This is a genomic window from Methanofollis sp. UBA420, assembly GCF_002498315.1.
Lineage (GTDB): Archaea > Halobacteriota > Methanomicrobia > Methanomicrobiales > Methanofollaceae > Methanofollis.
The window spans coordinates 1-54,072 of the sequence record NZ_DAGX01000004.1 but is presented as its reverse complement, the minus strand read 5'-3'; the positions used below and the strand labels follow the sequence as shown (position 1 = coordinate 54,072).

The window sequence follows — 54,072 nt, the reverse complement described above, 5'->3', positions numbered from 1 at the left end:
CAGATGTTCGCATCGTATCATGGTTCTTCCGTCCGTTCTCCGGATGATGAAGATGCATGGGACGGGGGATATAAAAGCCGTTATGGCACAATCGTCTACGCGTCAGATCAAAGGCGGAGAATCCGTAAACATTTGTGCCAGATCCTTTAAGATGGAAGGACGTTCAGATCATACCCCATGGACAGGTGGATCAGGACGTACGCGCTCGCACTCCTGCTCGTCCTTCTCCTCGCACCCGGTGCGGTGGCGGCGACGGTGCAGGCCACGCCCCTGACAGAGTCTGTCACCATAGAGATCGTGTCGGCCACACCGACATCCGACGCAATCATCATCACGGGCGACTCGGCCGATGTCGTCGCCTATATCATCGCCTATCCTGCCACTCCCGCCTCCGTGGCAGAGACGGGCGGCGGCGCGGATACTGATGGGATCTTCACCGTCGAAACCCGGAACGACACCCTCTCTGCCGCCGACTATATCACCATCTACCCTGCCGCCCCCGCCACCACCGCAAAGGAAGCCGGGGGCGCGGCGCCGCCGGTCTACGACGCTGCCGCAGAGAAAACCGCTACCCGCACGCAGCCCGCCGTCCCCGTCCTCTCCTTCTCCCGTTACTACAGCCAAGACGTCCCTTCGCCGGGGAAGACCCTCTGGGTCGACATGCGATGGGAGGGCGACGGCGACCACGCCCTCACTGTCTACCATCCCGGCGGCATCCTCGGCACCTTCAGGGACGGGAGCGACGGGAAAGAAGATGGGCGGATCTTCCTCCGCTTCTCCCGGGAGAGCGGGGTCGCTGTCGGCGCCTGGACCTTTAAGACGACAGTCCCCCTCGTCGCCTCCCGGGAAAACGTCACCTTTCAGACCTACCTCGAGTGAAGAGAGATGAAACGCCAGACCCTCCTCCTGCTCCTCGCTTTCGCCCTTGTCAGGGCGGTTTCAGCCGGGTACACGGTGAGTTCCGGCCATCTGGACCCGCCATCAGGTCTCCCCATCACACCCCGCGAGGTCTCTTTCCTCGAACTCCCCCTCTGGATCCTCCTCATCGAACTCTGCACCCTCCCCCTGGAGGCATTCACAGGGTTCTGGGCATGGATATCCCTCAGGTGCCGCCGTCTGAACCGCGAGGAACTTCTGGACAATTCCGTCAGGTCGGACATCTTCGACAGCATCAGGAAGATGCCCGGCATCCACCTCCGCGCCCTCTCCGCGGCCACAGACACACCGATGAGCACGCTCCGTTACCACCTCGGTGTCCTGCAGGAGAACCACACGATCACAACCCTCAACGACGGGGGTCACCTCCACTTCTACGAAAACAGCGGCACCTATACACCGGCCCAGCAGACCGTCCTGCGGCACCTGAGAAACGAGACCACCCGCGCCATCCTCGGGGAACTGCTCCGCGGCCATGCCCCCTCCAGGCAGGAGATCGCCGACGCCGTCGGGGTCTCGGCCCCGGCCGTCAGCTGGCACATGAAAAGGCTCACAGAAGACCGCATCGTGCGGCAGGAAAAGGCAGGGCGGACAGTCAGGTACGAGATCAGGGACGATGTGGCCGCCGACCTCACGATCTGGCTCGGAAAAAAAGGGAATTAAGATGCGGCCGGACCGCCGAGGACAAGACACTCTCCGCCCGGCCAGAGGGCCTTGAAATCCGTGGCGCTGAGAGATACCCCCGATTCAAGAGTGACATTCCCGCCGCCGACACCGGTGACCACGGCGTACTCCCCCCCATCAAGGGCGGCGATCACAGGCCCGTTCTCGGAGACGACCTCCCCCAGGTCGGCGAGGGAGAGACCCGTCTCCACCCGCGCGGCAAGGCCGCATGACCTCGCCGACAGAACCATCTTTTCCTGCGCCGTCAGGTTGTCTGGTGCAGCGGCGAGCGCCTCCGCACCGCAGTCGATGCCGTGGCAGGCCATCACCGTCTGGAAGACGGCGGCAGCCCCCGGATCGGAAGAGGCCGCCCCCGCATCATTCCCCCCCATCTGGAAATATCCCGGAAAGGTAGCGACGATTGCCATGCCGGTGACCGTGCAGGTCACAGCAATGAGTACGATGATTGTGGTCAGTACATATTGCATAATCCTCACCTCCCGGGCCGGGTCGTTTCCCGGACCGGCAGTCCTCGTGAATAAATAGGCCCATGATATATATAGATTTGCCAGTTTTTGAGATAGCCCATGTCAATTTTATAAATTATTGTCTGTCAAAAATGCAAACAGGCCGACAATTTGCAGATTTATCCCATTCCTGCGGGGCAGGAGGAAACGCCACCCCATACCAATATATATCCCTCTCCCGATCTATCGCCTGCCCGAAGATCATGGACACCATCGACCCTGTCTCCTTCACCCGCGTCCCCGAACGGATCGCGGGACTGGTGGACCTCGCCTACAACCTCTGGTGGAGCTGGCACCCTGCCGCCCGCGTCCTCTTCAAGCAGGTGAACGGACAGGCCTGGAAAGAGAGCCGGCACAACCCGGTCAGGATGCTCCGCGAGGTCCCGGAAGAGTTTCTCCACCGGGTGGCGCGGGAGCGGGAATACCTCCGCCGCTACGACATCATCATGGAGCGCTACCAGGAATACATGGGGCGGAAAAACACCTGGTTCACCGAGCAGTACCCGGCCGTGCGTCCCGTCACCATCGCCTACTTCTCCGCGGAGTACGGCCTCCACCACTCCCTCCCCTTCTATGCCGGAGGACTCGGGTTCCTTGCCGGCGACCACCTGAAGGAGTGCTCCGACCTCGGCGTCCCCCTGGTCGCCGTCGGCTTCATGTACTCGTCCGGCTACCTCCACCAGCACATCGCCCCTGACGGCTCGCAGGTGAATGTCGAGGAGAGGCTCGACCGGGACAGCGCCCCGATCACCCGGGTGCTCGACCCCTCGGGAGAGCACCTCACCCTGCGGGTGCCGCACATCGAACCCCCGATCCACGTCGCCGTCTGGAAGGTGCAGGTCGGCCGGGTGCCCCTATACCTCCTCGACACCGACATCAGGGAGAACAGTCCCGAACACCGTTCCATCTCCCACCGTCTCTATGCAGGCGACAGGGAGCAGCGCCTCCTCCAGGAGATCGTGCTCGGCATCGGCGGGAGGAAAGTCCTCTCGTACCTCGGCGTCCACTACACCGGCGTTCACCTCAACGAGGGCCACCCGGCCTTCGCCCTTGTCGAGAGGGTGCGAGAGAGGGTCGGACAGGGTATGAGTTTCGAGGAGTCGCTCGAACAGGTGCGCGGCACGAGCGTCTTCACCACCCACACGCCCGTCGCCGCGGGCCACGACATCTTCCCGTACGAGATGGTCGACCGCTATTTCCAGAACTACTACCGCTGCCTCGGCATCTCGCGGGAAGACTTCCTTGCCCTCGGCGCACGGCCCGACGACCCCGGCGCCGGTTTCAACATGACAGCCTGCGCGATGCGCCTCTCGGCCTACCATAACGCCGTCTCGAAGAAGCACGCCGAGGTGACGCGCCAGATGTGGCAGCCCCTCTGGCCCGGCCTGCCGCCCGAGCGGGTGCCGATCGACGCGATCACGAACGGTGTCCACCTGCCCACCTGGCTCAACCCCAGGATGGAGGCGCTCTTCGACCGCTACATCGGGGCAGTCTGCCCGTACTGGCAGATGGAGCACGACAGACCGATCATCTGGGAACTGGTCAACGAGATCCCGGACGAAGAACTCTGGCGCCTCCACCTCTGGCTCAAGACAAAACTCTTCAACCGCATCAGGGAGATGGAGAGGCGGACCTGGGCAGACGGTTCCGACACCCCGGAGAACGTCATCGCCGAGGGCGTCTTCCTCGACCCGATGATCTTCACCATCGGCTTTGCCCGCCGCTTCTCCACCTACAAGCGGGCAGACCTGATCTTCCGCGACCTCGAGAGGCTGAAGCGGATCGTGAACAACCCCTGGTACCCGGTCCAGGTCATCTTCGCCGGCAAGGCCCACCCCGACGACATCGAGGGCCAGCGCCTCCTCAAAAAGGTCTACGAGTATGCCCGCTCCGGCATGTTCGGCGGGAAGATCGCCTTCGTCGAGGACTATGGCGAGCGTTTCGCCCAGTACCTCGTCCACGGCGTCGACCTCTGGCTCAACAACCCGCTCCCGCCCTGGGAGGCGAGCGGGACCTCGGGGATGAAGGCGGCGATGAACGGCGTCCCGAGTCTCTCGATCCTGGACGGCTGGTGGCCGGAGGGCTACAACGGGAGGAACGGCTGGGCCTTCGGCGGCGAGGTCGTCGAGGGCGACAGGGACGCGGCCGATGCAAACGCCATCTACGAGGCCCTGGAAAAGGAGGTGATCCCCCTCTACTATGCGACCGACCTCCACGCCGTCCCGCACGGCTGGGTGAAGACGATGAAAGAGGCGATACGGAGCAATGCCCCGGCCTTCTCGGCGAAGAGGATGGTGAAGGAGTACGTGTACCACTACTACCCGCGGATCCTGGCAGCGGCCGGCATCCCGGTGATCCGCTGAAAGAGCGGAGAAGATAACGTAAGGTTTTATTCCCCCGCGGTGGGGAGGAGTAATAATGCAGGACGGAGACTCAGACTCTGCCTCCTATGACCGCGCCCTGCGGCAGGTCAAGGAGATCAAGGATTTTTACGGCCACCTCGCGGTCTACATCATCATAAACACGATGCTCTTCCTGATCAACTGGTTCACGACCCCGGGAGCGTGGTGGTTCTACTGGGTCGCCATCTTCTGGGGCATCGGCCTGCTGGTCCATGCCTACAGCACCTTCGTCGAGGAGGGCCTCTTCGGGAGGGGATGGGAAGAGAGGAAGGTCCGGGAGATCATGGAGAAGGAGAAGAAGAGGTGAGGAGGGCTGATGGAAGACTCTTTTGAGGAGAGTCTCTGGCAAATACTGTGCTATGGGTTCTATAGAATCGGGCATGAACCCCTGGCTCAAGCATACGTGATGAAAATTTCTCGTTGCAGTTCTCCTGAGTGTGGAGGGATACTTGATTCCTCTCCTTGCAACAGGGCACCTGAAGGATACTGTTCAATTGCCGCCCCTCGGCTATCTTCATCCGTGGGGGGTCCGGGGGGCAACGCCCCCCGGTGCGAGACGGCGGTGAAGATTCTGTGGTCGGGGCGGCACGCCTGATCATCACCCCTTCCCGCATCTTCACGCCGGGGGCGCTGCCCCCGGACCCCCGGGACGAAGATAGGGGCGGGAAGGCAAAGAGCCCGATCGTTCTGAGGGCGGTTTTGTTCTCCGTATATCGGGTATGAGAGAAATCTGTGTGTTCAAATTCTCATCCATAACTCCAGAATTGAACGTCTGGATCATTTTCATGGTAAACTCCCAGACTCAGGTTGATGTCTCCTCTTTGATCTCGTGGTGTGCGTGCTGATCCACTGCCTTCCCCCTACAGTTCGCCGGGGGACCACACCCCCGGACCCAGCTCAGGATTGGCCCCGGGAAGACAGAGGAGGAAACCCATAGGAGGGCGATTGCCATCCTCCCCCTATCCTAAGGATGGGGGGTGCGGGAGGCATAGCCCCCCGGCACAGGCACCGGCCCACTGTCATCCCTCAGAAGATGACATCTAAAGACCCTGAGCCCCCCTCAATCCGGCATGTACGCCGCCTGGATCGCGACGACTTCGGTCGAGTTCTTCGCGGCGGCATACTCGGCCAGAGGGTCGGCGTTCAGTTCGAGGAAGTGGAGGCCCCAGTTGAACTTCGAGAGGACGGCCTCTGCCTGCTCCTTCTCGCCGACGATGTACAGGGCGGCCGCGAAGGCCTCGACCGAGGTGAGGCGGAGGGGACGGCCGAAGTTCACCGGGTTGGCGGCGACGAGGTATGGGAGGGCCCGGCGGACGGGCCAGCGGGTCACCTCGCCGGTGTCGAGCACCTCCCAGGAGCAGTCCAGGGCGGTGATCGAGGGGACGCTCCTGTCTGCCGGGGAGAGGGCCTGCTCTGCCGTGGGGTCCAGGATGAGGGAGGACTTCGGGATACGGGCGAGCGAGTCGAAGACCCTCACCATCCCCCACTTTTCCAGGCGTTTCACCGTGCACTTCCTGGGGTCGCAGGAGTTGTCCCTGAAGGCAAAGAGACGTATCATCTATCTCGGTTTGGCGCAGAGTGGAGATGAATGTATGTCCTTGTCTCCCCCTGCCTCCTCGACCCCTCCCTCAGGGCCGAAGGGATCACGAAAGAGTCCGACCTCCGGGCCTTCGGTGCTGCCCTCGAACGCTGCCGGCGCTTCGGGATCGAAGTCGTCCCCCTCCCCTGCCCGGAGACCGCCTACCTCGGCCGCGGCCGGGCGCCCGGCACCTATGTCGAGCGTCTGGACACCCCCGCCTTCGCCGACGTCCTCGATCGGATGGAGGAGGAGGTGCTGGCCGTCGTCGAAAAAAGAGGGCCTCCCCTCTGCATCGTCGGCGTTGACTCGTCGCCGTGCTGCGGGGTGAACACCACCTGGCACGACGAAAAAAGGGATGGGAGGGGCGCATTCCTGGCGCGGTTCCCCGGCATCAGGGCCGTCGACGTGCTGGAGTTCGCACGGTACCGCGTCTACTTCGCCGCCCCCCTCTTCTCCGAGGCCGAGCAGGACTTCAACAAAAAGGTGCGGGACATCCTGGAAGAGGCGTATTATGATATCTACCTCCCGCAGGAGGTCGGGGACACCGACGCCACGCGGGCACGCTCCTCGCAGCGCGAGATCTTTCGCCGGCACGTGGCGGCCCTCGGGGAAGTGGACGCCGTCGTCGCCGTTGTCGACGGGGCAGACGCCGACTCAGGGACCGCGTGGGAGATGGGCTACGCCCATGCCCGCGGAATCCCGGTCATCGCCCTGCGGACAGACTTCAGGCGGGCGGGCCACAACGAGCATGTGAACCTGATGCTTGAAGAGTCCTCGACAGTCGTGACTGCCGTCGAAGAGATCGTCCCGGCGCTTGAACAGGCCTTCAGGCGTGGTTGAGGAGTTTTATCAGGCGCTCCCTCGCGGAGAGCGCCTCCTCGTAGCCGGAGGGCGCCGGCAGGTCGGGCACCTCGCCGCCTGTCATGCCGATCGCCGCGGCATAGGCCCTGAGAGCGACAGGGGCACTCCCCTCCTCTTCTATCATTCGTTCGGCCGCGGCGACAAGGACGGCTGCGGTCCTGTCGGCCGGCATCACCGGCGCTGCCGCCGCCTGTGCATCCCGCAGGGCCTTCTCTTTCCTGAACACGGCATCGGTCGGCATGAGGTGCGCCGCCTCGCGGGCCGCCGCGGACGCACCCGGCGCATCGCCGAGGGCCGCACGCACGCCGGCAAGACGGCGCCAGACCGTCGGGTCGGCAGGGGCGAACTTCAGGGCCTGCCCGAGGAGGTCAGCCGCCCGTGCGGCATCGTCGCCGTCTGCGGCGAGGACACCCATGTTCCTGAGGATACGGCCACGCACCCCTGCCGGCGGGTTCGCCTTCAGGGCCCGGCGATAGCAGGTCGCGGCGGCGTCGGCGACACCGAGGTCGGAGAGGATCGTCCCGGCGCCGAGGAAGTAGAGGGCGCGGGCCCCGTCATGGGAGGGAAGATCGCCGAAGCGGTCGATGCCGGGGAGAAACTCCTCCTCAGGCCCGGCCACGAGGCCGCTGATCAGGGGGTACAGGACGAGGGCGAGGTCTGCCCCACCGTCGAGGGCCCGCCCGATCGCCTCCCTGATAAGGGCGTCCCTCTGCTCACCTTCCTGCAGGAGGCCGAGGTGCATCAGGGCATAGAGGTCGCCCGGGCGGGCTGCGATGACCTCCTCCAGGTACCGCCGGGCGGCATCAGGCGAACCGTACAGGCGGTGGGCGATGGCGATGTTCCGCAGGAGGTCGGCGTCCCGCGAGATGGCGAGGGCCGCCTCGAAACTCCCGATGGCCCGGTCGAACTGGAAGGCCTGGAGGAGGACCGCACCCTTGCCGAAGAGGTCGAGGTACCGCCGCCTCTCCTCGATCGCGGCCAGGCCTTTCATATCGAAGGCCCCGTCAGGGCGGGCGTACTGGTCCATCGAGAAGAGACGCTCGACCGCCGCGTCCGTCGCCTCGCCCGGGGCATCCAGGTCGAGGATACGGGTGAGGAGAGCGTACTCCTCCTCGAAACGCCCGGTCCTCCTGAAGGAGGAGGCCACGGCCCAGAGGAGGGCCGCCGCCTTTCCGGCTTCGAGGCCGCCGGCCGCGTCGAGAGCCGCGGCGGAGAGGGCGCCGGCGCGTTCAGTCTCCCCGGCCAGGTACAGCACCTCGGCAAGGTTCTTCTTTGCGAGGGCGATGGAGAGGGGGTCGCGGTCGGGCATCCCCTCCCTGATCGCGAGCGCCTTCTCCGCACACCCCGCGGCCTTTTCGTACTCCCCCTCCTCCCTGAAGAGGACGGCGAGGTTCTCGTAGGCGGCGTGGTGGAGGGCCGGGTCGCCGGCGTGGAGGACCGTGTAGGCATAGACCGTCTTCGCCTCCTCGGAAAAGCCCCTCCTCACGAGCCCCCCGGCCTCCTCAAGGAGAGTCTCATAATCGTCGAAGAGCCCGACAAAAGCGTCGAGGGTCTCCTCTTCGAGAGTAAAAGGATAGGCGGCATTGAGGACCGCGGTCTGGTCCTCAGGGTTCTTCGCCGCAAACCAGGCAAAGGTGATGACAGTCACGGCGTCGTTGATATAGTGCTCGAAGGACTCTGCACCGCCGGCCGGCAGTTTCCCGCCCATGAAGTCCCTGAGAGTTGCAAAGGCGAAGGAGGCGATCTCAAGTTCGGCCGGGATGATCTGGGTGTGCGGGAACCCTGTAGTGAGCGGGGACTCGAAATAAAGTTCAGGCCACCTGATACCCGCCATAACAGCCCGCTTCTCCGCCTGCTCCCAGGCCCGGAGGGATGAGGGCGCACCGGCCGGAACCGGCGGGGCCGGGTAGGCGTCGGGCGTCCCGGCACGGGGATAAGAGAGCATCGTCTCGATAAAACCTGCTGCCTCAATATTTCCGGCGGCGAGGAAAGCAGTGTAGCGGTGCCAGAGATAGTCTTCTCTGCCTGCGGCTTCAGGGGCGCTGTCGGAAAGTGCCCCTTTCAGCGCCGCCCTGAGGGCTTTCCGGGCCCCTTCGTCGGCATAGGCCCTGGCAGCGGTGTTGGTGGCAAAACCGATGTCGCGGGCACGTCTCAGGAGGAAGAGGTGGAGACGTGCCGCGGTCGCGGGGTCGGCCTTTTTTCCCGTCCACCATGCGATCCACGTGTGTTCCCAGAAAAAGTTCAGCGCAACGGTCGTGTCCATCTCGTCGTACCTCGTGTACGATCACTTTGCACTCCGGCGTGATACCCGTATTGATCTGTGGAGAGGTGTAAAAGGGTTCCGGGGGCCTGCCACCCCCGGAAAGGAATGTACGTGTCCTGATTGCACAGGTGGGAGGGCCGCCCTCCCCCTTCAGGCCGATATAACTGATAGATGATGCGCGTGCCAGACACTTTTGAGGTGCATTAGAGGTGTTCTTGAGTTAGGTGATGCAGTGCCTGTCGATGGTGTTCCTGATTCTGCCGCCCTGTCCGGGATTTCCCCACACCCGGAGAGGACGTCGGCAATCATATGTTGATTGTAATCATATATAAACATTTCTCGTATTGCATGGCATTGACGCCACCCATGAGGCTTCGCACAATGCCTGTCGACGACGAAACCGATAAGTACTGACCGGTTGCAGATTAAATATGGCATGAGACCCTATCCTGAAGAGATCCCGAAGATCCTTGAGCGTCTGAAGGCAAACCCCCGGGGAATGTCGGTCACCGACCTCGCAGGGAATCTCGGGATCAACAGAAACACGGTCTCGCGCTATCTTGACATGCTCCTCATCGCCGGCGAGGTGGAGATGCGGACCTATGGCAAGGCAAAGGTCTTCTACCCCTCCCAGCGGGTCCCCCTCTCCGCCATGATCAACTTCGCCTCTGACGGCGTCGTGATCCTGGACCGGAACCTCACCGTTGTCCAGGCAAACGACCGCATCCTCTCAATCGCCCATGCCGACCGTGACGAGGTGATCGGGAAGAGGATGGGAGAGTCGACCCTTTCGGCCTTCGACCACCCCCTGATCAGGGCGCGGATCGACGACGCTCTCGGGGGAGAAGACGTTGTCGAGGAGATCCGCTTCCTCCAAGCAGACGGCGAGTTTTTTTTCAGGATGAAGATCCTGCCGACGGCCTTCAATGACGGCAACCCCGGGATCACCATCATCCTCGAAGACATCACCGAGCAGAAAGAGTCTGAGGAGGCCCTCCGCGCCGGTGAAGCGAAGTTCAGGGCCCTTGTCGAAGACATCAACGATATCATCTGGAACCTGGACAGCGACCAGGCCTTCACCTATGTCAGCCCCAAGAGTTTCGACCTCCTCGGCTATGCGCCCGAAGAGATGGAAGGGCATTCCCTCCTGGACTTCGTCCCGGAAAAAGAGCTTGAAAAGGTCAGGACAAAGTTTTCCGCACCCTTCGCCTCGGGTGAACCCTTCTCCCTCCTTTCCATCCCCCTTCTCCACCGGAACGGCCGCCACCTCATCTTTGAGGCGAGCGGCACCCCGGACTTCGACGAGATCGGGGACTTTGCCGGCTACCGCATGGTGGCGCGTGACGTCACCGAAAGGCAGCAGGCCGAGAGGCAGGTGCGGGGCTGGAAGTCCTTCCTCCACTGCATCGTCCAGAACATCCCCGACATGGTCTTTGTCAAGGAGATCGAGGGCGGAAGTTATGTCTTCTTCAACCGGTCGGCAGAGGCGTTTGCCGGGGGTACCTCAGAGAGTCTCACCGGGAAGAAAGACAACGAGATCTTCCCGCCCGACCTTGTCCCCTTCATGACTTGTGGCGAGGAGCAGGTGCTCGCGGAGATGAAGACCTTCGAATGCCCGGAGACAGCCGTCTCCTTCAGGTGCGGGGAGAAACGCTACCTCCAGGCAAAGAAGATCCCGATCACCGGTTCTGACGGCACGATGAAGTACATCCTCACGATCATCTGCGACGTCACCACCCACGTCCGTGCCGACGCCCTCCTGCGGAGCCAGCGCGACCTCGCCCTCGCCCTCGGGAGCGCCGCCACCCTCGGGGAGGCGCTGAACCTCTGCCTGGGTGCGGCGGTGCAGGCAGCAGGTGCCGATGCCGGCGCCGTCTATATGACCGACGACGGGAGCGGGGACCTTGTCCTTGCCGCCACCACCGGAGTCCCCCCGGCCTTTGCCGGGATGATGAGACGGTTTGATACCGGCACCACGGTGGCCTCACTCCTTTCAGGCCCGGCATCGGCCTCCTGGAAGGCTGGCGACCTCCCGGCCCTCGACCCCTCCTTCGCCCCCCTCGCGGAGGAAGGGATCGCCGGCGTGGCGGCGGTGCCGGTAAAGGACGGCGACCGCCTGATGGCCGTCTTCCTCGTCGCCTCACGGCGCCATACAGAGATACCGGCGTACGGCATCAGGGCCCTGGAGACGACCACCGCCCAGGTCGCCAATGTCATCGGCAGGATCAGGGCGCAGGAGACAGTGAAGACTGAGCGCGACCGCGCCCAGCGCTATCTTGACGTGGCGCGGGTGATGATCGCGGTCATCGGGCCAGACGGGACGATCGAGCGGATGAACAGGATGGGGTGCCGCATCCTCGGCTACGAAGAGGAGGAGATCACCGGAAAGAACTGGTTTGCGGCCCTCGTCCCGGCACACCTCCGTCCCCGCCTGGAGGCGAACTTCACAAAGATCATGGCCGGCGAGGTCGTCCCTCCTGACGAGGAGGAGAGCCCGGTGCTCGGGCGCGGCGGCGATGAGGTCTGCATCCTCTGGCACAACGCTATCGTGCGTGATGATACCGGGACAATCACCGGCATGGTCTCCTCGGGGACCCCCCTGCCCCCCTCCCGGTAAGGTGTTTATGAGGAGAGGCGGAGAAATCTTCTCCCATGACGCGACCTTCAGATCCCCTCGTCCTCTCGCCTGACGAGACCAGAAAAGAGGAGGAGTTCCTCGCCTCCCCGCGGGTACCCCGGCGGATGGAGCGGCTCATCGAGGAATATATTGCAAAGAAGACCGGGAAGGCCTGGAACGACCCGGTCATCCTCGGCCGGATCCGCGAGGCCGTCGTCACCCAGAAGGGGCGGTACTGGGCAAAGGGGAAGAAGAGGAAGATCGCATACGGCCGCGGCTACGACGTCCTCGCCTACCTCTCGTACCATTTTCCCGTCTACTTGGTGCAGTTCGAGCTCCTTTTCCACGAGATGGTGCAGGACGGACTCATACCCCGGCACCTGCGGGTGCTTGACGCGGGTTCGGGGCCCGGCGTCGTCTCCCTTGCCATCGCGGATTACTATGGCAGGCTTGATGCCGCACAGGCGAGCATCACTGCGATCGACCGTTCTGACGAGAATACCGAGGCCTACACAGCCCTCGTCCCCCCGTACGCGGAGAAGAAAGGGCAGGTCGTCGTCTCGACCCCCCTCCTCGCCGACCTCAAGGATACGGTCGAGGTCACCGGCACCTATGACCTCATCGTCTTCTCCAATGTCCTGAACGAGATCGCCGGCCTCGATGCCGAGGGGAAGGCAGACCTTGTCGCCAGGTACGCCGCACTCCTCTCTCCTGAAGGCTCTGTCATCCTGATCGAGCCCGCGGAGAAAGAGGGCTCGACCGCCCTCAGGGAGGTCCAGGCGGCGCTTGCCTCGCGCGGCCTCTCCACCTATGCCCCCTGCACCCCACTATGGGGCGAAACCTGTCGGCCTGACAGGTGCTGGACCTTCGTCACCGGCCCGGACGTGAAACCGCCGCGCCTGATGGAGACCCTCGCCACCGGAGAGGAGGGCTACCGCTTCATGAACACCGACATCAAGTATTCCTACGCGATCCTCAGAAAAGACGACCTGACCCGCTTCTCGTACCGTATCGGGAAGCAGGACAAGGCGGCACGCCTCGGCTCCCTCGCCTCCCATGTCGGCAGACAGATCCACGTCCGCGCCGCCCGGATGTCGCCTGACATCGGCGACGAGAAGAGGCATGTGGTGAAGATCTGCGACGGCACGACAAAGACACCAGTCTATGCGGTGCTCCCGGTATATGCCACAACCGAAGAGAATGAGGCGCTGATATCAGGAAAATACGGTGAAATCCTCTCGATCAGGAATGCCGGGGTCAGGTACAACAGGGAGGCCGACACCTACTCCATCATCATCGGCCGGAAGACGACGGTCACGCCCATCGGCGGGGGCAACGGCGCATGATCCCGGAGAAGGGCCGGTATGCCGTCCTTCTTGCACTGCTCGTTATATCCACAGCATTCTTTGCCATGACAGCCGTCAGGTGGTCGGGAGACCGTGCCGTCGCCGACGATACGCTGTACCAGATCTCGACGATCGGCGCCCTCCTCGACGGGGTCTATGACGGCGCCGCCGATATCGACAGCCTTCTCGCCCGCGGCGATACCGGCATCGGGACCCTCGAAGGACTGGACGGCGAGCTCATCGTCGTCGACGGCGAGGCGTGGCAGGTGAAGGGCGACGGAACGGTCATGCGGGTAGATGGGAGTACAGGGACTCCCTTCGCGGCGGTGACGGTCTTCGAGCCCGATATCGTCTTCGAGGTCACAGGTCCCCTCACCCTTACAGGCCTTGAGGCCTCGATCGAAGCCGCCCTCCCCTCGGAGAACCTCCCCTGCGCCATCCTTGTGCAAGGCACGTTCACGAACGTGACCGCACGGAGTGTCGACAGGCAGGAAGAACCCTACCCGCCCCTCGCAGAGGCGACGAAAGCCCAGCATGTCTTCACCTTCGGCCGGAAGGAAGGGAGCCTCGTCGGTTTCTGGCTCCCCGGCTATCTCGCGGGAGTGAATGTGCCGGGCTTCCACCTCCACTATCTTGCCGACGACAGGACGGGCGGCGGCCACCTCCTCGATGCCACGGTGGAGCACGCCACCATCTCCCTGGACATCACCCCGGAGATCAGGCTCTCTCTCCCTGATGAAGGTGGTTTCACGGCGGCAAACCTCTCCGGCGGCCGGGAGGCCGAACTGGCCTCGGCCGAGCGGTAGGGTTGACTTTAAAAAAAAGGGATTTATCGGCGCCTGAGCACCAGGACCACCAGGACAAGAGAGACAATGAGCGCCGCAAAGCCCGCGGGAGAGGGCTGTGCTGTCGTGGGCGGCAGGGCCGTCGTGTCCGTCTCCGGCATCGTCGTTTCGCTGGAAACCGGTGTCGTGACCTCATCCACCGGCGTTTCGGTGGTCTCTTCGATCACTTCCCCGGCCGAGGCCGCGCTCTCGACCACAAGAAGTGTCATCCCCTTCCCCTCGGCGATGGCGAAGTGCGAGAACCCGGGGGAGTGGGCGCGGTAGTACGCCCGGCCGTCGCTCTCCCGCACCAGTTCGGTGAGGAGAGGCTGCCATTTTTCATCATCATAGTGCCAGAGGACGATATCGCCGGGGCCGAGTCCCTCTGCCGCGAGCCAGTTCTTCGGTATGTCGAAGAAGAACGTCGTCCCCAGAAGGGCGTCTTCCTCGACGTACGAGAGCGTGGCCTCGATATACTGGTACACCGGGCCGTCGAAATCCAGTGGACCATCGCCCACCGGCTCGACGGTCACCATGATCCCCTCAATCCTCTCGCCGGCGGTGAAGGTGATCGCCGAGATGGCGCCCCTGTCAAAGGTGAATGTGACATTCTCACCCGCCTTCAGGCTGCCGGCCGTATCATACGCATACGATCGGTCGCCGCCGCCATCACCACCGCCCGAAGACGGCGGCGAAGGCGGTTCGGTGGTTGGTTCGGTGGTTGGTTCGGTGGTTGGTTCGGTGGTTGGTTCGGTGGTTGGTTCGGTGGTTGGTTCGGTCGTCGGCTTCGCCAGGACGACGATCTCCTCCGCGAGGACGGTTGTGTTCTGCAGATCTCCCCTCGCAACCGTCAGGGAGACCGAATAGTTCCCTACCTCTTCATAGACATGGAGCCACTCAGGATCGGCGGAGACGTTCCCGTCGCCGAAGTCCCAGGCCCAGCTATCTGGCTCGCCTGTCGACTCGTCGGTGAAGAGGACGGCAAGAGGTGCCGTGCCCGAGGTCACGTTCACCGAGAAATTGGCACGCGGAAGGACGGTCACATATCCCTCCTGCACTAGAGTTTTCTCGTCTGAGGCCCCCGAGATGGTGAGAGAGATGTCATAGACCCCTGCAAGGGTATAGAGATACTCGGGGTGCTGATCAATCGCACTCTCGCCGTCGCCGAATTCCCAGAACCAGGTGTCAGGCCCGCCTGTCGACTCGTCGATAAAGTGCACAGCAAGGGGCGCATGCCCGTAGGTGACATTGGCGGTGAAATTTGCGGCAAAAAGTTCGGGCACAGGCCAGATATACTCGATCGAATCATGGGGCCCTGTCCGGCAGCTGAGACGCGGCGACCCGTCCGCGGCCATGGCAAGGTCTGGAGACCCTCCCGACCCCTTGCGGCCTCCCTCACAGACCCGGGCAAAACTCCAGGTTTCGTCATTCTTCACGGCATAAATGACCGTCGCTTCCTCCTCATCAGATTCATTCTCGACGGTGAAGGCGATCGCGGGCAGGCCCTTTCCATCGAATGCAAGAGATGCGCGGTCCCCCAGATATCCCGGATATTTTGCCGTCGCTACGTCCTCGTACTGCCATGTCCCGTCCTCCTGCCACGCATACCTGAGAGTCCCGCCATCCAAGTTGTAACAGGATATTGCCGGCATACCGTTGCCGTCAAGGGCGATCGAAGTGTAGCCCGGACTTTCCTCATAGTACGTCCCCATACCCTCAGCCACGGTCTCAGAGAGCCACGAAGATCCCTCCTTCAGGCGGTACATCAGGTTGCCCGTCTTCCCGTTGATGTAGGCGATATGGACTGCGCCGTCATCACCGACCACAAGAGAACTGAAGAGTTGATTTGCATCGGGGACGACCTCCTCGTCAGTCCAGACACTCCCATCCCAGACGGCATACCGCAGGCCGCGCTGCCCCATGGTGGAGTTATAATAGACCAGATGCAAGTCTCCCGACGGGTCGAAGGCACCGGAGAGATATCTCCCTTCATAGGTGCCGACGACCTCGCGCTGCCAGTCACCGCCGCCCTCGTCCCAGGCATGGACAAGGGCCGTCTCGTTGAAATAACAGACATGCGGGGCGTCTGAAAGATCAAGGGCGAGAGCAGAATACGGACTTATATTGTCCAGTGTCTCGATCGTCTCCAGAGTCCAGTCATCCCCATCCCTCGCTCCATAGACGAGACGGTCCGTATTGTCATCCGTCGAATCGTAATACACTATGTGCGGATCCCCCGCAGAGTCCAGCACCAGCGAGTCGACATAATTGACCGGCCAGTTGCCGGGAGTCCCCATCTGTACGACCTCGAAATTCCATGTCATTGCCGCACCAGGTACGGAAAAAAATGACATACAGACTGCTAATATGAATGCGGCCCACAAAAAGCCAGCCGCCCCTCTCCTATAACTCTCTGTACACATCATTGAGAAGTCCCCCCCGTAAGAGTCCACCCTGACGGGTTAGAAACCCGCAGAGGCTATGTCCGGAAATATTCATCTCAATATATATAGGTATCGCAGGTGCGGCGATCCCGTGGGCCCGTAAAAATAATAAAATCATTATAATATCATATTGTTGGCCTAATTTCCATATCTCATGGCAGATCTGCAAATTCTCTGGCGGACTCCAGAATAGTATCAACAGGAAAAAAAGAACAAAAAAAGAGGTTTTGGACAACGATTACAGGATTTCGTACGTCGTCGTCCGCTGCCGGAGGGGCCGACCCAGGTCCTCCGCGATCCGCCGCATCTCGGTGGGATCAAGGTAATCCGCGTCCTCGGCACCGGCATCCGAGGAGACCTCGTCGTCGAACATTGTCCCGCCGAGATCGTTCCCTCCTGCAAGGAGGCCGAGCTGCGTCATCTTTGTCCCGACCTTCCCCCAGGAGACCTGGATATGCGCGAAGTTGTCCAGGAAGAGGCGGGAGACCGCGAAGAGGAGGACGTCCTCCCGGCCCGTCGTGCCCGGCCTGGCGAGCCCGGCCTTATAGAGGGGGGTGTTTGTGTGGATGAAAGGGAGGGGGACAAGTTCGGTGAAGCCGTGCGTCTCGTCCTGGACCTCCCGCAGAATGCCGAGATGGCGTACCCGGTCGGCCTCTGACTCACAGGAGCCGTACATGATCGTCGCCGTCGACCTGATCCCCATCCTGTGCGCCTCCATGATGATCCTTACCCACTCGGCCGTCGGCACCTTCCGCGGGCAGATCACCTGCCGCACCCGGTCCACCAGGATCTCGGCGGCCGTCCCCTGGAGAGTGCCGAGCCCCGCGGCACGCAGGCGGTCGAGCACTTCAGCCGTGGAGATCCCGCTCCGCCGTGCTGCATACGAGACCTCCTCCGGACTGCAGGTGTGGATGTCCACCGCGGGGGCGACCTCGTGGACCCACGAGATCATCTCTTCATACGAAGAGACGTCAAAGGCCGGGTGGACGCCGGAGAGGAAGCAGATCTCGGTGACCCCGCGGTCGAGGGCGAGGGCCGCCCGGCGCCGCACCTCCTCCTCACCGTGGATGTAGGCGCCCGGGTCAGTCGCCCTGCGCCCGAAACCGCAGAACCCGCAGAGGTTCTTGCAGATATTTGTGATATGAACATTCTGGTTCCGCACATAGGTGACCGCGTCGCCGGCCCTCTCCTGCCTGGCCTCGTCCGCGGCGGCGGCGATCTCCCATATCCGCCGATCTTTCACCCCGAGGAGGGAGAGGGCCTCATCCTCTGTCATCCTGTGGCCGGCGAGCGTGTCGGAAAGCAGGGTGCCGATCGTGTCGTGCGTCATTTACCGCCTCTTTTTGCCGGACGTTTCCTTCTCCCGCGCCCCCATGACGAGGTCGTACAGGATCATCAGCACCACCAGCACGATCGCCGTCTCGATCAGGTGGAGGGGGAGGTACCCGAGGAAGGGAATGGCAAAGAGGGCCTTGCCGATGACCCACTCCTTCTTCACCGGTCCGAACTGCCCGATACTGGGGATCAATATACCTATCTGATCAGGCTTATCGTTGTTATCGCCCCGGGTGATGTACCCCTCATGCGGCGCCGTATAACTCACCGTCCGACCGTTGAGCGGTATCTGGACCGTCTCGTTCCCCTCGACCCACATCATGGCCCGGTGGATGATCGGGTGGACAGACCCCTCGCCATTCGGCCGGTAGATGATCACGTCTCCGGGCCGGTTGTACTTTTCATAGCCCGACGCCTGCCCATCCTCCCAGGTCTGGAGAGAACCGAAACGGTCGGGCGCCGCCACAAAGACCAGGTCGCCGATGTTCATATTCGGCACCATGCTCTCGGACTCGATCGCCACCACCGCAGGCCATGTGCCCGAGACCAGGAAGAGGACAAGGGCGATCACGCCGACGACCGCCACCGCCCAGGCAACGTCCCTGCCGAAAGAGACAAACGGGTTCGAACTCGTCCTGATCTGCTCGATCAGACCGGGTTTCGGTTCTGGAGACGCTCTATCCGACATCTGTAAGGTCATGGTGGGAACTCGGATCTGATATAAATATGGGAGAGGGAGAACAGGAGCGGTCTGCCTGGCGCCCGACCACAGCATGATATTCCTGAAAGGCGTACGGGATCCGCGAATATCATGGACCTGCAGGGCATTTTCCCGGAGAACCCTATCGACCTGAAAAAATACACCCGATTCCGCACCCTCAACTTTTCCGGGGGGACATCTCTCCTTCTCACGGCCGGGTCATTCATCCTCTTCTTCGTCTTTTTCGCCCTGACCCTCCTCGCCTACATCCAGGTCACCGGTGCCGACTCCTTCAGTTTCACGATGAGTAGCCCCTCCGATCTCCTGCCTCTCATCGTCTTTATCCTCCTCATACTCCTCACAGGCATCCTTCACGAGGGGGTCCACGGCGTCGCGTATCGCCTCCTGCGCAGACACCCGGTCTTCGGGTGGGGCAGGAGATCGGTGCTCCTCTATTGCTCCTGCTCGGCCGGCGGACTGTACACACGAAAAGAGAGCATATTCATCCTGATGGCGCCGTTCGTCCTGATACCGGCAGTCGGCACCGTGCTCATGGCCCTTGCCCCCGCGTGGGCATGTGCCGCTCTCGTCCTCCTCCCCCTCAATGCCGCCGGTTCGGTCGCCGACCTCCGGGCAGCGGCGGCCATCCTCCGCTCACCGCCCGGCAGCGTCGTCCTCGAAGAAGGAGAAGAGATGGCAGTCCTGGTACCCCTGCAGTGACTGCTGGATCGGGGAAAAATACCCCGGGAGGACCGGCCTACCCCCGGGACACGAGGCCGCGAAGCCCCATCGCCGCACCATAGGCCGCGGTGCTGATCAGGATGACCGTCGCACCCGAGGGGACGTCCAGGAGATAGGAGAGAACGATCCCGCCCGTCGTGAACGCCGCACCGAGGAGGACGGAGAGAACCATCATCCGCGGCAGACTCCGGGAAAATTCGCGGGCGATCGCCGCCGGGAGGGTGAGCAGGGCGATGACCAGGATGATCCCGACGACCTGGATGAGCATCACGACGGTGAGGGCGACGAGCACGAGAAGGGCGAGGGTGATCGCCCGCACAGGGAGGTTCATCACCCGTGCGTACTCCTCGTCGAAGGTGACCGCGAAGAACTCGTTGTACAGGAGGAGGACGGCGCCGACGATGAGAAGGTCGAGGGCGGCCATCGAGAGGATCGCCTCCCGCGGCACGAGAAGGATGTTCCCGAAGAGATAGCCGAAGAGGTCGGGGGCGAACCCCGGCGTCAGGAAGACGAAAAGGATGCCGAGGGCCATGCCTGCCGCCCAGAACGCTCCTATCAGGGTATCAAGGTTATGCTTCCGGGAAAAGGACAGTTCCCCCATCCCGAGGGCCGAGGCGACGGTGAAGCCCGTCGCACCAATAATGGGATCGATGCCCAGGAAATAACCCAGGCCGATCCCGCCGAAGGCCGTGTGGGAGATGCCGCCTGCAAGGGCGACCATCCGCTTGACGACGACATAGGTGCCGATGATGCCGCAGGCGACGCTCGCAAGGAGGCCGGCGGCAAGGGCGTTCCTGAAGAAGTCATAGGCAAAGACCTCGATCATGGCTTTTCACCTTCCCGGTGGTCGGCAAAGACGCGGTGCGGCAGGCCGTGGGCGATGAGGTCGACAGGGCAGCCATAGGCCGCCTCGATCATGTCGCCGGTGATCCGGGCGTCGTTGTGCGTATAGAGCCGCCTGTTCAGGCAGGCGACCTTCGTCACATGGGACGAGAGGGCGCCGATATCGTGGGTGACCAGGACGATGGTCATCGTCTCCCGCAGGCCGTCCAGGATCTCCATGAAATGATCGCCTGTCGGGGAGTCCACATAGACGGTCGGTTCGTCCAGGATGAGCACCTCCGGGCCGGCGGCAAGGGCCCGCGCAATGATCGCCCGCTGCTGCTGCCCGCCAGAAAGGCGGCCGATCTCCCGATCGGCAAGGTCGACGATCCCCATCGTCCGGAGCGCCGACTCTGCCATCTCCCGGTCTTCGCGGCCGTACCGCCGCGGGAAACCCCGCACATGGCCGAGGCGGCCGGAGAGAACCATCTCCAGCACGCTCACCGGATAGCTGAAGTCGAAGGTGCGGTACTGGGGGACATAGCCGAGGAGGTGGCGCCTCTCCGCGGGACTCCCCCCGAGCACCCGCACCGTTCCTGCCGCGGGTTCGACAAGTCCCAGGATCACCCGCAGCAGGGTCGTCTTCCCCCCGCCGTTCGGCCCGATGACAGCGAAGAAGTCACCGGGCATCACCTTCCAGCTGATACCCTCCAGGACAGGGCGGCCGCCAAGGGAGACAGAGACCCCGGAGAGGTCGATGACCGGCCCCTCCATCAGACCGACCCCGCGATCGCCGCGGCCGCCGCCCTGAGATTGTCGGTGTAGTTCCCTGCAAGAGGGCTCAGCGGGACGACCCGGCCCCCGATCTCGTCGGCAATGACGCGGGCGCTCCGGGTGCTCGCCTCGGGCGCGGCAAAGACGACAGAGATGTTTCCGGCCCGCGCCCTGGCGACGATCTCCTCGATCTGCCGGGGCGACGGCTCCTTGCCGCCCTCCTCGATCGGGATCTGGACAAGCCCGTAGTCGCGGGCAAAGTAGGCCCAGGAGGCATGCGAGACCAGGAGGGCCTGGCAGCCCGAGGCCCCGACCTCGGACCTGACCGCGGCGTCCAGGGCGTCGAGTCGGGCGAGGTAGGTCGCGAGGTTCGCCTCATAGATCTCCTTCCCGGCAGGATCGGCCGCGACCAGACCGTCGCAGACATTCTCGGCCATTATCTTCGCGTTCGCGGGGGAGAGCCAGATATGCGGGTCGCCGTCAGGAAGGAGCGCGACCCCTTCAGAACAGTTCACGACCGCCATATCCGGGTTCAATTCCCGGATCCTGTCCATCCACGCCGTCTCGAACTCGACGCCAGACCCGACAGCCGCATACAGGCGGGCTCGGGAGAGGTCGGCGAGCTGGCCCGGCGTCAGCTCATAGGTGTGCGGGCTTGCGCCCGGCGGGACGAGGACGAGCACGTCGACGCGGTCGCCGCCGATCGCCCCGACTGATTCGGCCTGGGGAGGAATGGTCACGGCGACGAGCATCTTCCCCGCGGCAGGCGCCTGGGCTGTGCAACCCGAGGCAAGGACGGACAGGATGACGAAGACGACGCCGCAGAGCGCCAGTCCCCCGTATGGCACTGCTGGCATCATGATGGAAACCTCAAGATTTGGTATCTATCCAAATATTACGGGGCCCCTATATACGCCTTCCGCGCCTCACCGCACACCGGGACAGCAGTCACCATCATGCTCGATGGGGCCGCACCCGCTCATCACCGGGTGGCCGAGAGACGCGCAGATCCGATCAACGAGAAGCCGCGAGACATGACCCTCGATGTTCTTCGCCTCCTGGCACGCTTCGTCGGGTGAAAGCCCGAAACGGCTCAGGGCGAGGGAGACGACGCGGTGGCGGCGGACGAGGAAATGGGCATATTCTTCCCCCTTCGCACTCAGGCGGACGCCGTGATAGGGCGTGTGCTCCAGATAACCCTCGCGCGCGAGGTCGCCGAGCGCCTTCGTCGCCGTCGAAGGAGAGACACCAAGTTCACGGGCGACCTCTGTTGTCCTCATCGCCCCGCCCCGGAGTGAAATGACCTTTAAAAGTTCAGATTTCCGTGCCGGGAGCTCAAAACCGTCGATCTCCGCCATGACCGGTACTCGCCTGCGGCGGCGATAAAGTTTTCCCATTACCCAAATTTTCCCGCCCTCCCCTCCCGCACCGAGACTATGATGAGGGCGTACGCCCAACAGGATACTGATGCTCTGCGAGGAGGAGATCGTCGCCCGTTTCCTGAAGACCGACCTGCTGGTGGCCCCCGAAGTGGTCCGTTACATCAGGGAGCAGGACGACCCCGCCCTCATCGACCGCATCATCGCGGCCATCCCACCCGGCGCCTTTGTCGTCTCCCCTGACTGCATCCCGGCGCAGAAAAAAGAGCGGGACGGTACACGCTTCCTCGCCGACCCCCACCTCGAAGTGCTCCAGGGCAAGGACGGAAGCTGCGGCTGCATACGGGACTTCGAGGAGTACGTCACCTACTTCAGGAACCGGTTCACCCACCTCTCCGGCTTTCTCAAGGGGAGGATCCAGCCCGTCCCGATCGAGGCGCTCCAGAGGACCGGGCGGTACCGCGAGGAGGAGGCGTCCTTCATCGCGATGGTCTCCGAGGTGCGGTCCACGGCCAACGGGAACAAGATGGCCAACGTCGAAGACCCGACCGCCACGATGCGGGTGCTCTTCAACAAAAGCAGGGAGGGCTTCGAGGAGGCCGAGAAACTCCTCCCCGACGAGGTGATCGGGGTCAAGGGCAAACTCTCCAACGACGGGAACCTCTTCTTTGCCGACACCCTGGTGCGGCCCGACATCCCCATCTCGAACGCACCCTTCCATTCTGAAGAGCCCGGCCGCGCCGTCCTCATCTCCGACGTGCACGTCGGTTCCGATACCTTCCTGGAAGACGCCTGGCACCGCTTCGCCGCATGGCTCGGGGAGCACACCGAGATCGGCTACCTCCTCATCGCCGGCGACCTCGTGGACGGGATCGGCATCTATCCCGGCCAGGACAGGGAACTCGTGATCAAAAATATCTACGAGCAGTACCGGGCCCTCGGGGAGATGCTCTCCGCCCTCCCCCCGCGGCTCAGGATCGTCCTCTCTCCCGGCAACCACGACGTCGTACGGGGCGCAGAGCCCCAACCCGCGATCCCACAGGAGTTCAGGGAAGGATACCCGGACAACTGCATCTGGGTCGAGAACCCGGCCCTTGTCTCCCTGCAGGGGGTCCGCGTCCTGATGTACCACGGCAGGTCGTACGACGACATGATCGGAATGATCCCGGGCGCCTCGTACAGCCACCCCGAAGAGATCATGGAGGAGATGCTGAAGCGGCGCCACCTCGCCCCGACCTTCGGGCTGCGGACCCCGATCGCACCGGCAGAACGCGACCCTCTGGTCATCGACCCGGTCCCCGAGGTACTCTTCACCGGCCACGTCCATATCTCCGGCATCAAAAAGTACAGGGGCGTCCTCATGGTCAACGCAGGCACCTGGCAGTCCCAGACCGCCTTCCAGAAGCAGATGAACACCGTGCCGACACCGGCGCAGGCGGTTGTCCTGGACCTTCCGACGATGAAATACGAGATGTTCGACTTCAGCCAGCCCGGCGAACCGGCACGCCTCCCCTGACCGCCGACGCCGCATCAGGTACCCCAGAAACACCCGGACGGATCAGGGGAATCGCTCGCTTTTTATTATTGAAGTGCCTCATAGATAGAGGAATAGATTGCCGAGTTTTGATGTGAAATCGCTTCTCGGAGGATAGAAAAACATGGATGGAATCATCTATCTCGCACCCCTGTGTGCTCTCCTGGGCCTTCTTTTTGCAGGTTACTCCTACATGAAGGTCAAAAAGGAAGGAGAGGGCACCGAGGTCATGAAAAAGATCGCTGCAGCGATCCACACTGGCGCGATGGTGTACCTGAACCGCCAGTACAAGGCCATCGCCGTCTTCGTCGTTGTCCTTGCCGTTGTCCTTGCATTCCTGCTGCCGAGCGGGCCCCTCACCGCGGCCTGCTTCGTCCTCGGCGCCGGCCTCTCGGCGACCGCAGGCTACATCGGCATGTACACCGCCACCCACGCGAATGTGCGGACCACCAACGCCGCCCGCCGCGGCATTACCGAGGCCTTCAAGGTCTCCTTTGCCAGCGGCTCGGTCATGGGCATGTCGGTCGTCGGCCTCGGGCTCTTCGGGCTCTCGGTCGCCTTCATCGGCCTCTCTGCCATCATGCCGGCCGCACCGCAGGCTGACGTCGTGAACATCCTCGCCGGGTTCTCCCTCGGCGCCTCCTCGATCGCCCTCTTCGCCCGTGTCGGCGGCGGTATCTTCACCAAGGCCGCAGACGTCGGTGCCGACCTCGTCGGCAAGGTCGAAGCCGGCATCCCCGAAGACGACCCGCGCAACCCCGCCGTCATCGCCGACAACGTCGGTGACAACGTCGGCGACATCGCCGGCATGGGCGCCGACCTGTACGAGAGTTATGTCGGTTCCGTCATCGCCACGATGCTCCTCGGCGCCGCGACCGCCGCGGTCGCCTTCCCGAACGTCGACCCGATGAACGTTATCCTGCTCCCGATCATCATCGCCGCGGTCGGTATCGTCGCATCCATCATCGGTTCCTTCTTCGTCACGACGAACAAGGCCGAGTCGAGCGCAATCCACCTGGCCTTCAACAAGGGCCTCCTCGTCGCCCTCGTCCTCGTCGTGGTCTCCACCTACTTCATCACGAACACAATGCTCGGCGAGTACGGCTTCGGCATCTTCGTCGCCACCATCGCCGGTCTTATCGCCGGTTTCCTCATCGGCCAGATCACCGAGTACTACACCTCCTTTGACAGGAAGCCGACCCTCGAGATCGCAAAGTCCTGCCAGACCGGTGCCGCGACAAACATCATCACCGGCTTTGCAAAGGGCATGGAGTCCACGCTCTTCCCGGTGATCATCATCGGTGTCGCGATCTTCTTCGCATTCCAGTTCGCCGGGCTGTACGGCATCGCCATCGCGGCTGTCGGCATGCTCGCCACCCTGGGTATCTCCCTTGCAGTCGACGCCTACGGGCCTGTGGCCGACAATGCCGGCGGTATCGCCGAGATGTCCCACCAGGAACCGCAGGTGCGTGAGATCACCGACACCCTCGACGCTGTCGGCAACACCACCGCCGCCATCGGCAAGGGCTTTGCCATCGGCTCCGCGGCACTCACCGCTCTCGCTCTCTTCTCCGCATACGCCCACGCAGTCAGCCCGGCTGACGCACCGACCATCACCATCGACATCCTCAGCACCCCGGTCTTCATCGGCCTGCTGATCGGCGCCATGCTCCCGTTCCTCTTCTCCTCCATGACCATGATGGCCGTGGGACGGGCCGCATACCAGATCGTCGTCGAGGTCCGCCGCCAGTTCAAGGAGATCAAGGGCCTGATGGAAGGTAAGGCAGACCCGGACTACGAGTCCTGCATCGCCATCTCCACCAACTCCGCCCTGAAAGAGATGATCGCACCCGGTCTCCTCGCGATCGTCGCTCCGCTCCTCATCGGCGTCGTGCTCGGCAAGGAAGCCCTCGGCGGCCTCCTCGCAGGCTCCCTGGTCTCCGGCTTCATGCTCGCCATCACGATGGCGAATGCCGGCGGCGCCTGGGACAACGCCAAGAAGTACATCGAACAGGGCCACTTTGGTGGCAAGGGCTCCGACGCCCACAAGGCCGGTGTGACCGGCGACACCGTCGGCGACCCCTTCAAGGACACCTCGGGCCCGGCCCTCAACATTCTCCTGAAGCTCATGAGCATCGTTGCAGTGGTCTTCGCCCCCCTGTTCCTCTAATTTTTTTCTTTTTTTCTCAGGTCGCCCGAAAAAACACCCGCGATATTTTTCAGAGGCGATTTTCCGGAGCCTTTTCCCGGGTCATCACCTTCATCTCCCTTCAGGACAGATCCATACCTGCAGGAACGTCCTTCCTGCAGGTGATGCCATGCTCCAGATCTTCAAGACCAGACAGAACGTAGACGGATTGTTCATCGAGGAACTGGACATCGTCGAACCTGGCTCCTGGATCTTCTGCACGGCGCCGAACGAGGCGGAGATTGCCCGGGCCGCCGGGATCATGGGCATGGCTGCGGAAGACATCAGGGCTGCCCTCGACGAGGAGGAGAGGCCCCGCATGGAGACCGAAGAGGGGAAGACCCTCATCCTGATCGACATCCCGTTCCGGGTGGAAGGCGAGCCCGCAGGGACGTACTCGACCATACCCCTCGGCATCGCGATGAACGAGGACTATATCCTCACCATCTGCCTCCAGGACATCCCTATCCTCCGTGATTTCATCGCCGGGAAGGTGAAGACCTTCTACACTTTCAAAAAAACGCGTTTCCTCTTTCAGGTTCTATACAGGAACGCTTCCTACTATCTGAACTTCCTCAGGCAGATCGACAAGAGGAGTTACGAGGTCGAGAAGGAACTCCACCTCTCCCTCAGGAACGAAGAGTTGATCCAGCTGCTGAACCTGGAAAAGTCGCTGGTCTACTTCTCCACCTCCCTGAAGAGCAACGAGGTCGTGCTCGAAAAGATCCTCCGCTCCAAGCCGATGCGGATGTTCCCCGAGGACGAGGACCTCCTGGAGGACGTCATCATCGAGAACAAACAGGCCATCGAGATGGCGAACATCTACTCGAACATCCTCTCCGGGACGATGGACGCCTTCGCCTCGATCATCTCGAACAACCTCAACATCGTGATGAAGTTCCTCGCCTCGGTAACGATTGTCCTTGCCGTGCCGACGATGATCGCGAGTTTCTTCGGGATGAACGTCGGCATCCCTCTCCAGGAAAGTCCCCTCGCCTTCGCCGTCATCATCGGGGTCTCGATGGTCATCTCGGCCCTGATCGTCTTCGTCCTTATCAAAAAGAAGATGCTCTGAGGGCGACGGCCGCCCGCACGGCGTGGGCGAGTTCCACAAGTTCTGCCCGCGTCCCCCCACCTTTCCTGACATAGAAAGAGGCTCCTGCCGCAAGGGCCTCTTCAAGCACCGAGTCGCGGCTTTTCCCGGTATACAGGACGAAAGGCAGGGATATGCCCCGCAACCTGAGGGCGCGGAGGAAGGCGATGCCGGTGAGGCCGGGCATCTCGAAGTCTGAGACGACGGCGTCGAACCGTCCCGGCAGGATGATGAGAGCGTCTTCGGCCGAAGTGGCGGTTGTGCAGGAGAACCTGCCTGTCCCTTCCAGGAATGCCTGCTCACGCTCACGGACGCACGGGTCGTCGTCGACGATCAGGAGAGATATCACGTCGCCTTCGGTCATCAGAAAGATGAGGAAGGCAGGAGGGAAAAAATTCACGGAATGTGTGTGGGCGGCACAGGGTCGCGGCGCTCCTTGTCGCCTCTGCAGGCGGCACGGAGAAAAAACGCCCCTGCCGGGATGAAAAACCTCTGCCCTCCTGAAAGATATATCTCTCCGGGACCATACAGGGGGTTATGGCAGATTTCTTCCCCTCCCTCCTCTACGCCTTCGCCACGCTCTTCATCATCCTCGATCCCCTCCTCTCTGTCCCGATCTTCGTGGGGCTCACGAAAGAGAGGCCCGCTGAGGAGAAGGCACGACAGGCAGGTATCGCCGTCGTCGTCGCAGGCGTACTCCTCTTCATCTTCCTTATCTTCGGGTCCCTGATCTTCGACATCCTGGGCATCACCCTCGCCAGTTTCCAGGTCGCCGGGGGTATACTCCTCTTCATCCTGGGCATGCAGGAGGCCCTCGGCATCGAGTTCGCCCATGACGAGAAGAGCAGGCAGAACATGGCCGGGGTCATCATCGGCACGCCCCTCCTCTGCGGCCCGGGGGCGATCACGACGGTGATCCTCCTCTCGACAAAGATCAGCCCGTTCGTCACCGCCATTGCCCTCTTCCTCTGCCTTGGCGTCACCTGGCTCATCCTCAGGTACGCCGCCGCGATCCTCCGTATCCTCGGCAGCACGATCACCGACATCGTGGCCAGGGTCCTTGGGATGTTCCTTGCGGCGATCGCGGTCAAACTTATCGCCGAAGGGGCGATAGGGCTTGGCTGGTGAGGGCCGCGGACAGGATATATTCTTACGGGACATATACTGGAGACCTATGGACGATCCCCTCGCCGCCTTCGCGTACGCGTTTGTCACCCTCTTCATCATCCTCCACCCTCTCCTGGTGGTCCCGACCTTTCTCGGGCTCACCCGGGGCTACCGGACGGAGGAGAAGACAAGGCAGGCCACCATAGCCACTGCCGTGGCAGGCGGACTCCTCTTCACTTTCCTCATCTTCGGTTCCCTGATCTTCGATATCCTGGGCATCACCCTCCCGAGCTTCGAGGTTGCGGGAGGCGTCCTCCTCCTGATCGTCGGGATGCAGCAGGCGCTCGGGATCGAGTACACGCCACCGGAGGGAGGGCAGCAGCAGAACATCGGCGTGCTCGTCGGCACACCCCTCATCTGCGGGCCGGGTTCGATCACGACGGCGATCCTCCTCTCGACAAAACTTGGCATTCTGGTCACCGTCCCGGCCGTCCTCCTCTGCCTGGTGCTGACCTGGCTCACCCTCAGGTATGCCGACGTTATTCAGCAGGCCCTCGGCGAAACGATCAGCGGCGTCATGACCGATGTCTTCGGGATGGTCCTTGCGGCCCTCGCGGTGACACTCATCGCCGAAGGAGTCGACGGCCTGCGATAGACAAAATTTTCACGAACCACCTCTTTTTTCTGCCGCGAGAATGCGGGAAAAATCGTATGCCCTCTTCTCGGTAGATGGACACAGCGGAGACAGCCTGCCCTGACGACCGTGCCGATTTCATCACTTTTAAAAACGTCAGAATCAGGCCTGATTCTTAATATCATGGGTTATTCGAAATAAAAATCTACAGAGTATAATTTCTATCGTGCTGAAAAAAGAGAAATCAGCAAATATAGTATCAACTAATTAATTTATTCGATTTTGTGGCGCGGATAGAGATTTCGTTGCCAGGCGTGCAGGCATAGACAGACAAATCCTGAATATACCCCCGTTCTGGCATGCCGCCCGGATCAGCGAGGACCATCAATGACCAAGCAGACAATGACACCTGATGACTACGAGCAGGAAAACGCTCGTCTCAGAGAGAGACTGGCAGAGGCAGAGGCAAAGATAGGGCGGTATGAGACCATCCTCGACGAGATCCCCTTCCCCATCTCCGTGACCGATAGTGACATGAACTGGACGTTCATGAACAGGGCACTCGAGTCCCTGCTGAACCTCGATCGAACGCAGGACCTTGGAAAGCACTGCAGTTCATGCAATGGTGCGGCCTGCAACACCGAACAGTGCGGCATCGCCGCATTGCGGGATGGGAAAAAGAGGACGATCTTCGAAGAGCACGGGAAGAGCATCCAGATCGATGCCGCCTACCTGACCGATGCCCAGGGCGCACAGATCGGCCATGTCGAGATCCTGCAGGACATCACCGCGATGGCAAAGGTCACCGCGTTCCTGGAGGCCGAAACACAGCGGGTTGCAGAGAACCTCGTCAGGATCGCGGACGGCAACCCCGACGTCAACCTCACGATGGGGGCGACCGACCGGTACACGGAGGGTGTCGCGCCCCTCATCGCCGGGATCGACAGGGCGACCGCGGACACTCTCGAGTCCCTCGACCTGATGCTGAAAGACATCGCCATGCTCGCCGGGGCAGGGAGGGACGGGAGACTCTCGACCCGTGCCGATGCCGCCCGGCATAAGGGAGATTACAGGGCCCTCGTGCAGGAGATCAACGCCCTCCTCGACGCCGTCATTGTGCCTCTCCAGAGCGCTGCAAAGGATGCAGAACTCATCGGCATGGGCCAGATCCCGGAAAGGGTCGACGCAACACAGTACAAAGGGGATTTCAGAAAACTTGCGGAGAACTTCAACAGCTGCATCGACGGTTTGCAGGGCCTGAGGGAAGGCTATGCTGTCCTCCAGAGGACCGCACAGAACGACTACACCCGGAGAGTCGAAGGGCACTACCAGGGCGGCTATGCCATGATCGCGACGGCGATCAACGCTGTCCAGGACCGCCTCCTCCACATCCAGGAGGGCATGGTCCAGATCAGCCGGGGTGACCTCTCCGAACTGGAGAGCCTCAAGGCCATCGGAAAACGCGCGGAGAACGATAAGTTGATCCCAGCCTTCATTGCAATGATGGGGGCGATCCAGAGACTCGTGGACGACGCGAAGATGCTCGCAGAGGCCGGGAAGGAAGGGCGTTTGTCCACCCGTGCCGATGCCTCGAAGCACGCAGGGGAGTTCGCCAGAGTCGTCGAGGGCGTCAACCAGTTGGTCGACTCCGTCGTGGCGCCGGTCAACGAGGCGATGCGGGTCACCGGCCGTTATGCTGGGGGCGACTACACCACGCGGATCTCGGAAGATCTCGCTGTAGCCGGCGACTTCCAGAAGTTCAAGGACTCCCTCAACAACATGGCCGACAGGACGGCCGAAACCGTCAGGGAGATCCAGCATATCGCTGAACAGGTCGACTACGGCACGTCCGAGTCGAGCAAGGGCGTCGACCAGCTGGCAAAAGCCGCCGAGCAGGTCGCGATCACGAGCCAGACCTGCGCCGACCTCTCCCGGGAGACGCTCCAGAAGATCGAGGAGGTCGGCAGGCGTATCGCGGATCTTTCGTCCTCGAACGAGGAGATGGCCAGCACCTCCCAGGATGTCCTTGAGAGGGCGGAAAACGTCGCAAAGATGGGCATGGACGCGGAAAAACTCGGCAGGGACGCCTCTGATAAGATGAGGGGTGTCGAGGCGATCACAAAGATGAGTGTCGATGAATTTGCCCAGCTCAACGAGCAGATGCGGGAGATCAACAAGATCGTCAAACTCATCACCGACATCTCGAACCAGACCAACCTCCTCGCCCTCAACGCCGCGATCGAGGCGGCACGGGCGGGCGAGCACGGCCGCGGCTTCGCTGTCGTCGCGGGAGAGGTGAGAAACCTCGCGGGCGAGTCGAAGAAGGCGACAAACGACATCGAGAACCTCATCACATCCATCCAGGCGAAGAGCGAGAAGACCGCCACCGCGATCACCTCGGCCAACGCCGAGATCGCATCCAGCGTCGAGAGCGTCAACAACGCCCTCGAAGCCCTCAACAGGATCGTCGACGGTGCCGGCAAGGTGACGCGGGACATGGGCGAGATGGCAAAGGCCATCGAAGACCAGGCGAACACGAGTAACACCGTCGTCACGATCGTCGACGAAGGGACCAGGCTCACCAAAGAGAACATGTCCGAGGTGGAGGCCCTTGCCGCGCTTGCGGAGGAGTCAAGCGCCTCGACAGAGGAGATCGACAACGCCGTGCACGAACTGACCGGGATGGCCGCGGACCTGAAGTCCTCGGTGAAGAAGTTCAGGATCTGAGGGGGCAGGACAGTGGCAGAGACTGTCGACGTCGTCGAATTCGGGATCGGGGGAACCAGATATGCCCTCGATATCCTCCTTGCACGTGAGATCGTCGAGATGGTGCCTATCACGCCGGTACCGCGTGCACCCCCCTATATCGCCGGGATCATCAATCTCAGGGGCGAGATCACCACCATCTTAAAACTCAACACTCTTCTCGGCCTTCCGGTAGAGGGGCGACGCGAGACGCAGAAGATCATCGTCCTCGTCCCGGAGGCGGCAAACGGATCAAACACCGGCATCATCGTCGACGACGTCCACACGGTGCGGCAGGTCGGTGAAGGTGACATCGCCCCGATGGACGAGGCGATGGCGAGGGAAGCGTACGTCAGGGGGATCATACGAACCGGAAGCAGAGAAAATACAAAAAATAAGCAGGAAAACGACCTGATCATCTGGATTGATCTCCAGAAAGTGATCAGGGAGCAGGTGAGCCGCGCCTGATCGCGAACCATATTACCTTTTTTGCGGATGTGAGAATAAAAGGGGCCTTGCTCAATCAACCGCGCCGAGTGCGGCATCGGCAACCGCAAGGGCCTCTTTCAGTTCAGCATCCCGGATCGGCTTGACGATGTAGCCGAGGGGCCTGACAGAGAGAGCCCGTTCTCTCATTCCCCTGTCTGAGTATGCGGTGACGAAGATGCACCTGATCCCGAGTTCGTCGGCAAGGAGGGAGGCGGCCTCGATCCCGTCCCTGTCCCCTTTCAGGTTGATGTCCATCAGGGCGATATCGGGAGAGGTCTCACGGGCTTTTTCCAGCGCAAGAGCGGCCGTCGCCGCAACCCCGGTCACCGTATGCCCCAGTCTCTTTACCCGGTTTGCGACATCAAGGGCGATTATCGCGGCGTCCTCCACGACCAGCACCTTCACGGCGTCTCGCCCCCGTGAGGGACCGTTACGAGGACACGCGTGCCCGCGCCTTTGTCTGAGATCTCCATCCGGCCCCCGAGTTGCTCGGTCACCAGGGTCCTGACCAGGGTGAGGCCGAGAGAACCGTCAGTCACAGGGTCAAAGCCTGCTGGCATCCCCGCACCTTCGTCCTCGACGACAAGAGTGAGGGTGTCGCCGTCGTCAAGGGCAGAGACCAGGACGCAGCCGGGCGCGCCTGCCGGATAGGCATGGGTGCATGCGTTCGAGATGAGTTCGTTCACGATCAGCCCGACCGGGATCGCAGCATTGAGCCTGAGGGAGAGGTCGGACGGCACGACGCGGGTGGCGACCAGATCGGCAGGGCAGGACACGGCAGCCGCACTATCGGCGATGAGGTCCGCGAGGTACGCCCCGAGGCAGACGCGGGCGTGGTCGGGAGAGCGGTCGAGATGGTCATGAGCCCGTGCCAGGACACCAAGACGCCCTTCGGTCTTCCTGATGATCTCGCGCCCCGCACCCTCCCCCATGCTCCCGGCCTGCAGGGCGAGAAGGCTTGAGATGAGCTGGAGGTTGTTCCGCACCCTCTGGTGGATCTCCGCAAGCAGGCGTTCCTTCTCCTGCAGCACCTGCCGCGCCGCGGTGACGTCCTCCATGATGACGGTCACGCCGGCCCCCCCGTCATCAAAGACGGTCGGGACAAATTTCACGACAAAATAGAGATCTTTTCCGTCCTTCTCGAACCTGACCTCGTCGGTCCGCTCTTTCCCGGCGAGCGCCACTCGCATCAGCCCGGCCTCAAGGAGGGGGGCGAGGAGGGGGATGTCCAGCGAGTCGATATCCCTGCCGGCGACCTCGCCGCGCCCGAAGCCGGTGAAGGAGAGGAGGTTGTCATTGGCCTGCACGACCCTTCCCGCACTGTCGAGGACAAGGATGAGGTCTGAAGAGAAGTCGAGCATGGCAGAAATGGGCACGCGGTGGGAGAGGTAGTAGACCTTCGCGACGGCGACCTCCTGCATCTCAAGGCGGCCGGAGACGACGAGCATATTCAGGTACTTCGCCACCGAGTTCCGGTTCATCCCGAGCCTCCGCGAGATCTCGGAGGTGGAGAGGCCCCGCGGCTCTTCACGGAGGAGCTCGATGATCCGCGAGCATTCTCCTGCCGGATCTTCTGGAGTACGTGACACGGGTTAATCCTTCCTGATTTTCATTCATCAGCACTCCAGATTTATAGTTATTACGAAAACTGCCTATCAATACTGCATGCAAAAGCAAAATGGTTATATATTTAAACTGCCATGATCTGTCATCAGAACCGCCTATCAGTATTGATAGGCAAATGTGAAAGACAGGCGCGCCAGAGGCCCGAACTCCGGCGGCAGGCACAGAAATATGCCCCGGGGAAGACCAACACCCCACCGCACCCCATCAGGGAGAAGAGAAACCATGAAATCACAGGAAAAGGCACAAACACAGGATGCAGAGCAGGCGACAGACAACAGGGAGCAACAGCAGGCAGATCTTGTCCTCCGGGGGATAGATCTCATTCCCGTTCCCCTCCATATCGTCGACAGGGACTTCAAGATCGTCTACATCAACAAGGCCGCAACAGCCCCTCTCGGGATGAAGGAGAGCGAGTGCATCGGGAAGCACTGTTACGACCTCTACAATGCTGAGATGTGCAAGTCAAGAAACTGCCCCGGCCGGATGGCTATGGAGACCGGGAAGACAAATAGCATCGATATTTCCTATGATGACGGTCGGTGGGAGAACTGCACCGCTGTGGCCTCCCGTGACGAAAACGGTCGGATCACCAGTGTGGTCGAGTACTTCCCGGACATCACCGCCCAGAAGAGGACCGTGCAGGACCTCCTCCATGTCGGCGAGGAGGCGCGGAACGGAAACATCTCCACCCGCGCCAGCCTTGACGCCGAGGGCGACTTCCTGGAGATCGCAAAGAGCGTCAACGCCCTCCTCGATGCGATCGTCGTACCTGTCCAGCAGACCATAACCACCATCCAGCAGATCGGGAAGGGAAAGATCCCGGAAAAAGTCACGGGTGACTATCGGGGTGACCTGGAAGAACTCATCGACAGCATCAACGAGTGCATCGACGAACTCAAAGGCCTGGAAGAGGGTAAAGCCGTCCTCCAGAGGACCGCACAGAACGACTTCACACGGAAAGTCGACGGGCACTACGAGGGCATTTACGCCGAGATCGCGGCGGCGATCAACGCCGTCCAGAACCGCCTTCTCCACATCCAGAATATGGCGGTCAATATCGGCAGGGGTGACCTCTCCGACCTGAAGGACCTCCAGGCGATCGGAAAGCGCTCGGAGAACGACCGGTTGATCCCGGCCTTCACCTCCATGGAAGAGGCGATCCAGGAACTCGTGAACGATGCGAACAAACTTGCAACCGCCGGCAGGGAAGGACGGCTGTCCACCCGTGCCGATGCCTCGAAGCACAAAGGGGAGTTCGCAAAAGTCATCGAGGGCGTCAACCAGTTGATGGACGGCGTCGTCGCTCCTGTGAACGAGGCGATGCAGGTCGCGGGCAAGTTTTCCGTGGGCGACTACACTGTCAGGTTCTCCGACGACATCGCCGTCGCCGGCGACTTCCTGAAATTCAAGGAGTCCCTGAACGAGATGGCCGGGAAGACATCCGCCGTCGTCACGCAGATCAAGCAGGCCGCGGACCAGGTGCAGTCAGGGGTTTCCGATGCAAGCAAAGGTGCAGACGAGATCGCGAAGGCAGCCGAACAGGTGGCGATCACCGGCCAGAAGTGCGCCGACCTCAACCGCGACCTCCTCACCCAGATGGAGGAGATCAGTCACCGCATCAGCGACCTCTCGGCCTCGAACGAGGAGATGGCCAGCACCTCGCAGGAAGTCCTTGAAAGAGCGGAAAACGTCGCAAAGATGGGCAAGGACGCGGAAAAACTCGGCAATGACGCCAACACGAAGATCACCGTCGTCGAGAAGATCGCACGGGAGAGCGTGAAGGACATCACCGAATTGACCCAGGAGATGCGGGAGATCAACAAGATCGTCAAACTCATCACCGACATCTCGAACCAGACCAACCTCCTCGCCCTCAACGCCGCGATCGAGGCGGCACGGGCGGGCGAGCACGGCCGCGGCTTCGCCGTCGTCGCGGGCGAGGTCAGGAACCTCGCCGGCGAGTCCAAGAAGGCGACAAACGACATCGAGAACCTCATCACATCCATCCAGGCAAAGAGCGAGAAGACCGCCACCGCGATCACCTCGGCCAACACCGAGATCTCCTCCAGTGTCGAGAGCGTCAACAACGCCATCCTCGCCCTCAACAAGATCGTCGATGGCGCCAGCGAGGTGACCCACGACATGAGCGAGATCGCAAAGGCCGTCGAGGACCAGGCGAACACGAGCAACGCCGTCGTCCAGATCGTCGACAACGGCACCAGGCTGACCCAGGAGACAATGAAGCAGGTGAGCGACCTTGCCGCCCTCGCAGAGGAGGCAAGTGCCTCGACAGAGGAGATCGGGAGCGTCACCCACCAGCTCGACTCCATGGCCGGCGACCTGAAGGACACGATGAAGCAGTTCAAGGTGTAGGCACCATGGAAATCATAGACGTCGTCGAGTTCGAGATCGGGGGCACCCATTATGCCCTCGATATCAGCCTCGCGCGGGAGATCGTCGAGATGATCCCGATCACCCCGGTGCCGCGTGCGGCACCCCATATTGCCGGGATCATCAACCTCAGGGGCGAAATCACCACCATCCTCAACCTCAACAGGCTTCTCGGCCTTGCAGAGAGAGACGATAACGCAACACGGAAGATCATCGTCCTCGTCCCTGATGCCGCAAACGGCTCGAACACCGGGATCATCGTCGACGATGTCCACTCGGTACTGCGGGTCGGGAAAGACGACATCGTCCAGATGGACGACACCCTCGCGAAGGAAGCATATGTCAAGGGTATCATCAGGATGAAGGCGGACGAGAAGGGAGGGAAGGCCCAGAAACAGGACCTGATCATCTGGATCGACCTCCAGAAGATCCTCCTCAACCTGACAGGCTGAAACCGAGAAAGGCACGAATAGAAACATATTACCCGCATCCGCCCGGATCATATTGGTGGAATGCAGGGAACAGAGTGGACAGGTCCGGAATTCTGCAGGTTAAGGCCTCATGTCTGTACCTCCTCACTCGCGTTTTTTACCCTGGTCTGTTTTTCCGTCGTTTCGTACGCCTTCTCTATCGGCATCACCAGGATCACATCCGTGGTCCTCTATGTCCCGGTCGTCCTCATCGCATACCGCTACCCGCGCTACGGCATCCTCTCGGCCTTCCTCACCGGCGCCACCTATCTCGCCCTGTACCGCATCTTCATCCCCGGATGGACGGACTTTCCCGAAGTGCTCGTCAACACCGTCCTCCTTGTCGGCATCGGGTCCCTCACTGCTATCCTCTCGTACAGGCTGAGCGAGAAAGAGAGCAACCTGCGGGGCATCTACGACGCTTCCTCAGCAGGCATCTTCCTTCTTTCGAAGGACGGGAGCATCGCTGAAGAGAACGACAGGTTTCTCTCGATGCTCGGCTACAAAAACGGGGAGAGGCCGGGACGCCTGGGCCAGATCTGGCAGGAAGAGGAGGCCGCCCGCTTCCCCGGCGAGGCGAAAGCCGACGCCTCCGGGAATGGTATCGAGATCGAGTTCATCGCACGGGACGGCCGGCATATCCCGGTCGTCCTCTCGGCAGCACCCGGACCTGACGACCTGACCGTCTGTACGGTCGTCGATATCGGCCCGCGAAAACAGGCAGAGAAGGAGAGAGAGGAGGAAAGAGCGCGGACACGGGAATATCTCGACGTCGCCGGGGTGATCCTCCTGATCCTCGACGACAGGATGCATGTCAGGGCGATCAACAGGAAGGGGTGCACCATCCTCGGGTACCCTGAGGACGAGATCGTCGGGCAGGACTGGACCGAGAACTACCTCCCCGTACGGGTGAGGGATAGCGTGGTCTCGGTATGCACCTCGGTCCTCCAGAGCGACCGGGGCACGGTCGTCCCTTTCGAAAACCCCGTGCTGACCAGAGAGGGTGAAGAGAGACAGATCGCATGGACAATCCAGCCGATCAGGGATGAAAAAGGGGAGGTGTTCTCCATCCTCGCATCAGGTGAGGACATCACCCGGCACAGGCAGACCGTCAGGGCGCTCGAGGAGAGTGAAGAGAGGTACGAGAGCCTTGTCGCTATCGCACCCGAAGCGATCGGCATCTACTGCGACGGGCAGATCGTCTACCTGAATGCCGCCGCCCTCCGGATGCTCGGGATCAAGGGCCCCGTCGACTTCGAGCAGATGCCCTTCTGGCCGTTTATCCATCCCGATTCCCTGGCGACTGTCCGCGAGGAACTCACCAAGACGCAGACCGGGGTCTGGTCCTCGTACTTCCAGGAGATCAAGCTCTGCAGGGTCGATGGGGAGACCGCGTATGCAGAATCGACGATGGTCCCTATCACCTACAAAGGACGGCCGGCCACCCAGTTCGTCCTCAGGGACATCACCGTACAGAAACGGATGGAGGAAGAACTCAGGCAGTCCGAGGTGCTGTACAGGACGATCTTCGAGGCGGCGGCAGCCGCGATGGTGATCATCGAGGAAGACCTGACGATCTTGCGTGCCAACTCAGGCTTTGTCGCCCTCTCAGGGCTCCCGGCGGATGAGATCAAGGGAAAGATCCCCTGGGGCCTTTTTTACTCTCCACAGGATGGGAAAAGGATGCTCGAATACCACAGGAGACGGTGCAATGGAGATCCGGACGCCCCGCAGACCTATCTCTCCTCATTTACCGATGCGGGGAGGAACACTCACGACGTCATCGTGACCGCCTCCGTCATCCCGGGGACAAAGAAGAGCATCGTCTCCTTCGTCGACGTCACGGTCCAGAGGGAGTACGAGAAGGAGTTAAAAAGATCGCTCCTGGAAAAGGAGGCCCTTCTCAAGGAGATCCACCACAGGGTCAAGAACAACATGCAGCAGATCGCAAGCCTCCTCTCTCTCCAGGCCGCGACGGTCGCGGACAGGGGAATCGCGGGGTGCCTGCAGGCAAGCGAGAGCCGGATCACCGCAATGGCCCTTGTCCACGAGAACCTCTACCAGTCTGAGAGTCTCGCCTCCATCCGCGCCGACGCCTACATCACAACTCTCTGCTCTGAGATCAAGGCATCATACACACCAGGACCGGGGATCAGGGTCGATACCGCCATCGACGATGTGGCCCTGGACACGGACACGGCCATCCCCTGCGGACTGATCATCAATGAACTTGTGACGAACGCCTTCAAACACGCCTTTACCGGACGGGACCAGGGCAGGGTCCTGGTCAGCCTCAGGCGGCAGACAGAAGGTCGGCTCTGTCTCAGGGTCGAGGACGACGGGATCGGACTGCCCGCCAATATCTCCATCGACAATGAGGAGACGCTCGGGTTGCGACTGGTGTCGGCCCTTTCCGAACAGATCGGGGGAACCCCCAGGTTTTCATCAGGAGGCGGGACGCGTTTTTCCGTCACGTTCCCGTACGCACCGCCGGAAACGGAACAAAGGGACCGGGAAAATCGCTGGTGAAACGAGGTTTCCGGCGGTATGCCGGGGCAATTGGCGGCCGGGGAGAAAAAAAGCCGGCCCGTCGAAAACCAGCTATCGCGGTATCTCCCGGGCCAAAAAAGAAAAATATTGTCAGAGCCCGGCAAGGAACATCCGGTGGAGCCGGAGGTCGCCGCCAAGTTCGGGATGGAAGGAGAGGACCATATGTTTCCCCTGCCGCACCGCGACGATCCCCTGCGGGAGAGTGGCGAGCACCTCGACGCCGGGGCCGGCGCGGACCGCGAGGGGCGCCCTGATGAAGACCGCATGGAAGGGGGCGTCGAGGCCCGTCACCACAAGGTCGGCCTCGAAAGAGTCGCGCTGCCGCCCGAAGGCATTCCTGTCCACCGCGATATCGACGATCCCGAGAGGGGCGAAACGGGTGTCGCTGATCCCTGCTGCCACCAGCACCATCCCCGCACAGGTCGCGAAGATCCCGCCGTCGAAGGTGCGGATCGCCTCACGGAGGCCGCTCTCGTCGATCAGGCGGGCGATCGTCGTCGATTCCCCACCGGGCAGGGCGAGGGCGTCGCACGCCGCAAGGTCGGCCGAAGAACGGACAGGGACGACACTGCCCGCACCGCCGAGGGCCTCCTCGAAGGCCCTGATATGCTCGGAGACGTCTCCCTGAAGGGCGAGGACGCCGACCTTCTTACCAGCCACGCTCCTGCAGCCTCTCTTCATCCTTAAGTTCGTGGACGTCCAGGCCCTTCATCGGGTCGCCGATACCGCGGCTCACCTCGGCGATGAGCTTCGCGTCGGTGTAGTGGTGGACGGCCTCGACGACCGCCTTCGCCATCTTCTCCGGGTTCGAGGACTTGAAGATCCCTGAACCCACGAAGACGCCGTCCGCGCCCATCTGCATCATCAGGGCGGCGTCCGACGGGGTTGCAATCCCGCCTGCCGAGAAGTTCACCACAGGGAGACGGCCCCTCTTTGCCGTCTCTGCAAGGACCTCGTACGGCGCCTCGATCGCGCGGGCGCGGGCACGGAGTTCCTGCTCGTCCATGCCGGCAAGCTGCCTGATCTCGCCCTGGATCGCCCGCATATGCCGGACGGCCTCAACGACGTTGCCGGTGCCGGCCTCGCCCTTCGTCCTGATCATCGCCGCACCCTCGTTGATCCGGCGCATAGCCTCGCCGAGGTTCCGGGCTCCGCAGACGAACGGCACGGTAAACCGTGCCTTGTCGATGTGGTACTCCTCGTCGGCCGGGGTCAGGACCTCGCTCTCGTCGATCATGTCGACGCCGATCGCCTCAAGGACCTGCGCCTCGACAAAGTGGCCGATCCGCACCTTGCCCATCACCGGGATGGAGACGGCATCGATGATCTCGAGGACCTTCTCGGGGTCGGCCATCCGCGCCACCCCGCCGGCCTTCCTGATGTCCGCGGGAACCCGCTCCAGGGCCATCACAGCGACGGCGCCCGCCTCTTCAGCGATCCGCGCCTGCTCGGCGTTCACCACGTCCATGATCACCCCGCCCTTCTGCATGGACGCAAAGCCCCGCTTCAGGAGCTCGGTGCCGTACCTCAGTTCCTCAAGTTTCATTATTCCTATCTATTGGACAGTCATGCCCATAAAAATAGTGCGATGATCGCAAAAACCGAAAATATGAGGGTTATTCCGCGGACTGAACCGATTATATCGGCCCCACCCGCTGCAAGGCTCTTCTCACCCGGACCGATCTGGTACACACCCCTCTTGGCGAACCGCACCCCTGTCCCACCGGCGAGGACGGACATCGGCCACCCGCCATTAAAACCCGGCCTTTTATGCCTGTCTTCAAGGAGACAGCGCCATGCAGGCAGGAGCCTCCCCTTCAACCCGAAGTACAGGAGGCCGACACATCCCGATATCCTCGACGGGAGGAGGTTTGCGATATCGTCGGCCCGTGCGGCGCACCATCCCAGGCGTGCCCGCTCGTCCGTATAGCCGAGCATCGCGTCCATGCAGTTGACAGCCCTGTAGGCGGCCGCCGCGGTGAGGCCGAGGCCGAAGGGCGCGAAGACGGCGAACCAGAAGAGCGGGGCGATCACCGAGTCTGAGAGATTCTCGGCCACCGACTCGTACGCCGCCGACCTGATCTCCTCGGCCGAGAGGGTGCGGGTGTCGCGGGAGACGAGCATCCCGGCCGCCCGGCGCCCCTCGTCAAGACTTCCCGAGGCAAGGGCCGCCTCCACCGCGCCCGCGTGCTCCTCCAGGGAGCGCCAGGCAAAGGTCGCCTTGAGAAGGAAGGGGGAGAGGACGAGGAGGAGAAGGGCCGGCGCGAAACTCTCGACACACCAGAAGGGGAGGGCGAAGAGAACGACTGAGACGGCCCAGAGCACACCTCCTGCCGCCCGCTGGAGGGAGGCGGGGTAGAGAGACGGCCGACCCCACCAGCCCACGAACCGCCCGAAAAGAGCGACAGGGTGCAGAGGGGTGTGCGGGTCGCCGACGATCCGATCGAGGGCGAGAGCCGCACCCAGGGTCAGGGCCGCAGGAACCATGCGGCGAGCACCCCGGCAACGAGGACGATAAAAGCGGCGGCTTCAAACGCGACCATTTTCGTGGCCGCATAGATGATAAAGAGGAGCGCGGCCGCGGCGACGACCGCAAAGGGGATCACCGGTAGATGGGGCTCTGCAGCCACGGGAACCGGGAGAGGCGGTTCTTCGGCTGGAGGTTTCGCCCGCTCGCTGACGGCAACACCGAGCCTCGCCCGGTTCGTGCCGTACCCGGTGATCACTTCGATATCGAATGTCCCGGGGAAGACATCTTTCCTGATAAAGATCGGCACCTCGGCTGTCGTATCGACAAAGAGGTTTTCGTGGCAGAAGTCGGTGAACCTCCCGGCATCGGCCGCGGAGAGGGTGAGGTGGAGGGGAGAACCCTCGTTCACGAGCCTGATAAACACCGTGTCGCCTGGCGCTACGCTGACGGGTTCGGGAAGGTCAATCGAGTTTATACCACGAGTATTGAGCCTGATCTCACAGGAAACGTCCATATTCAGTCCTGATCAACCTTCGGGAGGAGGTTGGGGATGCTCTCCCTGATGGGGTACTCGACCCCGCAGGCCCCGCAGACAAGGGAGCCTTCAATAATGTCGTCGTCCTTCTCCTCGACCACGCGGAGCTCGAGGTCGCCCTTGCAGACCGGGCAACAGAGGATCGGGAGGAGGGACCGCTTCACAGTTCATCCCTCACGTCGACGATCTGCGAGAGCTCGGGGCCGGTCGAGATGAGCCCGATCGGTGCGCCGATGTCCTTCTCGGCCTGTTCGAGGAAGGCGATCGCCTTCTCGGTGAGCTGATCGTACGAGGTCGCGCCGAAACAGGCCGGGTCAACATGGTCGATACCGGTGATCGCGGCGATGGTGCAGCCATTGATCATCGCCGAGTACCGGGCCATCTTACCGTCCCAGCCACCGATCCTGCGGAGACGGTGGGTGACGGTGCCGAACTCCTGGAAGCCGAGGGTGTTCGACTGCTCCGCGGTCATCTCGGTCTGGAAGGGTCCCTCGCCGACGCGGGTCGGGTAGGCCTTGAAGACGGCGATGACATCGTCGATCCTGGTCGGGCCGACACCGTTGTCCGCGGCGATCTGGGACGCGGAAGTGTCCTTGCTCGTCACAAAGGGATAGGTCCCGTAGTACAGGGAGATGCCGAAGCCCTGCGTCCCTTCGAGGAGGACATTTTCGCCCGCGTCGATGGCGCCGTTGACAGCCTCGGCAACATCGATGATATAGGGCGCGAGTTCGGGGACGTCCTTTGCCTGCCTGGAGATGCGCAGGACGCGGTCCGAGTTTGCCGGGCCGCAGCCGGTGCCGGTCGAACCGATCTTCTTCGAGAGATGGGCGCTCCCCCTGTCCCTGGCGATGTGCTCCTCCTCGATGATGCCGCAGCGGCCGTCGACAAAGGTCCTGTCCGCGACGTTAAGGAGCTCCACCTCATGGAGGAAGACACGGGGATCGACGAGGACGCCGCTCCCGATGCAGAGTTTTGCGTTCGGGTAGACGAAACCGGACGGGATCATCCGCACGCCGTAGTTCTGGTCCCCGACTGTGACAGTGTGGCCTGCATTGGGGCCGACCCCGCCCCGGGAAATAATGGAGGGATGGTCCTGGTGGGCAATATGCGCCACTATTTTGCCCTTTCCTTCATCCCCGAAAAATCCGCCGACAATAATCGTACACGACATTGCTATATCATGTAATTTGGGGTGATACATGATGATAAAAGTATATCATCAGCCCCGACCGCCCTCTCACTCCCGGTCGCACGTCTCTTTTTCGCCCGAAGAGAGGCAGGATCTGATGTTCCGGTAATATGGGATGTGCAGGACGATATGGACGGCCATCAGCGCCATGAAGAGGAGACCGGTGATGTTGTGGAGGTCCACCCAGTCACCGCGGGTAACCCCGAGAAATACCCTGAGGTTCGTCGCGCCGGTGCCGGCATGGACCCATCCCCACCCCCCGCCCCCGGATGGAAGGAAGAAAAAAAGCACTATCGACGAGAGCCCTACGACAAGGAAAGATACGATCAATCCGATGTCTATTATTGCGTTTATCTGTCGTTTTCGCATAAAAAGAAGATACGGGCGGCCATATAAAAACCTGACCATTCTGTCAGGGCGCACTCCGACGACCGGATCCGGTGTTCCTCAGGAAACAGGAAAGGATCCCGGGATAATCCCACCACGGCCCCGGATCCGGATCATCCGGGCATATTGTATTATTTGAAAAAGCAGGGGATCTCCAGTGGAAACAAAGGGGTCATGCACCCGCCATTTGTCAGACAAAGGTCATACCCCCTGCCGAAGGGATATGGATGATTCCGAAGATTTGAGAGATAAAAATAGGATAATATAATCAGATCAGACCCGAGACAAAGGTGCCCATCCTTTCGACAGCCAGAGAGAGGTTTTCCCGGCTTGTTGCATAGGAACACCTGATATGGCCGCGGCCCGACTCGCCAAAGGCACTGCCGGGTACGACCGCGACTTTCTGCTCCTTCAGGAGACGCTCGGCAAACTCCTCGTCGGTGAGGCCGGTGGCCTCGATGGAGGGGAAGGCATAGAAAGCGCCCTCCGGCATGTGGCAGCGGAGGCCGATCCTGTTGAGGCCCTCGACAAAGAGGTTCCTGCGGAGGCGATACTCCCTGACCATCTCGTTCTTGTCCTGCTCGGCCTGCCGCAGTGCGGCGTACGCGGCGATCTGGCCCATCACCGGGGCGCAGAGCATCACATACTGGTGGATCTTCAGGGCGGCGTCGGAGATCTCGGGAGGTGCGCAGAGATAGCCGACCCGCCACCCGGTCATCGCGTAGGCCTTCGAGAAACCGTTGAGGGTGATCGTCCTGTCGCGGAGTTCGGGGATGGAGGCCGGCGAACAGTGGGTGCCTTCATAGGTGAGCTCCGAATAGACCTCGTCGGAGATGAGGAGGAGGTCGCGGTCGACGAGGATATCGGCAATCGCCCGGTAGTCGTCGCGGGTCATCACGCCGCCTGTCGGGTTGCTCGGGAAGTTCAGGAGGACGGCCTTCGTCTTGCCGGTGATCTGTTCCTGCAGGGAGTCGGGGGTGACCTTGAAGCGGTCCTTCTCAAGGCAGGGAAGGGGGACAGGTTTCCCACCTGTCAGGGTGACGCAGGGAGCATAACTGACATAGGCGGGGTCCTGGACGATCACCTCGTCGCCGGGGTCGACGACCGCCCTGATCGCGATGTCGGCGGCCTCAGAGACGCCGGTCGTGATGATGATCTCGGACTCGGGGGAGTAGCTGAGATCGTAGCGCCGGGCAAGGTCCGCGGCAAGGGCCTCGCGCAGGGGTGGGTAGCCGCGGTTGGAGGTGTACGTCGTGACGCCCTGCTCGATGGAGTAGATGCTCGCCTCGCAGATGTTCCAGGGGGTCGAGAAGTCTGGTTCGCCAACGCCGAGGGATATCACGTCCTGCATACCCATGCAGAGGTCGAAAAACTTCCTGATCCCTGAGTGGGGGATGATGCGAGCTTTTTCAGATACAAAGTCCCTCATGATGTCACCTAGAAGGAGTACGGCAGGCGCTCGCTCGCCTCGCGCTCGTCGTACGGGGTTCCGTTCTCCTTGTACGTCTTCATCGCGAACTGTGTCGTCGTCTCCCTGATCTGGTCCATCGTGGCGATGTGCTCGGAGACGAAGCGGGCGACGTCCTGCATCGTCCGGCCCCTCACAAGGAGGATCAGGTCATAGCGCCCTGAGACGAGACGGACGGCCTTGACCTCCCTGAAGCGGGCGATACGCCCCGCGATCCTGTCGTAGCCGAAGTCGCGCTCAGGCGAGACCTTGAGGGCGATGATCGAGGTGACCTCTTCGTTGCCGGCCTTCTCCCAGTCGACAACTGCGGCGTACTTTCTGATGATCCGGGCCTCTTCGAGTGCCCTGATCCGGCGTTCCGCCTCTTCGATCGGGAGTTCAACCATGGTCGCCAGTTCCTCGATCGGGATCCGGCTGTTCTCCTCCAGGAGGTGGAGGATGAGTAAATCTTTTCCGTCCATATCAATCACCGGAATGATGCCTTCAGGCGGTTGAGGTCGACCTGCGCAAGCCGCTCCTCGGAGAGCCTGGGATCTTTCGCTAATACTTCCTGTATCTTTTTCGTGTTGGTGTCAAACCACATCTCTTTTGTCCTTCCGTATCGCCCTTTCGATACGACCCTGCTGTTGATCACGCCGAGCATGCTCAGTTCCGAGATGAGGTCGGTGATCCGCCGGTGGGTGAGGGGGTCGATGTTGACGGTGCGCGAGACCTCGCGGTATACCCGCGTCACCTCGCCTGAGGTGAAGATCTTCTTGTCCATCTGGTCAAGGAGGAGCATCGAGTACAGGACGACCTTGCTCTGGGTCGGCAGGGTCGAGATACATTCGATCATCGAGTCGGTCTCGATCTTCTCCAGGGCCATCCGCACATTCCTTTCCCCCACCTTCTCCGCGTTCTCCCTGTCGGCGAGTTCGCCCGAGACCCGGAGGAGGTCGAGGGCCCGCCTGGCATCGCCATGCTCCTGCGCGGCGAATGCGGCGCAGAGGGGGATGACTCCCTCATCAAGGCTGCTCTCGACAAAGGCCATCTGGGCGCGCTGACTGAGGATGTCGCAGAGCTGCGGCGCATTGTACGGCGGGAAGACGATCTCCTCCTCTGAAAGTGAGGAGAGGACGCGGGGGTCGAGGAAGTCGGTGAACCGCAGGTCATTGGAGATCCCGATCATCGAGACCTTCGCACCCCGCAGGTCGGAGTTGATCCTAGTCAGGTTGTACAGGGTCTCGTCGCCGCTCTTCTTGACCAGTTTGTCGATCTCGTCCAGGACGATGACGAGCACGCCGCCGGTCGTCTCGAGCTGGTTTTTCAGTTCGGCATAGACCTGGTCGGTCGGCCACCCGGTCATCGGGATGTGGGCGCGGGACTTGTCGCTCGGGGTGGCGTCGAGGTCCTCGAGGCCCTTCGCTATCTGGGCGAGGACCCGGTACTGGGTGTCGATCACCTCACAGTTGAGGTGGACCACCCGGCATCTAGTGCCAGCTCCCGCAGCGACCTTCTCAAGTTCGGCCCCGACGTACCTGACACAGGCCGTCTTCCCTGTCCCGGTCTTCCCGTAGATGAGGATGTTCGAGGGGGTCTCGTTCTTGAGGGCAGGAGCGAGGATGGAGGCGACAGCATCGATCTGGGGGCGACGGTGCGGGAGTATCTGGGGGCGGTACGAGTGGCGGAGGACCTCCCGGTTTCTGAAGATCCGATTATTACTCAGGAACTTTTGAAAGAGTCCAAAGGATTGATGATCGTTTTCAGACATGATATCAGCCGCGGGTACTGGGGAAAACATCAGATGATAGGGGTCGTGGAGATATAACCCCTTTGTTTCCATTGGAGATAGTATATAAACAAAATATCAGCCAGGGAGATCGCCGTCGAATCCATCGAGATCAGGAATCTGATCCCCCACCCCTTTATTTCGACTGGAACGCCAAGAAAACAGAGTATCTGTTTTCTTTTATATTGAGAAAAACAGCTTGTTGTAAGCTTCGCGACTTGTACTATAAATGATCTATGATCTCAGAGCAGGATCTTTCGATCACAAAACAGAGGATCAGAGAGATCAGGAGAGATCCCGATCCCCGATCCCGGATCAGCGCGGCAGCTGATCCCGATCTCCGGCGATCAACGGATCAGGATCCTCAATTTAGGATCAGAAATCGCCGATCTGGATCATGATCCGGAGGTTGTGATCTCGATCTCCCGGTCAGATCCAGATCTGTGATCGGCTGATCCCGATCTCCGATCCTTGGATCCTGATCTGTGATCCGGGATCGAGATCTCAGATCACCTCTCCTGACTGGTCCCTGATTTGTCCCTGATTGAATCTCGATCTCGATCTCAGATCCCGGATCCTGATCTCCTGATCGTTTTTCCTGATCTGATCCCTGATCTGTGGATCCTGATCTCAGATCCGGCGATCCTGATCCCGGATCAGGGTCGGGATCCCGCGATCTTGCGATCAGATCAGGGGATCTTCCCGGGATCGTCTCATGATCTTCCATGATCTTCGGTGATCTCCTCGGATCCCGGGGTCTGATCGGCGGATCCGCGCGATATAATGATCAGAATAGTGGAGTACAGGTAAATTCAGCCTCTTTTTACCCTTTTTCGCGATATCTTCTCCCCTCCTATCTCTCCATTCCTCCAGTGGAAACAAAGGGGTCGGGGTTTGCGGCCCTTCTATCACAAGAAGTATCAGAGGGAGCGATCAACATATCCCCGAGGCTTCTCATGAAACCCGAGCACATCAAGCCGATCGAGATCACTGCGGCGGTGATCACTGTCTCTTCGACCCGTACCGAGGAGAACGATACCAGCGGAAAGGCGATCCGTGACCTTCTCACCGCCGGGGGATACAGGGTCGTCTTCTCGGTGATCGTGAAGGACGACAGGCAGGCGATCCGGGCCGCCCTTGTCACCGCGCTCGGGAAGGCCGACGCCGTAGTCCTCAACGGCGGCACCGGCCTCACCCCTGACGACTGCACCATCGAGGCCGTCGAGCCCTTCTTCGAGAAGAGGATGGAGGGCTTTGGCGAACTCTTCAGGATGCTCTCCTTCGACGAGATCGGGACCTCGGCCCTCCTCTCGCGGGCGACCGCGGGCATCGTCGGCGGGAAGGCGGTCTTCTGCGTCCCCGGTTCGACAGGCGCCGTGACCCTCGCCACCAGCAAGATCATCGTCCCCGAACTCAGGCATATCATCTCCCACTCGCGGGGATGAATACCCTCTTTTTCTGTCCGTGACTCTTACAGCATTGCAGCACGTTTACAGCAGATTTTCAGCACCTGCCGCGACGATCGAAAAGCGAGAATTGGCCCGGAAACTGACAATACTAATAGAGATAGAGCGCGCGTCTCTCTCTCAGTACTAACTTACAGCACAACACACACACACAGTGGCATCTCTTCTCCTCCCTCCGGGTGGGTGCGTGTGTGTGATATCCGCGATGCTGCAAACGATCATGCGATATCGTCATGTGGCGGAGATAACCGATATCAAAGCTCTCAAATCCGTCTGTTGAATTTCAGTGCCTTCCGCGAACTGCTGTAAACGACTGTAAAGAAGGGAGGTCTGCTGTAAACCAGGGGGACGAGGGTCAGGGGGTGCCCCGGGCGCTATCCCCCCTTCGCCTTCCTCCAGGAGAAGAAGATCACGGCCCCGACGACCGCCACGATGGCGACGATGAGAAGGACGACCGTCAAGGGGACGGGCCCGCCCTCTTCCCCCTGCCCGGGCAGCACGGTTCCTTCGACCGAGATGTTCGTCTTCGTCGTGTAGAGGTTCCCGTCAGTATCCCTGTACTCGATGACGAGCGGGACCTCGGTGACGTTTTCGGCCCTGAAGGTCAGTTCGAAGTTCGAGAGATCGTCCGGGTCCAGGGAGGCGACCGGGTAGACGCGGTCCGGATCGACAGGGACGCCGGGGGACCCCACGGTGACGACGACGGCCTTTGCCACCTCGAGTCCGGCATTGGTCACGTCCCCGCTGACCCGGTACGATCCGTTCTCAGGTGTCACCTCCACCCCGGAGACGACGATCCGTGCACCCTTCTTGTTCTCGGAAAAGATGATCGGGATCGATGCCTCGGTCGTCCGCTGGTTCCTGCCGTTCCTGTACGTCACCGTCATCGTGAGAGTAACTTCACGGTCGGGCGTGATGTTGAATGTCGCCTCTGCAGAACTGTCAGGCGCAAGCGCACCGATGAAGGTGCTTGTCGGGACACTCACTATCCCCTCGCCCGACGGGACCACCGAGACGCCGTTGATCTCTCCCGAGCGGGGATTGCTCACCGTCACCCTCACCATTTCCTTCTTTCCTGCGGTGAAGGCGTCGGGAACGTCGGCGACCGAGACCCGTGGTTCAACGGCGTCGACCCTCACCGGCACCGCGTAGCGCAATGACCCGGCATTCGTGAAGTCGAGGACAAGACGCGGGTAATAGGTCCCGGAACCGGCATCTGCCTGCACAGTAAAGGTGAAAGAGGCCTCGTTCCCCGCCCCGATCGCACCGAAGGTCTGGTAGGGGTTGTCGAGGACGAGGATGTTCCCCTCGGTGTACATCTTTGCACTTCTGATAGGCACGCTCACCTGTGCCGTGTTCTTCACCGTGACCGTGACCGTCGCCACGTCGCCGGGCATCAGGACCGCCGGTTCGATCACCGCCCCGGTGACCATCACCTGTGCGGCGTCTTCCTCAGGCGTCGCCGCGTCCGCCGCCCCGGCAAGGAGGAGGAGAAGGAAGAATGCACCGGTGAAGAACACCTCTCTCATCTACAGCACACCGAGCATGATGATCTGATAGACGATATATAAGACCACCGGCACACCGACGACGACCGCGGCGTCCCTGGTGGTGAGGCCGCGAGCGTACTTCATCCCGAAGATCCAGATGTTCGCCGCCCAGACAAGGAAGATGACGCCGACGATCTGGCCCGCCTGGACCAGTGGGGACTTCCGGATCATCTCCTGGAAGGCCGCCGAGGCCGCCGGGTCGGTAAAGTCGATGGCCGGGAAGGTGAAGGAGGAGAGGAAAGAGTACGTCAGGCCGAGAATGATCAGGGCAGAGACGATGAGAGGGACGTACCCGTACCCCACCGCTTCGAGGCTCTTCTTCAGGTCGCCGGACCCGTTGTAAAAGGAGGAGAGAGCATAGAAGACGAGGGCCTGGACGGCCCAGATGATCAGGGAGAAGATCACGATGCCGATCGCCGTGGTGATGCCGATGAGGCCGACAAACCCCTGCATCTCCGAGGGGAGGGAGGGGAGCATGGCGGTCATGGTGAGATAGGCCGTAACGGCGCCGATGATCCCGGCGATCAGCACGAGGATGAAGGGCACCATCAGTGCCGGGGCTTTGTCCGCCCTCTCCCTGAAGAACGCGTCCGGGTTCAACAGGACATCAAAAATCCAATGGCTCATACGAAGAGAGTGTACGCCGATCAATTTAAGGATAGGGTCTCACTCCTCCAGGGCGAGGAGCACCGCCTTCCTGAAGACGATCTCCGGGAGCACCCGTCCGACAGGAGCGTTCGGATCGAAAGCAAGGGCCGGGTTGCCGAGTTCCTCCATCCGTGAAGGACCTGCGCAGTAGCGTTCTGCCCCTACCGCCTCTGCAAGGAGGTCGTCGAGGGTGACGCCGTTGAAAAAGACGCCCCCTTCCCCGTCCGCCTCCTCGACCTCCATCTCCACCGTGACGCCGTTCTCCTCCAGCATCGGGACAAGATCCCTGAGGAGTTCGGAAAGGCTCAGTCCCGTATCGGCCGTCCTGTACGGGCATGCGGTGCCGGGCCGCCGCCGCCAGAGGACGACGAAATTCTCCTTCACTGCGGGGTCCCCCCTGCCGCCAGGATCATGGATGAAGAGGATCGTCCCCTGCCCATAAAAACCTCAGTGTTTCCTGAGGTATTCCCGGACCTTCTCTGACTCGATCCAGCCGCGGTCCAGCGCGGTGATGATCCCGTCGATGATCTCTGCCTGCTCCATGATCTGCCCGGCATGGCGCTCCTCGCAGTGGAGGTCGGCGATGCCGACGATCACGGCGAGGGGGTTTCTGATCTCGTCGCCCAGTATGGCGAACTGCGCGATGTTCTGCTCGATCTGTGCGTAGGCCTCGGCCCGCACCCTCTCCATCTCCATCCTCTCGGTGACGTCCCGCGCCACACCCTGGGCCCCGACCATCACCCCGCTGTTCAGGATAGGTGCGGCATTGATCTCGAGGTACCGTGCCGACCCGTCCTTCGCACGGATACGGATCGCCAGTCCCTCGATCGCCTTCCCCTCTCGAAGGTCTGCAAAGAAGGATTCAAATCTGGAGAGATCGGCGTCTCCCTGGTTGAACACGAAATTTTTGCCCAGAAATTCCCCGGGGTCGTATCCGCTGATGCGGCGAACTGCGGGAGAGACATAGGTGAACAGGCCCTCGGCATCGGTGGCGAAGATCAGGTCGAAACTCCGCTCGGCAAGGGCCCGGAACTTCTCCTCGCTCTCCCTGAGCGCGCCCTCCGACCTCCTCCTGATCCTGACCGTATAACCGAGGAAGAGGACGGCGATGACGAGGGTGGCGATGGCGAAGGCGCCCGCCACTGCCACGGTCCTGTCGATCTCGATCGAGGGCGGCGGGCTGTTGATCACCGTGCTCCCTGCCGGGAGAGGGGCATTTTCGAGGCCGAACCTCTTCAACTGGACATAGTCGAAGAAGTACTCTCCTTGAGGCTCTTTTTTTACCGGGATCGAGGAGGCCGATTCGCCGTTGAGAACCCTGAGGGTCATCATGCCCGCCTCCCGTCCCTGGTCCTCGGCAGAGAGGAGATTTCCCCCGGTCAGGCCGTCCCCCATATAGACCTCCCAGACACTGTAGACCGGCACGCGGGAGGCGCCGGAGACCTCCTTGATGACATCGTCGTATTCGTAATAGGTGCCGTTTGCGTCCCTGGTAAGGGTCATGAGGAGGACGACCGTGTCGGGAGAGAGGCCACCGACGTCCTCCTTTATCTCATCAAGGGTCTGGTTCTCCGGCATTGTGAAGGTGAGATGGCCCTCATAGCCCTTTGCGACCTCTTCGACGACTTTTCTGTCGGCTATCCCGGTCAGCGTATTGTCGTTGACGACATAGACCTCCCTGACGCCCGGATTGATTGAGATGGCGGCGTCGACCGTCCCCTGCACATCGGCGACTTCGACGATCCCGGTGCAGTTCTCCCACCCGGCAAGGTACCTGTCCTCAAAATAGTTCACCCCGCAGAAGATGACCGGCGTCCCGGGGAAGAGGTCGTCATGGTGCTCGCGGAGGAAGTGAAAGGCATATTCGTCCGAGCAAATGATGGCATCGAGTTTGATATCCCCATACTTGAGCCTGTACATCTCGACCATCTCCGCGGAGTAGCGGGGACTCGCGATCCGTGGGGTGTCCATGTACTCGATATAGAGGTTGACATCTGTGGTCCCCTCGTCAAAAGCTGAGTATATGCCGTCGGTGACCCCGTCGGTCCATGAGAGGCCCTCGTGATAGGAATGAAGAAGAAGAACGTTTTTTTCCGGGGAAGAAGCGATAGAAGCGGACGGCAGCAGGAGTATCAGGAAAAAAATGATAGTGAGGAATATCCGTGGGGGCGATCTGTCCCCGCAGTATCCTGAGGCACTCATGCCGTCTGTAGTTTCTGGTTGTTACTGTCCGCTTTTCCAGGCACGTATCCGCCTCATCGCCTCTTTCAGTGTGGGGATGGAGGCGGCATAGGAGACGCGTATCCAGCCCGGGGCATTGAAGGCCGTACCCGGGGTTGCCGCGACGTGTGCGTCATTCAGCCAGGAACGCGCGATCGCCATGTCGTCGCCCTCCACCTTCACGAATGCGTAGAAAGCGCCGTCCGGCGGGGCAACCGTGTAGCCCATCGAGGCGAACTCGTCGAGCATGTACATCCGGCGCGCCTCGAACTCCTTCCGCATCGCCTCGACACAGGTCTGGTCGCCCTGCAGGGCCGCGACGCCGCCCCACATGACGAAGGTCGTGGGGGAGGAGATCGAGTGCTGCTGGACCTTCATCATCTGCCGCAGTATGGGCAGGGGGGCGACGGCATACCCGAGGCGCCACCCTGTCATCGCGTAGGCCTTGGAAAAGCCGTTGATGGTGATCGTCCGTTCGGCCATGTCCCCGAGGGCCGCGAGGGATATGTGCTCTTTGCCATAGATGAGTTTTTCGTAGATCTCGTCGGAGAGGGCGAGAAGGTCGTAGTCCTCGCAGAGGTCCGCGACAAGTTTCAGGGAGGCCTTCGAGAGCACCGTCCCGGCCGGGTTCGAGGGGGTATTGACGACGATCATCTTCGTCTTCTGCCCGACCCGCTCCAGGATGGCGTCGTCGATCTGGAAGGAGGGCTCCTTCAGGGGGTGGTGGACGACCCGCCCGTCTGCCATCTGGACGCAGGGCTCGTAGCTGACCCAGGCCGGGTCAGGGAGGATCACCTCGTCACCGGGGTTGAGGCAGGCCTGCATCGCCTCATAGATGGCGTCCTTCGCCCCGCAGGTGGCGATGACGTTCTCCGGTCCGCAGGGGATCCCGTTCTCTGTCCGGCACTTCGCGGCCACGGCATGGAGGAGTTCCGGGATGCCGGCCGACGGGGCATAGTGGGTCTCGCCGCGCGCCAGGGCGTCGGAGCAGGCCTGCACGATATGCTCCGGCGTGGCGAAGTCGGGTTCGCCGATGGAGAGGCTGATCACGTCGATCCCCTCTCTCTTCATCTTTTTGGCGGCGTCGGTGATCTCGATCGTCGCCGACGGGGCGACAGCGCCGATCTTCTCGGAGAGGGTCCTCATCCTAATCTCTGCACCATCTTGACGGCAGATTCAACGGCGCGCTTTGCGTAGTCGATCCGCTCGTTGGCTTCCATGCGGGTCATGCCGGGCCCGGAGATGCCGAGGGCGACCGGCTTGTTGTACTCGAGGGAGAGGTCGATGATCTTCCGGGCGGCGTGCTGGACGACGATCTCGTCGTGCTGGGT

Annotated in this window: 50 protein-coding genes; 20 read left to right on the top strand and 30 right to left on the bottom strand. The window is 61.6% G+C overall.

Going from position 1 to position 54,072, the window contains the following annotated elements; all coding sequences use genetic code 11:
* Positions 1-177 precede the first annotated feature (177 nt).
* Positions 178-879: a hypothetical protein gene (locus BP869_RS06195; protein ID WP_342677931.1), complete on the top strand. Its 702-nt coding sequence runs from the start codon at positions 178-180 to the stop codon at positions 877-879.
* A gap of 6 nt (positions 880-885) precedes the next feature.
* Positions 886-1,599: a winged helix-turn-helix transcriptional regulator gene (locus BP869_RS06190; RefSeq protein WP_342677929.1), complete on the top strand. Its 714-nt coding sequence runs from the start codon at positions 886-888 to the stop codon at positions 1,597-1,599.
* On the opposite strand, the gene BP869_RS06185 is transcribed toward BP869_RS06190, so the two are convergent.
* On the bottom strand, positions 1,596-2,087 hold the full coding sequence (locus tag BP869_RS06185) for a hypothetical protein (RefSeq protein WP_342677927.1): 492 nt from the start codon (positions 2,085-2,087) through the stop codon (positions 1,596-1,598). The two genes, BP869_RS06190 and BP869_RS06185, sit on opposite strands and share 4 nt — an antisense overlap.
* A 242-nt stretch (positions 2,088-2,329) precedes the next feature.
* Here BP869_RS06185 and glgP point away from each other — a divergent pair, with 242 nt between their 5' ends.
* On the top strand, positions 2,330-4,489 hold the full coding sequence (gene glgP, locus BP869_RS06180; protein ID WP_342677925.1) for an alpha-glucan family phosphorylase: 2,160 nt from the start codon (positions 2,330-2,332) through the stop codon (positions 4,487-4,489).
* A gap of 55 nt (positions 4,490-4,544) precedes the next feature.
* Positions 4,545-4,835: a 2TM domain-containing protein gene (locus tag BP869_RS06175; protein WP_342677924.1), complete on the top strand. Its 291-nt coding sequence runs from the start codon at positions 4,545-4,547 to the stop codon at positions 4,833-4,835.
* Positions 4,836-5,588: 753 nt separating this feature from the next.
* Here BP869_RS06175 and BP869_RS06170 read toward each other — a convergent pair.
* On the bottom strand, positions 5,589-6,086 hold the full coding sequence (locus tag BP869_RS06170; RefSeq protein ID WP_342677923.1) for a DUF367 family protein: 498 nt from the start codon (positions 6,084-6,086) through the stop codon (positions 5,589-5,591).
* A gap of 30 nt (positions 6,087-6,116) precedes the next feature.
* Here BP869_RS06170 and BP869_RS06165 point away from each other — a divergent pair, with 30 nt between their 5' ends.
* The gene (locus tag BP869_RS06165) at positions 6,117-6,947 is read left to right on the top strand and encodes a nucleoside 2-deoxyribosyltransferase (RefSeq protein ID WP_342677921.1); all 831 of its coding nucleotides are present in this window, start codon (positions 6,117-6,119) and stop codon (positions 6,945-6,947) included.
* On the opposite strand, the gene BP869_RS06160 is transcribed toward BP869_RS06165, so the two are convergent.
* On the bottom strand, positions 6,934-9,231 hold the full coding sequence (locus BP869_RS06160; RefSeq protein ID WP_342677919.1) for a tetratricopeptide repeat protein: 2,298 nt from the start codon (positions 9,229-9,231) through the stop codon (positions 6,934-6,936). The genes BP869_RS06165 and BP869_RS06160 overlap by 14 nt on opposite strands.
* Positions 9,232-9,667: 436 nt before the next feature.
* Between BP869_RS06160 and BP869_RS06155 the strand changes: the two genes are divergently transcribed.
* From BP869_RS06155 to budA, 3 genes are read left to right on the top strand one after another with little or no spacing between them, the layout of a single operon-like run.
* Complete coding sequence (locus tag BP869_RS06155) at positions 9,668-11,848, top strand: PAS domain S-box protein (RefSeq protein WP_342677917.1); 2,181 nt, start codon at positions 9,668-9,670, stop codon at positions 11,846-11,848.
* Positions 11,849-11,883: 35 nt separating this feature from the next.
* Positions 11,884-13,194, top strand: a complete 1,311-nt coding sequence (locus BP869_RS06150) for a class I SAM-dependent methyltransferase (protein WP_342677915.1) — start codon at positions 11,884-11,886, stop codon at positions 13,192-13,194.
* Positions 13,191-14,000 carry an acetolactate decarboxylase gene (gene budA, locus BP869_RS06145; protein WP_342677913.1) on the top strand — a complete coding sequence of 270 codons (810 nt, stop codon included), beginning with the start codon at positions 13,191-13,193 and terminating at the stop codon, positions 13,998-14,000. Before BP869_RS06150 ends, budA begins: the two co-directional genes overlap by 4 nt.
* A 23-nt stretch (positions 14,001-14,023) precedes the next feature.
* Here the strand turns inward: budA and BP869_RS06140 are convergent, their stop codons facing one another.
* The 3 genes from BP869_RS06140 to BP869_RS06130 form a co-directional block, all read right to left on the bottom strand.
* Complete coding sequence (locus BP869_RS06140) at positions 14,024-16,342, bottom strand: PKD domain-containing protein (RefSeq protein WP_342677911.1); 2,319 nt, start codon at positions 16,340-16,342, stop codon at positions 14,024-14,026.
* Between the two features lie 358 nt (positions 16,343-16,700).
* Complete coding sequence (cofH, locus tag BP869_RS06135) at positions 16,701-17,792, bottom strand: 5-amino-6-(D-ribitylamino)uracil--L-tyrosine 4-hydroxyphenyl transferase CofH (protein WP_342677909.1); 1,092 nt, start codon at positions 17,790-17,792, stop codon at positions 16,701-16,703.
* The gene (locus tag BP869_RS06130; protein WP_342677907.1) at positions 17,793-18,497 is read right to left on the bottom strand and encodes a S26 family signal peptidase; all 705 of its coding nucleotides are present in this window, start codon (positions 18,495-18,497) and stop codon (positions 17,793-17,795) included.
* Between the two features lie 111 nt (positions 18,498-18,608).
* Here BP869_RS06130 and BP869_RS06125 point away from each other — a divergent pair, with 111 nt between their 5' ends.
* Positions 18,609-19,217, top strand: a complete 609-nt coding sequence (locus BP869_RS06125; RefSeq protein WP_342677905.1) for a DUF3267 domain-containing protein — start codon at positions 18,609-18,611, stop codon at positions 19,215-19,217.
* Between the two features lie 37 nt (positions 19,218-19,254).
* Here BP869_RS06125 and BP869_RS06120 read toward each other — a convergent pair whose 3' ends face one another.
* The 4 genes from BP869_RS06120 to BP869_RS06105 form a co-directional block, all read right to left on the bottom strand.
* Positions 19,255-20,064 (bottom strand): metal ABC transporter permease, encoded by an 810-nt coding sequence (locus BP869_RS06120; protein WP_342677903.1) that lies wholly within the window; start codon positions 20,062-20,064, stop codon positions 19,255-19,257.
* Complete coding sequence (locus BP869_RS06115; protein ID WP_342677901.1) at positions 20,061-20,834, bottom strand: ABC transporter ATP-binding protein; 774 nt, start codon at positions 20,832-20,834, stop codon at positions 20,061-20,063. Before BP869_RS06115 ends, BP869_RS06120 begins: the two co-directional genes overlap by 4 nt.
* Positions 20,834-21,694 carry a metal ABC transporter solute-binding protein, Zn/Mn family gene (locus tag BP869_RS06110; protein ID WP_342677899.1) on the bottom strand — a complete coding sequence of 287 codons (861 nt, stop codon included), beginning with the start codon at positions 21,692-21,694 and terminating at the stop codon, positions 20,834-20,836. The genes BP869_RS06115 and BP869_RS06110 overlap by 1 nt, the downstream gene beginning before the upstream one ends.
* Before the next feature lie 66 nt (positions 21,695-21,760).
* Entirely contained in the window at positions 21,761-22,231 is a 471-nt protein-coding gene (locus tag BP869_RS06105; protein WP_342677897.1) for a metal-dependent transcriptional regulator, read from the bottom strand.
* 70 nt (positions 22,232-22,301) lie between these two features.
* On the opposite strand from BP869_RS06105, the gene BP869_RS06100 reads away from it, so the two are divergent.
* The 3 genes from BP869_RS06100 to BP869_RS06090 all read left to right on the top strand — a co-directional run bounded on the left by BP869_RS06100 (position 22,302) and on the right by BP869_RS06090 (position 27,010).
* A complete protein-coding gene (locus BP869_RS06100; protein WP_342677895.1) occupies positions 22,302-23,729 on the top strand; it encodes a DNA-directed DNA polymerase II small subunit in 1,428 nt (475 codons plus the stop codon).
* Positions 23,730-23,871: 142 nt separating this feature from the next.
* Positions 23,872-25,917, top strand: a complete 2,046-nt coding sequence (locus tag BP869_RS06095) for a sodium-translocating pyrophosphatase (protein WP_342677893.1) — start codon at positions 23,872-23,874, stop codon at positions 25,915-25,917.
* A 148-nt stretch (positions 25,918-26,065) separates the two neighbouring features.
* Positions 26,066-27,010 (top strand): magnesium transporter CorA family protein, encoded by a 945-nt coding sequence (locus BP869_RS06090; protein WP_342677891.1) that lies wholly within the window; start codon positions 26,066-26,068, stop codon positions 27,008-27,010.
* On the opposite strand, the gene BP869_RS06085 is transcribed toward BP869_RS06090, so the two are convergent.
* Positions 26,991-27,392 (bottom strand): response regulator, encoded by a 402-nt coding sequence (locus tag BP869_RS06085; protein ID WP_342677888.1) that lies wholly within the window; start codon positions 27,390-27,392, stop codon positions 26,991-26,993. The two genes, BP869_RS06090 and BP869_RS06085, sit on opposite strands and share 20 nt — an antisense overlap.
* A 173-nt stretch (positions 27,393-27,565) precedes the next feature.
* On the opposite strand from BP869_RS06085, the gene BP869_RS06080 reads away from it, so the two are divergent.
* From BP869_RS06080 to BP869_RS06065, 4 genes are all read left to right on the top strand, one after another.
* A complete protein-coding gene (locus BP869_RS06080; RefSeq protein ID WP_342677886.1) occupies positions 27,566-28,156 on the top strand; it encodes a MarC family protein in 591 nt (196 codons plus the stop codon).
* Between the two features lie 46 nt (positions 28,157-28,202).
* A complete protein-coding gene (locus BP869_RS06075; protein ID WP_342677884.1) occupies positions 28,203-28,790 on the top strand; it encodes a MarC family protein in 588 nt (195 codons plus the stop codon).
* 366 nt (positions 28,791-29,156) lie between these two features.
* Complete coding sequence (locus BP869_RS06070) at positions 29,157-31,496, top strand: methyl-accepting chemotaxis protein (protein ID WP_342677883.1); 2,340 nt, start codon at positions 29,157-29,159, stop codon at positions 31,494-31,496.
* A 12-nt stretch (positions 31,497-31,508) separates the two neighbouring features.
* Entirely contained in the window at positions 31,509-31,982 is a 474-nt protein-coding gene (locus BP869_RS06065) for a chemotaxis protein CheW (protein ID WP_342677882.1), read from the top strand.
* Positions 31,983-32,033: 51 nt separating this feature from the next.
* Here BP869_RS06065 and BP869_RS06060 read toward each other — a convergent pair whose 3' ends face one another.
* Positions 32,034-32,408 (bottom strand): response regulator, encoded by a 375-nt coding sequence (locus BP869_RS06060; RefSeq protein ID WP_067047235.1) that lies wholly within the window; start codon positions 32,406-32,408, stop codon positions 32,034-32,036.
* On the bottom strand, positions 32,405-33,592 hold the full coding sequence (locus tag BP869_RS06055) for a sensor histidine kinase (RefSeq protein WP_342677878.1): 1,188 nt from the start codon (positions 33,590-33,592) through the stop codon (positions 32,405-32,407). Before BP869_RS06055 ends, BP869_RS06060 begins: the two co-directional genes overlap by 4 nt.
* 259 nt (positions 33,593-33,851) lie before the next feature.
* On the opposite strand from BP869_RS06055, the gene BP869_RS06050 reads away from it, so the two are divergent.
* The 3 genes from BP869_RS06050 to BP869_RS06040 all read left to right on the top strand — a co-directional run bounded on the left by BP869_RS06050 (position 33,852) and on the right by BP869_RS06040 (position 39,019).
* A complete protein-coding gene (locus BP869_RS06050) occupies positions 33,852-36,002 on the top strand; it encodes a methyl-accepting chemotaxis protein (RefSeq protein WP_342677876.1) in 2,151 nt (716 codons plus the stop codon).
* Positions 36,003-36,007: 5 nt separating this feature from the next.
* Positions 36,008-36,472 (top strand): chemotaxis protein CheW, encoded by a 465-nt coding sequence (locus tag BP869_RS06045; RefSeq protein WP_342677875.1) that lies wholly within the window; start codon positions 36,008-36,010, stop codon positions 36,470-36,472.
* Between the two features lie 201 nt (positions 36,473-36,673).
* Positions 36,674-39,019 carry a PAS domain S-box protein gene (locus BP869_RS06040; RefSeq protein WP_342677873.1) on the top strand — a complete coding sequence of 782 codons (2,346 nt, stop codon included), beginning with the start codon at positions 36,674-36,676 and terminating at the stop codon, positions 39,017-39,019.
* 111 nt (positions 39,020-39,130) lie between these two features.
* Here BP869_RS06040 and pdxT read toward each other — a convergent pair whose 3' ends face one another.
* The 11 genes from pdxT to BP869_RS05985 form a co-directional block, all read right to left on the bottom strand.
* A complete protein-coding gene (pdxT, locus tag BP869_RS06035) occupies positions 39,131-39,700 on the bottom strand; it encodes a pyridoxal 5'-phosphate synthase glutaminase subunit PdxT (RefSeq protein ID WP_342677871.1) in 570 nt (189 codons plus the stop codon).
* A complete protein-coding gene (gene pdxS / locus BP869_RS06030) occupies positions 39,690-40,586 on the bottom strand; it encodes a pyridoxal 5'-phosphate synthase lyase subunit PdxS (RefSeq protein ID WP_342677869.1) in 897 nt (298 codons plus the stop codon). Before pdxS ends, pdxT begins: the two co-directional genes overlap by 11 nt.
* A 20-nt stretch (positions 40,587-40,606) precedes the next feature.
* Positions 40,607-41,527: an adenosylcobinamide-phosphate synthase CbiB gene (cbiB, locus tag BP869_RS06025; RefSeq protein WP_342677867.1), complete on the bottom strand. Its 921-nt coding sequence runs from the start codon at positions 41,525-41,527 to the stop codon at positions 40,607-40,609.
* Positions 41,509-42,024 carry a DUF7524 family protein gene (locus BP869_RS06020; RefSeq protein WP_342677865.1) on the bottom strand — a complete coding sequence of 172 codons (516 nt, stop codon included), beginning with the start codon at positions 42,022-42,024 and terminating at the stop codon, positions 41,509-41,511. Before BP869_RS06020 ends, cbiB begins: the two co-directional genes overlap by 19 nt.
* A 2-nt stretch (positions 42,025-42,026) precedes the next feature.
* Positions 42,027-42,209 carry a methytransferase partner Trm112 gene (locus tag BP869_RS06015; protein WP_342677863.1) on the bottom strand — a complete coding sequence of 61 codons (183 nt, stop codon included), beginning with the start codon at positions 42,207-42,209 and terminating at the stop codon, positions 42,027-42,029.
* Positions 42,206-43,216 (bottom strand): adenylosuccinate synthetase, encoded by a 1,011-nt coding sequence (locus BP869_RS06010; RefSeq protein WP_342677861.1) that lies wholly within the window; start codon positions 43,214-43,216, stop codon positions 42,206-42,208. The genes BP869_RS06015 and BP869_RS06010 overlap by 4 nt, the downstream gene beginning before the upstream one ends.
* 66 nt (positions 43,217-43,282) lie before the next feature.
* A complete protein-coding gene (locus BP869_RS06005) occupies positions 43,283-43,603 on the bottom strand; it encodes a DUF4405 domain-containing protein (RefSeq protein WP_342677859.1) in 321 nt (106 codons plus the stop codon).
* Between the two features lie 286 nt (positions 43,604-43,889).
* Complete coding sequence (locus BP869_RS06000; protein WP_300166158.1) at positions 43,890-45,050, bottom strand: aminotransferase class I/II-fold pyridoxal phosphate-dependent enzyme; 1,161 nt, start codon at positions 45,048-45,050, stop codon at positions 43,890-43,892.
* A gap of 8 nt (positions 45,051-45,058) precedes the next feature.
* Entirely contained in the window at positions 45,059-45,550 is a 492-nt protein-coding gene (locus BP869_RS05995) for an Lrp/AsnC family transcriptional regulator (protein WP_342677855.1), read from the bottom strand.
* A gap of 5 nt (positions 45,551-45,555) precedes the next feature.
* Entirely contained in the window at positions 45,556-46,839 is a 1,284-nt protein-coding gene (locus BP869_RS05990; RefSeq protein WP_342677853.1) for an ORC1-type DNA replication protein, read from the bottom strand.
* 382 nt (positions 46,840-47,221) lie between these two features.
* The gene (locus BP869_RS05985) at positions 47,222-47,584 is read right to left on the bottom strand and encodes a hypothetical protein (RefSeq protein WP_342677851.1); all 363 of its coding nucleotides are present in this window, start codon (positions 47,582-47,584) and stop codon (positions 47,222-47,224) included.
* Between the two features lie 229 nt (positions 47,585-47,813).
* On the opposite strand from BP869_RS05985, the gene BP869_RS05980 reads away from it, so the two are divergent.
* Complete coding sequence (locus BP869_RS05980) at positions 47,814-48,302, top strand: molybdenum cofactor biosynthesis protein B (RefSeq protein ID WP_342677849.1); 489 nt, start codon at positions 47,814-47,816, stop codon at positions 48,300-48,302.
* Between the two features lie 395 nt (positions 48,303-48,697).
* Here the strand turns inward: BP869_RS05980 and BP869_RS05975 are convergent, their stop codons facing one another.
* The 6 genes from BP869_RS05975 to BP869_RS05950 form a co-directional block, all read right to left on the bottom strand.
* Positions 48,698-49,852, bottom strand: a complete 1,155-nt coding sequence (locus BP869_RS05975) for a hypothetical protein (RefSeq protein WP_342677847.1) — start codon at positions 49,850-49,852, stop codon at positions 48,698-48,700.
* Positions 49,853-50,500 (bottom strand): YIP1 family protein, encoded by a 648-nt coding sequence (locus tag BP869_RS05970; RefSeq protein ID WP_342677846.1) that lies wholly within the window; start codon positions 50,498-50,500, stop codon positions 49,853-49,855.
* A gap of 39 nt (positions 50,501-50,539) precedes the next feature.
* On the bottom strand, positions 50,540-50,905 hold the full coding sequence (locus BP869_RS05965; RefSeq protein WP_342677844.1) for a hypothetical protein: 366 nt from the start codon (positions 50,903-50,905) through the stop codon (positions 50,540-50,542).
* Between the two features lie 63 nt (positions 50,906-50,968).
* Positions 50,969-52,492 carry a PAS domain S-box protein gene (locus tag BP869_RS05960; protein ID WP_342677842.1) on the bottom strand — a complete coding sequence of 508 codons (1,524 nt, stop codon included), beginning with the start codon at positions 52,490-52,492 and terminating at the stop codon, positions 50,969-50,971.
* Between the two features lie 252 nt (positions 52,493-52,744).
* Positions 52,745-53,887, bottom strand: coding sequence for a pyridoxal phosphate-dependent aminotransferase (locus BP869_RS05955; protein ID WP_342677840.1), 1,143 nt, complete (start codon positions 53,885-53,887; stop codon positions 52,745-52,747).
* Positions 53,884-54,072: 6,7-dimethyl-8-ribityllumazine synthase (locus BP869_RS05950; protein WP_342677838.1), on the bottom strand; the 189-nt coding region annotated here is incomplete at its 5' end. The genes BP869_RS05950 and BP869_RS05955, both read right to left, overlap by 4 nt.

What these genes read in the sequence shown, in the direction of transcription:
- BP869_RS06195 (WP_342677931.1), top strand. Translation starts at nt 178, where the DNA reads ATGGACAGGTGGATCAGGACGTACGCGCTCGCACTCCTGCTCGTCCTT.
- BP869_RS06190 (WP_342677929.1), top strand. Translation starts at nt 886, where the DNA reads ATGAAACGCCAGACCCTCCTCCTGCTCCTCGCTTTCGCCCTTGTCAGG.
- BP869_RS06185 (WP_342677927.1), bottom strand. Translation starts at nt 2,087, where the DNA reads ATGCAATATGTACTGACCACAATCATCGTACTCATTGCTGTGACCTGC.
- glgP (WP_342677925.1), top strand. Translation starts at nt 2,330, where the DNA reads ATGGACACCATCGACCCTGTCTCCTTCACCCGCGTCCCCGAACGGATC.
- BP869_RS06175 (WP_342677924.1), top strand. Translation starts at nt 4,545, where the DNA reads ATGCAGGACGGAGACTCAGACTCTGCCTCCTATGACCGCGCCCTGCGG.
- BP869_RS06170 (WP_342677923.1), bottom strand. Translation starts at nt 6,086, where the DNA reads ATGATACGTCTCTTTGCCTTCAGGGACAACTCCTGCGACCCCAGGAAG.
- BP869_RS06165 (WP_342677921.1), top strand. Translation starts at nt 6,117, where the DNA reads ATGTATGTCCTTGTCTCCCCCTGCCTCCTCGACCCCTCCCTCAGGGCC.
- BP869_RS06160 (WP_342677919.1), bottom strand. Translation starts at nt 9,231, where the DNA reads ATGGACACGACCGTTGCGCTGAACTTTTTCTGGGAACACACGTGGATC.
- BP869_RS06155 (WP_342677917.1), top strand. Translation starts at nt 9,668, where the DNA reads ATGAGACCCTATCCTGAAGAGATCCCGAAGATCCTTGAGCGTCTGAAG.
- BP869_RS06150 (WP_342677915.1), top strand. Translation starts at nt 11,884, where the DNA reads ATGACGCGACCTTCAGATCCCCTCGTCCTCTCGCCTGACGAGACCAGA.
- budA (WP_342677913.1), top strand. Translation starts at nt 13,191, where the DNA reads ATGATCCCGGAGAAGGGCCGGTATGCCGTCCTTCTTGCACTGCTCGTT.
- BP869_RS06140 (WP_342677911.1), bottom strand. Translation starts at nt 16,342, where the DNA reads ATGACATGGAATTTCGAGGTCGTACAGATGGGGACTCCCGGCAACTGG.
- cofH (WP_342677909.1), bottom strand. Translation starts at nt 17,792, where the DNA reads ATGACGCACGACACGATCGGCACCCTGCTTTCCGACACGCTCGCCGGC.
- BP869_RS06130 (WP_342677907.1), bottom strand. Translation starts at nt 18,497, where the DNA reads ATGACCTTACAGATGTCGGATAGAGCGTCTCCAGAACCGAAACCCGGT.
- BP869_RS06125 (WP_342677905.1), top strand. Translation starts at nt 18,609, where the DNA reads ATGGACCTGCAGGGCATTTTCCCGGAGAACCCTATCGACCTGAAAAAA.
- BP869_RS06120 (WP_342677903.1), bottom strand. Translation starts at nt 20,064, where the DNA reads ATGATCGAGGTCTTTGCCTATGACTTCTTCAGGAACGCCCTTGCCGCC.
- BP869_RS06115 (WP_342677901.1), bottom strand. Translation starts at nt 20,834, where the DNA reads ATGGAGGGGCCGGTCATCGACCTCTCCGGGGTCTCTGTCTCCCTTGGC.
- BP869_RS06110 (WP_342677899.1), bottom strand. Translation starts at nt 21,694, where the DNA reads ATGATGCCAGCAGTGCCATACGGGGGACTGGCGCTCTGCGGCGTCGTC.
- BP869_RS06105 (WP_342677897.1), bottom strand. Translation starts at nt 22,231, where the DNA reads ATGGGAAAACTTTATCGCCGCCGCAGGCGAGTACCGGTCATGGCGGAG.
- BP869_RS06100 (WP_342677895.1), top strand. Translation starts at nt 22,302, where the DNA reads ATGCTCTGCGAGGAGGAGATCGTCGCCCGTTTCCTGAAGACCGACCTG.
- BP869_RS06095 (WP_342677893.1), top strand. Translation starts at nt 23,872, where the DNA reads ATGGATGGAATCATCTATCTCGCACCCCTGTGTGCTCTCCTGGGCCTT.
- BP869_RS06090 (WP_342677891.1), top strand. Translation starts at nt 26,066, where the DNA reads ATGCTCCAGATCTTCAAGACCAGACAGAACGTAGACGGATTGTTCATC.
- BP869_RS06085 (WP_342677888.1), bottom strand. Translation starts at nt 27,392, where the DNA reads ATGACCGAAGGCGACGTGATATCTCTCCTGATCGTCGACGACGACCCG.
- BP869_RS06080 (WP_342677886.1), top strand. Translation starts at nt 27,566, where the DNA reads ATGGCAGATTTCTTCCCCTCCCTCCTCTACGCCTTCGCCACGCTCTTC.
- BP869_RS06075 (WP_342677884.1), top strand. Translation starts at nt 28,203, where the DNA reads ATGGACGATCCCCTCGCCGCCTTCGCGTACGCGTTTGTCACCCTCTTC.
- BP869_RS06070 (WP_342677883.1), top strand. Translation starts at nt 29,157, where the DNA reads ATGACCAAGCAGACAATGACACCTGATGACTACGAGCAGGAAAACGCT.
- BP869_RS06050 (WP_342677876.1), top strand. Translation starts at nt 33,852, where the DNA reads ATGAAATCACAGGAAAAGGCACAAACACAGGATGCAGAGCAGGCGACA.
- BP869_RS06045 (WP_342677875.1), top strand. Translation starts at nt 36,008, where the DNA reads ATGGAAATCATAGACGTCGTCGAGTTCGAGATCGGGGGCACCCATTAT.
- pdxS (WP_342677869.1), bottom strand. Translation starts at nt 40,586, where the DNA reads ATGAAACTTGAGGAACTGAGGTACGGCACCGAGCTCCTGAAGCGGGGC.
- cbiB (WP_342677867.1), bottom strand. Translation starts at nt 41,527, where the DNA reads ATGGTTCCTGCGGCCCTGACCCTGGGTGCGGCTCTCGCCCTCGATCGG.
- BP869_RS06020 (WP_342677865.1), bottom strand. Translation starts at nt 42,024, where the DNA reads ATGGACGTTTCCTGTGAGATCAGGCTCAATACTCGTGGTATAAACTCG.
- BP869_RS06010 (WP_342677861.1), bottom strand. Translation starts at nt 43,216, where the DNA reads ATGTCGTGTACGATTATTGTCGGCGGATTTTTCGGGGATGAAGGAAAG.
- BP869_RS06005 (WP_342677859.1), bottom strand. Translation starts at nt 43,603, where the DNA reads ATGCGAAAACGACAGATAAACGCAATAATAGACATCGGATTGATCGTA.
- BP869_RS06000 (WP_300166158.1), bottom strand. Translation starts at nt 45,050, where the DNA reads ATGAGGGACTTTGTATCTGAAAAAGCTCGCATCATCCCCCACTCAGGG.
- BP869_RS05995 (WP_342677855.1), bottom strand. Translation starts at nt 45,550, where the DNA reads ATGGACGGAAAAGATTTACTCATCCTCCACCTCCTGGAGGAGAACAGC.
- BP869_RS05990 (WP_342677853.1), bottom strand. Translation starts at nt 46,839, where the DNA reads ATGTCTGAAAACGATCATCAATCCTTTGGACTCTTTCAAAAGTTCCTG.
- BP869_RS05985 (WP_342677851.1), bottom strand. Translation starts at nt 47,584, where the DNA reads ATGGAAGATCATGAGACGATCCCGGGAAGATCCCCTGATCTGATCGCA.
- BP869_RS05980 (WP_342677849.1), top strand. Translation starts at nt 47,814, where the DNA reads ATGAAACCCGAGCACATCAAGCCGATCGAGATCACTGCGGCGGTGATC.
- BP869_RS05975 (WP_342677847.1), bottom strand. Translation starts at nt 49,852, where the DNA reads ATGAGAGAGGTGTTCTTCACCGGTGCATTCTTCCTTCTCCTCCTCCTT.
- BP869_RS05970 (WP_342677846.1), bottom strand. Translation starts at nt 50,500, where the DNA reads ATGAGCCATTGGATTTTTGATGTCCTGTTGAACCCGGACGCGTTCTTC.
- BP869_RS05960 (WP_342677842.1), bottom strand. Translation starts at nt 52,492, where the DNA reads ATGGACACCCCACGGATCGCGAGTCCCCGCTACTCCGCGGAGATGGTC.
- BP869_RS05955 (WP_342677840.1), bottom strand. Translation starts at nt 53,887, where the DNA reads ATGAGGACCCTCTCCGAGAAGATCGGCGCTGTCGCCCCGTCGGCGACG.